The 44,422-nt window shown below is 32.7% G+C and carries 52 protein-coding genes and 9 tRNA genes (1 of these 61 running past the window's edge); 59 read left to right on the top strand and 2 right to left on the bottom strand.

The features are described 5' to 3' along the window. Window positions 1-83: 83 nt before the first annotated feature. From KJ971_07370 to KJ971_07310, 13 genes are all read left to right on the top strand, one after another. Window positions 84-176: transfer RNA gene (locus KJ971_07370), tRNA-Ser, on the top strand. 6 nt (window positions 177-182) lie between these two features. Then, window positions 183-259: transfer RNA gene (locus KJ971_07365), tRNA-Thr, on the top strand. 39 nt (window positions 260-298) lie between these two features. Then, window positions 299-374: transfer RNA gene (locus KJ971_07360), tRNA-Lys, on the top strand. 6 nt (window positions 375-380) lie between these two features. Beyond that, a tRNA-Leu gene (locus tag KJ971_07355) sits at window positions 381-467 on the top strand. Window positions 468-471: 4 nt separating this feature from the next. Further along, window positions 472-547 (top strand) — tRNA-Ala (locus tag KJ971_07350). A 5-nt stretch (window positions 548-552) separates the two neighbouring features. After that, window positions 553-628 (top strand) — tRNA-Val (locus KJ971_07345). 57 nt (window positions 629-685) lie between these two features. After that, window positions 686-762: transfer RNA gene (locus KJ971_07340), tRNA-Met, on the top strand. A gap of 2 nt (window positions 763-764) precedes the next feature. After that, a tRNA-Asp gene (locus tag KJ971_07335) sits at window positions 765-840 on the top strand. Between the two features lie 3 nt (window positions 841-843). After that, window positions 844-919, top strand: a tRNA-Phe gene (locus tag KJ971_07330). Between the two features lie 241 nt (window positions 920-1,160). Beyond that, window positions 1,161-1,589, top strand: a complete 429-nt coding sequence (locus KJ971_07325) for a hypothetical protein (protein ID MBU1145650.1) — start codon at window positions 1,161-1,163, stop codon at window positions 1,587-1,589. A gap of 113 nt (window positions 1,590-1,702) precedes the next feature. Then, complete coding sequence (locus tag KJ971_07320) at window positions 1,703-2,215, top strand: hypothetical protein (protein ID MBU1145649.1); 513 nt, start codon at window positions 1,703-1,705, stop codon at window positions 2,213-2,215. A gap of 152 nt (window positions 2,216-2,367) precedes the next feature. Next, window positions 2,368-2,721, top strand: a complete 354-nt coding sequence (locus tag KJ971_07315; GenBank protein MBU1145648.1) for a hypothetical protein — start codon at window positions 2,368-2,370, stop codon at window positions 2,719-2,721. Window positions 2,722-2,963: 242 nt separating this feature from the next. Then, a complete protein-coding gene (locus tag KJ971_07310; GenBank protein MBU1145647.1) occupies window positions 2,964-3,935 on the top strand; it encodes a DUF4062 domain-containing protein in 972 nt (323 codons plus the stop codon). 313 nt (window positions 3,936-4,248) lie between these two features. Here the strand turns inward: KJ971_07310 and KJ971_07305 are convergent, their stop codons facing one another. Next, window positions 4,249-4,416 carry a hypothetical protein gene (locus tag KJ971_07305; protein MBU1145646.1) on the bottom strand — a complete coding sequence of 56 codons (168 nt, stop codon included), beginning with the start codon at window positions 4,414-4,416 and terminating at the stop codon, window positions 4,249-4,251. Between the two features lie 294 nt (window positions 4,417-4,710). On the opposite strand from KJ971_07305, the gene KJ971_07300 reads away from it, so the two are divergent. The 16 genes from KJ971_07300 to KJ971_07225 all read left to right on the top strand — a co-directional run bounded on the left by KJ971_07300 (window position 4,711) and on the right by KJ971_07225 (window position 23,175). Continuing rightward, window positions 4,711-5,271 (top strand): GrpB family protein, encoded by a 561-nt coding sequence (locus KJ971_07300; protein ID MBU1145645.1) that lies wholly within the window; start codon window positions 4,711-4,713, stop codon window positions 5,269-5,271. Window positions 5,272-5,558: 287 nt separating this feature from the next. Further along, window positions 5,559-6,680, top strand: a complete 1,122-nt coding sequence (locus KJ971_07295) for a GNAT family N-acetyltransferase (GenBank protein ID MBU1145644.1) — start codon at window positions 5,559-5,561, stop codon at window positions 6,678-6,680. Between the two features lie 76 nt (window positions 6,681-6,756). Continuing rightward, the gene (locus KJ971_07290) at window positions 6,757-7,449 is read left to right on the top strand and encodes a hypothetical protein (GenBank protein ID MBU1145643.1); all 693 of its coding nucleotides are present in this window, start codon (window positions 6,757-6,759) and stop codon (window positions 7,447-7,449) included. A 191-nt stretch (window positions 7,450-7,640) separates the two neighbouring features. Then, window positions 7,641-8,087 (top strand): hypothetical protein, encoded by a 447-nt coding sequence (locus tag KJ971_07285; GenBank protein ID MBU1145642.1) that lies wholly within the window; start codon window positions 7,641-7,643, stop codon window positions 8,085-8,087. A gap of 202 nt (window positions 8,088-8,289) precedes the next feature. Beyond that, window positions 8,290-8,493 (top strand): hypothetical protein, encoded by a 204-nt coding sequence (locus tag KJ971_07280; protein ID MBU1145641.1) that lies wholly within the window; start codon window positions 8,290-8,292, stop codon window positions 8,491-8,493. 232 nt (window positions 8,494-8,725) lie between these two features. Next, window positions 8,726-9,946, top strand: a complete 1,221-nt coding sequence (locus KJ971_07275) for an HD domain-containing protein (GenBank protein MBU1145640.1) — start codon at window positions 8,726-8,728, stop codon at window positions 9,944-9,946. 92 nt (window positions 9,947-10,038) lie between these two features. Next, window positions 10,039-11,700 carry a DUF5011 domain-containing protein gene (locus KJ971_07270; protein ID MBU1145639.1) on the top strand — a complete coding sequence of 554 codons (1,662 nt, stop codon included), beginning with the start codon at window positions 10,039-10,041 and terminating at the stop codon, window positions 11,698-11,700. A gap of 144 nt (window positions 11,701-11,844) precedes the next feature. Then, a complete protein-coding gene (locus tag KJ971_07265; protein ID MBU1145638.1) occupies window positions 11,845-12,270 on the top strand; it encodes an NAD(P)H-dependent oxidoreductase subunit E in 426 nt (141 codons plus the stop codon). A 62-nt stretch (window positions 12,271-12,332) separates the two neighbouring features. Then, complete coding sequence (locus tag KJ971_07260) at window positions 12,333-12,701, top strand: (2Fe-2S) ferredoxin domain-containing protein (protein MBU1145637.1); 369 nt, start codon at window positions 12,333-12,335, stop codon at window positions 12,699-12,701. Window positions 12,702-12,709: 8 nt separating this feature from the next. Beyond that, entirely contained in the window at window positions 12,710-14,527 is a 1,818-nt protein-coding gene (gene nuoF / locus KJ971_07255) for an NADH-quinone oxidoreductase subunit NuoF (protein ID MBU1145636.1), read from the top strand. After that, entirely contained in the window at window positions 14,520-16,283 is a 1,764-nt protein-coding gene (locus KJ971_07250) for a [FeFe] hydrogenase, group A (protein MBU1145635.1), read from the top strand. The genes nuoF and KJ971_07250 overlap by 8 nt, the downstream gene beginning before the upstream one ends. After that, window positions 16,280-17,197, top strand: a complete 918-nt coding sequence (locus tag KJ971_07245) for a hypothetical protein (protein MBU1145634.1) — start codon at window positions 16,280-16,282, stop codon at window positions 17,195-17,197. The genes KJ971_07250 and KJ971_07245 overlap by 4 nt, the downstream gene beginning before the upstream one ends. Window positions 17,198-17,209: 12 nt before the next feature. Continuing rightward, the gene (locus tag KJ971_07240) at window positions 17,210-17,980 is read left to right on the top strand and encodes an ABC transporter permease subunit (protein ID MBU1145633.1); all 771 of its coding nucleotides are present in this window, start codon (window positions 17,210-17,212) and stop codon (window positions 17,978-17,980) included. Window positions 17,981-18,146: 166 nt separating this feature from the next. Beyond that, complete coding sequence (locus KJ971_07235; GenBank protein ID MBU1145632.1) at window positions 18,147-20,825, top strand: calcium-translocating P-type ATPase, PMCA-type; 2,679 nt, start codon at window positions 18,147-18,149, stop codon at window positions 20,823-20,825. Window positions 20,826-20,934: 109 nt separating this feature from the next. Further along, window positions 20,935-21,468 (top strand): hypothetical protein, encoded by a 534-nt coding sequence (locus tag KJ971_07230; protein ID MBU1145631.1) that lies wholly within the window; start codon window positions 20,935-20,937, stop codon window positions 21,466-21,468. A gap of 96 nt (window positions 21,469-21,564) precedes the next feature. Beyond that, entirely contained in the window at window positions 21,565-23,175 is a 1,611-nt protein-coding gene (locus KJ971_07225; protein MBU1145630.1) for an MFS transporter, read from the top strand. A gap of 31 nt (window positions 23,176-23,206) precedes the next feature. On the opposite strand, the gene KJ971_07220 is transcribed toward KJ971_07225, so the two are convergent. After that, a complete protein-coding gene (locus KJ971_07220; protein ID MBU1145629.1) occupies window positions 23,207-23,950 on the bottom strand; it encodes a glycerophosphodiester phosphodiesterase in 744 nt (247 codons plus the stop codon). Between the two features lie 184 nt (window positions 23,951-24,134). Here KJ971_07220 and KJ971_07215 point away from each other — a divergent pair, with 184 nt between their 5' ends. From KJ971_07215 to infA, 30 genes are all read left to right on the top strand, one after another. After that, window positions 24,135-25,310 carry an iron-containing alcohol dehydrogenase gene (locus KJ971_07215; protein ID MBU1145628.1) on the top strand — a complete coding sequence of 392 codons (1,176 nt, stop codon included), beginning with the start codon at window positions 24,135-24,137 and terminating at the stop codon, window positions 25,308-25,310. Window positions 25,311-26,011: 701 nt separating this feature from the next. Next, window positions 26,012-27,031 (top strand): NAD-dependent epimerase/dehydratase family protein, encoded by a 1,020-nt coding sequence (locus KJ971_07210; GenBank protein MBU1145627.1) that lies wholly within the window; start codon window positions 26,012-26,014, stop codon window positions 27,029-27,031. Between the two features lie 161 nt (window positions 27,032-27,192). Beyond that, window positions 27,193-28,701, top strand: coding sequence for a sialate O-acetylesterase (locus KJ971_07205; protein ID MBU1145626.1), 1,509 nt, complete (start codon window positions 27,193-27,195; stop codon window positions 28,699-28,701). Between the two features lie 91 nt (window positions 28,702-28,792). Next, complete coding sequence (locus KJ971_07200) at window positions 28,793-31,153, top strand: ATP-dependent DNA helicase (protein ID MBU1145625.1); 2,361 nt, start codon at window positions 28,793-28,795, stop codon at window positions 31,151-31,153. Next, window positions 31,134-32,243, top strand: coding sequence for a hypothetical protein (locus tag KJ971_07195; protein MBU1145624.1), 1,110 nt, complete (start codon window positions 31,134-31,136; stop codon window positions 32,241-32,243). Before KJ971_07200 ends, KJ971_07195 begins: the two co-directional genes overlap by 20 nt. 226 nt (window positions 32,244-32,469) lie before the next feature. Continuing rightward, window positions 32,470-32,778, top strand: a complete 309-nt coding sequence (gene rpsJ / locus KJ971_07190) for a 30S ribosomal protein S10 (GenBank protein MBU1145623.1) — start codon at window positions 32,470-32,472, stop codon at window positions 32,776-32,778. A 43-nt stretch (window positions 32,779-32,821) separates the two neighbouring features. Further along, entirely contained in the window at window positions 32,822-33,454 is a 633-nt protein-coding gene (rplC, locus tag KJ971_07185; GenBank protein ID MBU1145622.1) for a 50S ribosomal protein L3, read from the top strand. Window positions 33,455-33,483: 29 nt separating this feature from the next. Continuing rightward, a complete protein-coding gene (gene rplD, locus KJ971_07180; protein ID MBU1145621.1) occupies window positions 33,484-34,107 on the top strand; it encodes a 50S ribosomal protein L4 in 624 nt (207 codons plus the stop codon). A gap of 1 nt (window position 34,108) precedes the next feature. Beyond that, window positions 34,109-34,390, top strand: a complete 282-nt coding sequence (rplW, locus tag KJ971_07175) for a 50S ribosomal protein L23 (protein MBU1145620.1) — start codon at window positions 34,109-34,111, stop codon at window positions 34,388-34,390. 16 nt (window positions 34,391-34,406) lie between these two features. After that, window positions 34,407-35,237, top strand: coding sequence for a 50S ribosomal protein L2 (rplB, locus tag KJ971_07170; GenBank protein ID MBU1145619.1), 831 nt, complete (start codon window positions 34,407-34,409; stop codon window positions 35,235-35,237). A 17-nt stretch (window positions 35,238-35,254) separates the two neighbouring features. After that, window positions 35,255-35,548, top strand: a complete 294-nt coding sequence (gene rpsS, locus KJ971_07165) for a 30S ribosomal protein S19 (GenBank protein MBU1145618.1) — start codon at window positions 35,255-35,257, stop codon at window positions 35,546-35,548. Further along, window positions 35,549-35,884 carry a 50S ribosomal protein L22 gene (rplV, locus tag KJ971_07160; protein ID MBU1145617.1) on the top strand — a complete coding sequence of 112 codons (336 nt, stop codon included), beginning with the start codon at window positions 35,549-35,551 and terminating at the stop codon, window positions 35,882-35,884. Between the two features lie 11 nt (window positions 35,885-35,895). Continuing rightward, window positions 35,896-36,543, top strand: a complete 648-nt coding sequence (gene rpsC / locus KJ971_07155; protein MBU1145616.1) for a 30S ribosomal protein S3 — start codon at window positions 35,896-35,898, stop codon at window positions 36,541-36,543. A 2-nt stretch (window positions 36,544-36,545) separates the two neighbouring features. Next, window positions 36,546-36,968, top strand: a complete 423-nt coding sequence (gene rplP / locus KJ971_07150; protein ID MBU1145615.1) for a 50S ribosomal protein L16 — start codon at window positions 36,546-36,548, stop codon at window positions 36,966-36,968. Then, on the top strand, window positions 36,968-37,159 hold the full coding sequence (gene rpmC / locus KJ971_07145; protein MBU1145614.1) for a 50S ribosomal protein L29: 192 nt from the start codon (window positions 36,968-36,970) through the stop codon (window positions 37,157-37,159). The genes rplP and rpmC overlap by 1 nt, the downstream gene beginning before the upstream one ends. An 11-nt stretch (window positions 37,160-37,170) precedes the next feature. Then, window positions 37,171-37,434: a 30S ribosomal protein S17 gene (rpsQ, locus tag KJ971_07140; protein ID MBU1145613.1), complete on the top strand. Its 264-nt coding sequence runs from the start codon at window positions 37,171-37,173 to the stop codon at window positions 37,432-37,434. A gap of 25 nt (window positions 37,435-37,459) precedes the next feature. Next, window positions 37,460-37,828 carry a 50S ribosomal protein L14 gene (rplN, locus tag KJ971_07135; GenBank protein MBU1145612.1) on the top strand — a complete coding sequence of 123 codons (369 nt, stop codon included), beginning with the start codon at window positions 37,460-37,462 and terminating at the stop codon, window positions 37,826-37,828. A gap of 11 nt (window positions 37,829-37,839) precedes the next feature. Next, window positions 37,840-38,178 (top strand): 50S ribosomal protein L24, encoded by a 339-nt coding sequence (gene rplX, locus KJ971_07130; GenBank protein ID MBU1145611.1) that lies wholly within the window; start codon window positions 37,840-37,842, stop codon window positions 38,176-38,178. 16 nt (window positions 38,179-38,194) lie between these two features. Then, window positions 38,195-38,737, top strand: a complete 543-nt coding sequence (gene rplE / locus KJ971_07125) for a 50S ribosomal protein L5 (protein MBU1145610.1) — start codon at window positions 38,195-38,197, stop codon at window positions 38,735-38,737. Window positions 38,738-38,749: 12 nt separating this feature from the next. After that, window positions 38,750-38,935, top strand: a complete 186-nt coding sequence (locus KJ971_07120; protein MBU1145609.1) for a type Z 30S ribosomal protein S14 — start codon at window positions 38,750-38,752, stop codon at window positions 38,933-38,935. 53 nt (window positions 38,936-38,988) lie between these two features. After that, the gene (gene rpsH, locus KJ971_07115; GenBank protein MBU1145608.1) at window positions 38,989-39,387 is read left to right on the top strand and encodes a 30S ribosomal protein S8; all 399 of its coding nucleotides are present in this window, start codon (window positions 38,989-38,991) and stop codon (window positions 39,385-39,387) included. Window positions 39,388-39,435: 48 nt separating this feature from the next. Beyond that, window positions 39,436-39,978 carry a 50S ribosomal protein L6 gene (gene rplF / locus KJ971_07110; protein ID MBU1145607.1) on the top strand — a complete coding sequence of 181 codons (543 nt, stop codon included), beginning with the start codon at window positions 39,436-39,438 and terminating at the stop codon, window positions 39,976-39,978. Between the two features lie 20 nt (window positions 39,979-39,998). Further along, entirely contained in the window at window positions 39,999-40,355 is a 357-nt protein-coding gene (gene rplR, locus KJ971_07105; GenBank protein ID MBU1145606.1) for a 50S ribosomal protein L18, read from the top strand. A gap of 16 nt (window positions 40,356-40,371) precedes the next feature. Next, a complete protein-coding gene (gene rpsE / locus KJ971_07100; GenBank protein MBU1145605.1) occupies window positions 40,372-40,923 on the top strand; it encodes a 30S ribosomal protein S5 in 552 nt (183 codons plus the stop codon). Further along, window positions 40,923-41,105: a 50S ribosomal protein L30 gene (rpmD, locus tag KJ971_07095; protein MBU1145604.1), complete on the top strand. Its 183-nt coding sequence runs from the start codon at window positions 40,923-40,925 to the stop codon at window positions 41,103-41,105. The genes rpsE and rpmD overlap by 1 nt, the downstream gene beginning before the upstream one ends. Before the next feature lie 12 nt (window positions 41,106-41,117). Beyond that, window positions 41,118-41,558 (top strand): 50S ribosomal protein L15, encoded by a 441-nt coding sequence (gene rplO, locus KJ971_07090; protein ID MBU1145603.1) that lies wholly within the window; start codon window positions 41,118-41,120, stop codon window positions 41,556-41,558. Window positions 41,559-41,560: 2 nt separating this feature from the next. After that, window positions 41,561-42,922 (top strand): preprotein translocase subunit SecY, encoded by a 1,362-nt coding sequence (gene secY / locus KJ971_07085; protein ID MBU1145602.1) that lies wholly within the window; start codon window positions 41,561-41,563, stop codon window positions 42,920-42,922. 10 nt (window positions 42,923-42,932) lie between these two features. After that, window positions 42,933-43,583 (top strand): adenylate kinase, encoded by a 651-nt coding sequence (locus KJ971_07080; GenBank protein MBU1145601.1) that lies wholly within the window; start codon window positions 42,933-42,935, stop codon window positions 43,581-43,583. Next, the gene (gene map, locus KJ971_07075) at window positions 43,584-44,333 is read left to right on the top strand and encodes a type I methionyl aminopeptidase (protein MBU1145600.1); all 750 of its coding nucleotides are present in this window, start codon (window positions 43,584-43,586) and stop codon (window positions 44,331-44,333) included. It begins immediately after the preceding gene. Between the two features lie 14 nt (window positions 44,334-44,347). After that, on the top strand, window positions 44,348-44,422 hold the 5' end (the start) of the coding sequence (gene infA / locus KJ971_07070) for a translation initiation factor IF-1 (GenBank protein ID MBU1145599.1). 147 nt of this gene lie beyond the right edge of the window; 75 of the gene's 222 nt are visible here — the first part of the coding sequence; it begins with the start codon at window positions 44,348-44,350; the stop codon falls past the right edge of the window.

The following is a 44,422-nucleotide window of genomic DNA, read 5'->3' as shown; positions in this document are numbered from 1 at the left end:
TAGCTCAGTTGGTTAGAGCTATCGGCTCATAACCGATCGGTCGTAGGTTCGAGTCCTACCGGGTCCACCACTTTTTAATACAAGGAGAAATACCCAAGCCCGGCTGAAGGGATCGGTCTTGAAAACCGACAGGGCGTGAAAGCGCCGCGGGGGTTCGAATCCCTCTTTCTCCGCCATTTTCTGCCGAAATAGCTCAATCCGGTAGAGCAACTGAATCGTAATCAGTAGGTTGTAGGTTCGATTCCCGCTTTCGGCACCATCTTTTTTCAAAGGCTCATACTTTAATGCGAGCTTATGTGACCTGCTAGCTCAGTTGGTAGAGCATTTGACTTTTAATCAAAGGGTCAGGCGTTCAAATCGCCTGCGGGTCACCACGAATTGCCCGAGTGGCGGAATAGGTAGACGCGCTGGACTTAAAATCCAGTGTCAGTAATGACGTGCCGGTTCAAGTCCGGCCTCGGGTACCACTTAGGGGTATTAGCTCAGCTGGGAGAGCGCCTGTTTTGCAAGCAGGAGGTCAGCGGTTCGATCCCGCTATACTCCACCAATTTTGGAGGTTTAGCTCAGCTGGGAGAGCATCTGCCTTACAAGCAGAGGGTCGGCGGTTCGATCCCGTCAACCTCCACCATTTATGTATTGACTTTTAGATTTTGGTTTGGTATTATAGAGTAGCAATTATAGATATCGCGGGGTGGAGCAGTCTGGTAGCTCGTTGGGCTCATAACCCAAAGGTCGGAAGTTCAAATCTTCCCCCCGCAACCAATGGTCCTGTGGTGTAGTGGTTAACATGCCAGTCTGTCACACTGGAGATCGCGGGTTCAATTCCCGTCGGGACCGCCACTTGGCTCGGTAGCTCAGTTGGTAGAGCAATGGACTGAAAATCCATGTGTCGCCGGTTCAATCCCGGCTTGAGCCACCATTTACATTTAAACGAAGCCTTTAAAAGGCTTTTTTTATTTCCTTTTTGACAATAGAAAAAATATTTTCGACGCACGGGCAAACAATAATTAATAATAAAATTCACATCCTCAAATATACTTGATTTAATATTTGTGGTATAATTACTTTTGATTTGAATGCGACTTAAAGATTGTATCCAATTCTCTTTGATCTCAAGAACCGTTATTTCAGTTGTATCAAACGAGAGAGAGTGAAATAAAATGATAGAAAGTAAATTTCAATTAATTTCTTATATATTAATGATTCCCATCTTTATATTCACGCTATTACTTATAAAATGGGATTATGAAATTGATGGAATATTAGTGATGGGAATACTGATAGTCGCTAATGGTTGTTTATCAATGATCAAATCAAGCAAGCATTCTGAATTAGGAAGAGTATTTTGGCTCAAAAAAGATTATAAGTTATTCAGGTTTATTGAGTATGACAAGGGTGAGTATGGTAAATTACCAGTGATTTATTTATTATTCTCAATTAATTTTTTATTGTCTTTAATATTAACTGAATTCACTTTTGCTTTTAAAAGTTGGAATATGATTCCAGCAATTATAATAATTGCAAGTTGGATTGGGTTGACTGTTGTTTTTTCTATAATAGAAGTGGCCATTGATAAAATAAGACAGTAATTTTTGTCTTTTTTACAAGTCATAGCTGCTACATATGTACTTTTAATTTCTATGCATACGATAATTACCCAAACCACTCTTCAAAAACCATATCAATCCAATTGGAGAAAAATATGAAAAAAAAGTTATTTATTTCGACATTTATGTTTATTTTAATGTGTGTGATATTTGTTTTTACATTTCAATTAACTGAAGAATACAGAGTTGAAAAATATATAGATAGAATCCATTTCGATAATCTAACAAATAAAGATGCAGAGATAATTGAAAAAGTGAAAATGGATGGTGAATCTTTTTATATACTAGTTGTGGATGAATATTCAAATAGTTCTTTTAATTCGGAAAGATATTACATTGTTAAAGTAAAAAATAATTATTTAGGAATAACAGCGTTTGAAATAATTTATAGTAAATATGATGGCATGATTGGATGTTCATTTTCCAATACATTTGACGGCGAAACATATATTTTTGGTTTAAAAAATGATAATATTTACAATACAATTATAGTCACTTTAGTATCTGGTGAAGAAGTTGTGCTTCCTGTTACGGATAGTCCAGTTCTCTTTTATTATACTAAAGACTACCTTCAAATAGAAGATGTCGAATATAACATAACTAACTAAGAAAATTTAATGATAGTGGTTGATATCATAGATGGAATTTGATATGTATATAAGATTCGTACTCTCATGCACATCTTACATGAAACGACTGAAAATCCATGTATCAATTAAGTTTATAAAACCATTACACATAAATAAAGGGAGAAATATATATGACATTCTACAGTATTAATTTTATCTATATAGGTATATGGGTATTTGTTTTTTTGGGCTTTTTACAAGGGGCTTCTTTAGATTATTTATGTCCTAATTATGAGGGTGTAAGGAAAGTGAATCTTCATCGATTTAGTAAATACTTTAAAATGAATAAAGTATATAAACCAAAAATGTGGATTAAATCATTTATTATGCAACTAGTAGGATACATATATATTATCCTTTCATTTGCTTTGATAGTAATATCATTATTTCAGACTATCGAAACTACTATATATTTCGTTTCGATATATTTTCTAGCTACTTTAATATATTTTATTGGTGGGTATATTTATACAAAAATGTATTGATATATTTAGTGCCTGAAACGACTGAAAATCCATGTGACGTCGGTTCAATCCCAGCTTGAGCCACCATTTACATTTAAACGAAATCCGTTAAATGGCTTTTTTTATTTTACTAGATTTAATTATTTTTAAGCTCTTCATTACATCTAGATTAGCTTAATAATAAGATAGTTAATCATAAGCAAATTTACTTATAGATTTTTATATGGTAAAATTAATTTAATTTATATTTAGAGGTGCTTACTATGGAAAAAAAATATCAAGTATTTGTAAGTTCAACATATGCAGATTTAATTGAAGAAAGAAAAAAAGTTCAAGAGGTATTATTGATGGCGGATTGTATTCCGGCAGGTATGGAAGCCTTTGTTGCAACCGATGATAACCAATTTAACGTAATCAAGCAAGTAATAGATTTGTGTGATTATTATATTTTGATTATTGGTAAAAGATATGGAAGCATTAATCCAGATACTGGGATTAGTTACACTGAAATGGAATACAAATATGCAAAAGAAAAAGAAATACCTGTATTGGTTTTTTGTATAAATGATGATCTTAAACTGAGTTCAGATAAGATGGAAAGTAATCCAGAATCAGTCATCAAACTTATTGAATTTAGAAATACTGCTATGAGTAATACTTTAGCGAGTATATGGAATGGCATTTCAGATATTGGAGGTCAAGTTGCAATTTCCATAATGAAGGCTAAAAACACAGTAACAAGGCCTGGTTGGATAAGAGGAGAAGGATATAATCCCGAAGAATTTTTACAACAAATTAATGAACTTAAGAAAGAAAATCAACAGTTGATAGAAATTAACAAAAAAAATATGAAAGAAATTGATTCATTTACATCAATACCAGAAAATTTGGCCTTTGAAGATTATGAATTAAAAGTACAATATAAAATAGGATATGAAAGCTCTTTTTATACTAAAACAGTTACCTTGAAGGAGATATTTAAATATTTATCAATTGCAATGCATAATGTTACACTATCAGAAGATTATATCGTAGAATTAGTCGGAAAATGTGTAAGCAATAATACTCGTTTAGTTACTCTAAAAGATAACCTATTAGTCAATATATTACTAAATCAATTTGAGCACTTGAATCTTATATATTCAAAGTGGAACGATGAAAATAAAAAGCTTTATTATGGGCTAACTACAAAAGGAAAAAAAGTAAAAGATGATTTTCATTTAATAAAAAAATAACATTTTAATGGTGATTAAAGTTCAATTCTAACTTTAATCACCATTTACATTTAATTGAAGCCCTTGTAAGGGCTTTTTTATGTTTTATTATCTGTTTTACAAATTTAATTTGCAGCATATGGACTCATAAAAATCAATAATATAAAACTCAAAAGCAAATTTACTCGCAGTTATTTTTATGCTATAATCTCTATATTAGATAACTATTGCAGGAGGAAATTATGAAGATTTTATCAAAAAACAGCAAGCTTCACTTAAAAATATCATTGTCACTTTATTGTACATTTTTTATTATATCGGCGCTACTATATTATTATGATTCTTTTATAGAAGAAATCGACTTCAATTCAAGTTTCTTTTCTGCAATCATTGTCCCAATTATATTTCTTATTATTTCATTAATGATGGATGTTGCATATTCGAATAAGGAACAAAATAGAAAATCGAAAGTTCTATTATTAATTGTTTTTCCTGCTTTCATTTCTATACATTTTTTTGTATTAACTCTAGGCTTTATGCCAATGTTTTCTGAGGCGATTATTCTATGGTATTTCTTATTATTGCTTCCCTTATTCATATTGATAATTTACTTTTATTTTACTAACAAATATTCATCCAAAAAATTCAAATTATTTATAATATTAAAATATATACTTTCTATTGTTTTCTATTTATATGGATTCTTACTTTTTCTTGCATATGGTCTTGTAGGATTAGGTGTTTAATTCGATAATATAATTACATTCATTTATATAGCGGTTTAGTCCAAGAGGAGATGTTAAGTTTGAACAAACAAGTTGTAGTAGTGGATTATCAAAGCGAATGGAGACAAGAGTTTGAAGTCATGAAGGCTTTTTTCCGACGCAATATAAATATACCCAATATCCAAATAGAACACATAGGGTCGACAAGTGTCGAAGGACTATCGGCCAAGCCAATCATAGACATCGTTATTGTTGTTAATTCAACAAAAGAGTTTGAAAAAGTGAAGAAGGATTTGGAGAATGTAGAATACACCCATGTGGGGGATCAAGGCATCAAGAATCGAGAAGTGTTCAAATTAACAAAACCGAGCAATTTTTACCATCATAACTTATACGTTGCTTTACAGGGGTCTCTTGGATTGAAAAATCAGTTAACGTTTCGGAATCACTTACGAAAACATCCAGAAGATGTTCAAAGATATGGAAATCTAAAAAAAGAATTAGCCAAAAGATTTTCGTTTGATATAAGTTCTTACATTGAAGGAAAAACGGAATTCATTATTTCTATCTTACAACAATACAATTTTGATGAAAATGAGTTAATGGAAATCATAAATATCAATAAAAAGTGATTTATTGAATTTCACTACATTAGAAAGTTTTTATAGTCTGCGAAAATCTTCCTTAAAATCACAAATCAATCATCGATACGAAAACGCACAGTGATTCAATCCTTGCTTGATACATCATTTAAATATTAACTAAGCCCTTTCAAGGGCTTTTTTATATAATTTAATTAATAAAAAAATACAATTGTAAATTTACTTGCTTAAATTATTATGTTATAATTTTCACATATAAATAATGTGTTTTCTATAACAAATAGTAGTTCATATTACTAAACATACAGGAGGAATATATGGATTTGCCATTGAACATTGTTCAAATACTTACATTTATAGTTGTTGGAGCATCGGCACTTGCCTCAACCATTCTATTCTTTAAAACTAAAAATAAGGATAGAGAAAAAGAAACCTTTGATTACATTGATGATAAATTTACTGATTTTTTAGAAATTTGTTTAGCAAAACCATATCTTGATATTTTTGATGTGGAAGATGATAATAAAATTGAACTCAATGATATGCAAAAAAAAGAAGAAAAGATAGCCTTCGCTTATTTAATGGGAATTTTTGAAAGAGTCTATATTTTCTATGTAGATAATGGTAGAAAATGTGATACAGATCAATTTGTTAATTGGAAAAGAACCATTCAAGAGTATTTAAAACGCGATAATTTTAGAGATGCATGGGTGGAAAACGGATATGGCTGGGATGCAGGATTTATACTATTTATGGATGACTTGTTTCTTAAGATAGAAAGCAAAGTAGAGTTAGAGGCCGTAAGGTCAAGAACTCAGCTTGAAATGTGGTACAAAGAATATAAAGATCAATTTGTTATTGATGCAAATAATGATAAATTTGAACGGTTGGTTTCATACTTTGAATATGAAGGAAAATATCCTTATCAATACTATTTTATTAAGGATTGTAATGGAACAATTGTGGGCGGATTATTAACCCAAGAAATTAAGAATGCCGTTGTCATACTATATATATTTGTTAAAGAAAAATACAGAAAACAAGGATTAGGTAGTTTTGCTCTTCGAAAATTAAGAACACAATATAAAGAAAAAAACTTTTTTCTAGCTGAAGTAGAAAAAAGAAATGAAGAGCATAAGCCTTGGTGGATTAACAATTTATTTGCAGAAATTAAGATCGATTATTATACACCTGAAATGAATCACGATACTCACTCTGAAATAAAAGCAGTTAATGTAAATGATTTAGTGACCTTCTATAATAAGCCAGTTGCTCCTAAACATTTACTTAAAATAATAAATATATATTTTAAAACATCATTTGTTTATGATGAACATTTAAATATTAATCATTTTGAAGCGGTTAAAAATAATACGGAGCAGCTTCTTAACATGAAAAAAGAACTAGATTTTAGAATTAAAAGAATAGTAAATAAATAAAAGGTTCAAAAATTGGTGAATTCTTTTTACAATTTGTGAATAAGTTTCTAAGTCAAAAGTATTAAAGAGGTTATATATGAAGAAACTCTTAATCATTAGCGTATTGCTAGGAATACAAATATTTTTTATGATATATTTCTATGGCCCTTATGAAAGAATGTATATCTTCTGGCCTATTACTGGATTTTTGACTATAGTGAATATCTTTTTGATAATGCCTATATTTAAATGCAAAGAAGTAGGCTTTAATAACAAAAGAATATTTTATAGCTTAGCTTTATTTTATCCAATGTTATTGATTGCAATCTTTGTATACTCCAGTTTTCAATTCAATTATGTTGTAATGCCAAGAGATTATTTTACAACTGACGTTTTTCCTGTTACATACGATTATTCTGATTTAAAAGGCACTGTAAGGATTGAATATTTTTCTAGAGACTACTATGGAAACGAAGAAATATATAGAGAATCTTATGATAAAGACGAAATCAAAGAGTTTTTAGAATTTTTTCGTGATAGTACTTTAGCTTCTGAGAGTGTTGCAGATGAAGTTCCAAATTCTAGTTTAGATTTTGATTGGGAAAACGACATATTAGTTGTTATAAGAAATATGAAATTTGAAGATGATGGTTATCAAATTTTTAACGTGCATTTAGTTGATACAAGTAGTTACGTATTAATTCGTGATGGGGCAAGTCCAAAGCATGTTTACGAAATACAAGATGATTTAAGGTTATTTATTGAAGAACACTTGTTATTAGATACATAAATTACTATTATTTCTGTCTTTGATAATGTTCTTCTTCAATATTATTTTCTGCATAAATTAACTAAAAAGGCTTGTTTTTTTGAAGAAGCAATAATATTTAATAAATATTGTGATAATATTAGAAATATATGAAACAAGAAGAATATTTAATTATACTGGGGTCAAATCTAATTTTAGAAAAGGAGAAAAATATGAAAAAGGATATTGAAAGAATTGAATTACCTGAAATGCAGCTAGCATTTACCTTTAACAATGACTTTGACGTTGCCCAAGAATTGATCAAGGAGTATCTTGAAAAAATTGGATTTCCAGATGCCAAAAGGTATCGTTCTCAAATTAATGATAGAAACGAAGTGTCGTACTTAATGTATGCAAAAATACCCATTAATGAAAAGGAATTAGAATCAGAAGGTATGATTATAGTTATTACTGTGCCAAAACAAAACTATGTTAAACTTACATATACTAAAGAACCAAATGAAGTTCTTACAAAAGACGAATTAGAAGAAACAAAATTTTTTAAAGATGTTGAAGATTTTTTTATAAAGAATGAGTATGAACATAGCTTGGAATATCTTAATTATTTAGCAGAAACTGTGGGGAATAAGGATATTGTTTATATTCCTTATGAGGATTAAGCATAAACACATAAATTTATGTTAGAACAATTGTCAAGCGAGACAATATGAAAAAAATATTGTTATTTTTGATACTCTTTGCTTATTTGCAAATCGGTATGGATCAAAGTTTTTAATCATTAGTTATGGGATTCTTAGCCAAAGATTGTTTTAATATTATTAGTAACAAGATAAACACTATATTTTCAAGGGAGAGGTAAATATGAATACAAGAGGAGAATCAAAGTTACTATTTGCATTGAAAAACACCATATACATCATTTTAATTGCTTTTGGAACAAGCAGATTATTGTATTATCATTTTTTAGATAGAGATATTGATAATGGGTATTTGGTATTTTTGGCAATTATGTTGATGTCGGGAATTGTGGGAATATTTATTGAGATTTATAAGGCAAGAGATTAACTAAATAACAAATAAAAAGGAATCATATTAGAGAAATCTAGTATGATTCTTTTGATTTAATGATTGGTTAAAACCGTTAGAAATAAGGTGTGAAAATTGGGATACATTTTTTAACGATACCTAATTTTATTAAATTGAGATGTATTTGATTTTTCTTATCAATTGAAGTATACTTGACACAATTCAACTAATATCTAATTTACTTACATTTGTTAAGAGGGAGAGAACTAAAATGAAATTTAATCTTGTCAATTTTTTGCAAGGCATCTCAATTTCTCTTGATTATATCGAAAAAGAGATATTTGGAGTTCCAACCAATCATTCGAAAAGAGTGGCTTATATTTCTTATCACATTAGTAGCGCGCTTTCTTTGCCAGAAGATCAAGTGTTTGACTTGCTTTCGCTCGCAATTTTGCATGACAACGGAGCATCTCTTGCAATCCTTCACGAAGAATTAAAAGGAACGCATCTTGAAAAACGACTTTCTCTTGAAACTGCAATAATGCATTGCACAATGGGAGAAAAGAATTTAGTGGATTTTCCCTTTCTAACAAAGCCAAAAAATGTCATTTTATATCATCACGAAAACTGTGATGGATCAGGATTCTTTGGGATAAAAGGAGACAAAATTCCACTTTTAGCACAAATCATTCATCTTTCGGATATGATTGATTTAAATTTTAATTTGACACATATTCCAAGTAACCCAGTCTTAAAAAATCAAATTATTGATTTTGTACAAAAAAATAATACCAGCTTATTTTCTAATGTTGTAGTTAATGCATTTCTTGAAATTTCAAATCAACCTTCCTTTTGGGAAGGACTATCTGATGATATCATTGATGAAAACTTAGAAAAAAGTTCACAAGGATTCGATTTTGAAATGGAATCGAAAACGATTCGAAAAATAACAAAAACATTTTCAAAAGTGATAGACTCAAAATCTAGTTATACACATCAACATTCCAATATGGTAGCAGCCACGATGAAAAGAATGGCAAAATTTTATCATTTAAATAAAGAAGAATCAAGTTTACTTGTTATTGCAGCTGATTTGCATGATTTAGGAAAATTAGGTATTAGCAAATCTATCATTGAAAAGCCAGGGCCACTAACTATAGAAGAATTTAAAGTGATTCAAGAACATCCTACTATAGCCTATGAATGTTTAAAAAACATTATTGGATTTGAAAAAATTACAGAGTGGATTTACAATCATCACGAAAAATTGGATGGATCTGGATACCCGAGAGGATTAACAAAAGAAAATTTGGATTTCGGGTCAAGACTGATTGCTTGCATTGATATTTACACTGCTCTTCAAGAAGATAGGCCTTATCGAAAGGCGATGAGTAAAGAAACCGCCTATTCTATTTTAAGTGATATGGCAATGAAAGGATTAATTGACTTAGACATTTGCCAAGATATTTATCAAATTTTTCATCAATCATAATATATTAGACTACCCAATAGGTAGTCTTTTTTATAAAAAAAGAATTGAGACCTTCCCTTCGTATTATGTTATATGAAAGGAAGTGTTATTGAGTGAAAAAATTAGGTGTATTTGTTTTAAGTATTTTAATTATACTTTTTTCTTTTAAATCTGAAGTGTGTGCACAAACGTTAAACTATTTGCCTGGAGGTGATAATTATTTAACAGTTGATTTGTTTGAATTTGATGGGCCATTTTATTCGACTGATGGGACTTTTTTGATAAAACCATATACAGATTATATTATGACTGTTTCACAAACCTATTTTAATCAACTCGTAAATGAAGATGTTTTATTTGAGATTTTGTATTATGATGACGAGATGTTGCTTGAAAGTAGTGCTGTATTGGCGGGAGATTTTAGTTTCGTTGGAAACGAAAATACAATGAGCTATCTGTTTAAAACGCCAACAAATACCAATTATGCTTTTCTTAGTTTTTACAATATAAATGATTATTTTATGTCTTCTGGGTTTGATGAAGTCATATTAGAGGAAGGTTCTTCCTTTGATGGATTTGAGTCATATTCTGAAGGAACGATTATGGATACAGAAGCCCCGTGTTTTGAAATTTTTGGGATTGTTCTTTCCTATGTTCATTCACCCATTACTTCGCTTGAAATTTTATCAGCTTTACAAGCATATGATGATATTGATGGAGATGTTTCAAACAGAATTGTTATTATTAGTGATGATTATGAAATAAACAAATCTGTTCTTGGAACTTACGTTATCACATTTGAAGTGTCAGATTTAAGTGGGAACTCCACTCAAATCGACATTTCTGTAGAAGTAGTAGATATTCTTAAACCAGTATTTTCTGATATAGAGACAATTGAAGTAGCGTTTCCAAATAGTTTGACTATATCAGAAATCGTTTCTCTAATACATGCAAGCGATAATTATGATGGGGATATAACTACAAACATTGTATTGACAGAAGATAATTATTCTAGCAGTAATTTTGAAATTGGAAATTATAATTTAATCTTTCAGGTAAGCGATTCATCGGGAAATACGGAATATTATACAGTTTTTATTGATGTGATTGACAATGAATTTCCTATATTTTCGGGAATAACTTCGATTATTGTTGGATATGATACTAGGTTGTACCTAGAAGATATTTTACAAGGGTTAAGCATTAGCGATAATTATGATAATTCTGAAGATTTAGAAATAGTTCTAATATCCGAAAATTATTTTAGTAATTATCAACTATTAGGGAATTATCAAATGGTTTTTAAAGTGGAAGATTCAAGTGGGAATATAACAGAACAAATTGTGTCTATTACAGTTGTTGATGAAATTGGACCTGCTGTCTATTTTGATTTTTCTGTTATTCAAGTTTATTCTGATACAATACTTGAGTTATCCGATTTAACCAATTTATTCATTCAGTCCAAAGAATTAAATGCATTATTAAATTACGAAGTTGTTATTCAGTATGATTCTTATACAGCTCACGCATCAACTCCTGGCATGTATCAATTATCACTTGATTATAAATCTGATGATGGGCTTATCTTCTCAAAAACAGTACAAGTATTAGTGAAAGACAGATCTTCTGATTATTATTATGAAGCTCCAATTGCTACCAATCCACCTGAAATAGGGTTTTGGGAAGAAAATAAAGCAGCAATTACCGGGATAGCGCTATCATTTATCGCTATATGTTCAAATCTTGTCTGGTTTTTAATATACAAAAAAAAGTAAGCGTTTTATACGCTTATTTTTATTTTATTCTGATAAGAGAAGTGTTATAATACATATGCTGAAATATCTTAGTGAAGGGAGATTAAAGAAGTGGGAGCAAAAATTCAGATTACTGAAGAAAAGCTTGCAAGATTGTATGCAATAATGGAAGAGAATAAGAAAAAGCCGGGTCCATTAATGCCTACACTACATGAAGCACAAAAAATATTTGGTTGCATTCCCTTGCACATCCAAAAAATTATTTCAAAAGAGTTAAATGAAAGTATTTCAAAAATCAATGGAGTTGTGACCTTTTATGGTCAATTCTCAATTGAACCAAAAGGGAAAACCATCATTAGCGTTTGTTTAGGGACGGCGTGTTACGTTAGAGGATCTCAAGGAATTCTTGATGCATTTTCTGATGACTTAAAAATTAAAATTGGTGAGACATCTCATGATGGTGAGTTTACATTACAAGCAACTAGATGCATTGGTGCTTGTGGATTAGCTCCAGTCTTTACAGTAAATGAAATTGTTTATGGAAACGGTTCTGTTCAAAAAGCAAAAGAAGTTTTAAAAGGAATGAAATAAAATGAGTATATTCATTCAAATATTAAAGAAATCCTTACTAAATATCTATGGGGGGGAATAAGATGAAATCACTTGAAGATTTAAAAAAACTAAAAGACCAAGCTGTAAAAAACAGGAATATGTTCTATCAATCTGGAGGAATTAGAATTCAAATCGGTATGGGTACCTGTGGGATTGCCGCGGGGGCAAGGCCAGTATTAATTGGGTTTGAAAAGGAAATTAGATTAAGAGGACTAAAAAATATAATCATTACACAAGTGGGTTGCATGGGAGAATGTGCCTTTGAACCAATTGTCGAAATCGTTGAAAACAATGGAAATTCTACCACATACTGTTTGGTAAACGAACGTATGATTTCTGAAATAGTTGAAGAGCACCTTATGGGTGGAAAAAAACTAGATCGATATTTGTTGTCATCGGTGAAAAGGTAGGTACAGTTATGTTAGAGAGTATGCATATATTAATCTGTGGCGGTAGTGAGTGTTCTAATTCCAACTCAAAAGAAATAAGAGATGAATTTGAAAAGTATTTAGATAGTTATAATTTGCATGAAGATGTAAAAATCGTTATGACAGGTTGTTTTGGACTTTGTGAAAAGGGTCCGATTGTTGTCGTTTATCCTGGAGAAGTTTTCTATTCTCACGTAACAAAAGAAGATGTTTTTGAAATTGTTAGTGAGCACATTGTAAAAGGTAAAATTGTTGAAAGACTTCTGTTTAAAGATACAATTGAAAAAAAGAAAATTAAAAACAATTCACAATTAAAATTTTATGCAAAACAAAGACGTTTAACATTAAGAAATTGTGGAAATATAAATCCATTAGACATTGAAGAATACATCACAAATGATGGATATTTAGCGCTTGGAAAAGTGCTAACCGAAATGACTCCTATGGAAGTAATTGAGACAATGAAAAAGTCTGGACTTCGCGGCCGAGGTGGCGGTGGATTCTCAACTGGATTAAAATGGGAATTTGCATCAAAATCAGTAGATGATCAAAAGTATGTTATTTGTAATGCAGACGAAGGGGACCCAGGCGCATTTATGGATAGAGCCGTTCTAGAAGGAGATCCTCATTCTGTTTTAGAAGCAATGGCTATTTGTGGATATGCAATTGGAGCAAATCAAGGATATGTTTATGTTCGTGCTGAATATCCCGTTGCGGTAGAAAGACTTGAAATTGCGATTGCTCAAGCAAAAAAATATCAACTTTTAGGAAAAAATATCTTTGATACTGGTTTTGATTTTGATATAGAATTACGCCTTGGTGCAGGTGCTTTTGTTTGCGGAGAAGAAACCGCGCTCATCGCCTCCATTGAAGGTAACCGAGGTATGCCAAAAAACAAACCACCCTTTCCTGCAGTAAAAGGATTATGGGGGCACCCAACCAACGTGAATAACGTTGAAACATTTGCTAACGTTCCAGTTGTATTCTTAAAAGGAGCAACTTGGTTTAAATCGATAGGAACAGAAAAATCAAGTGGTACAAAAGTATTTGCGCTTGGTGGAAAGATTCAAAATACCGGATTATTAGAAGTTCCAATGGGAACAACACTTAGAGAAGTAATTTTTGATATTGGTGGAGGAATTCCCAATAAAAGAAAATTTAAATCCGTTCAAACCGGTGGTCCATCCGGGGGATGTATTACAGAAGAATCGCTTGACACTCCAATTGATTTTGATAATCTAATTAATTTAGGTTCTATGATGGGTTCGGGTGGAATGATTGTAATGGATGAGGATAACTGCATGGTAGACGTTGCTCGTTTTTATCTTGATTTTACCGTTGAAGAATCTTGCGGGAAATGCACTCCTTGTAGAGAAGGAACCAGAAGAATGCTTGACATCCTTAATAAAATTTGCGAGGGCGAAGGAACGCTTCAAGATTTAGATACGTTAGAAATACTTGGGAACATGATTCAGGAATCATCTTTATGTGGATTAGGACAAACAGCTCCAAATCCAGTTTTATCTACGCTTAAACATTTTAGAAACGAATATGTTGCTCATGTAGTGGCCAAGGTGTGTCCGGCAGGAGTTTGTTCAAATCTTACTAATTTTGTTGTTACTGATAAATGTATTGGTTGTACTAAATGTGCAAAGAACTGTCCTGTTGGAGCTATTTCAGGAAAAGTAAAAGATAAACATTTTATTGATTTAGACATTTGTATTCGATGTGGAGCATGTAAAACGGTTTGTCCTGTCAATGCAATTACTTCAAAATCATTACACTGGGAGGAACGATTGAATGGCTAATATGATACATGTAACAATTGATGGCAAACAAATAGAAGTTCCATCTGGGTATACTGTATTAAAAGCGGCTGAAATTGCTGGAGTTCGAATTCCTAGACTTTGTTTTTTACAAGGAGTTCATGAAGAATCCAATTGTCGTGTATGTATCGTAAAAATAGATGGAATGAAAGGGTTGAAAACTTCTTGTTCAACAAAAGTAGTAGAAGGAATGAATATTTCGACCAATTCCAAAGAAGTATATAATGCCGTATCTGCAAATCTTGAATTACTTGCAGGAAACCATAAATTTGAATGTTGGAAATGTTCCAGAGAAAATAGTTGTGAATTTTTAGATTTGTTAAGAAGATTTAATGTTGATAATGATTTTAGTAATGGAGAAATTTTTGATCAAAAAACGATTAGACTCAACGATTCTTCCGATGCAATGATTATTGATTCTAGTAAATGCGTTTTATGTGGACGTTGTGTTTCTGCATGTGAAAAATTATCTGGACTTGGTATTTTAAATTTTAATCAAAGAGGATCTAAAACTTATGTTGGACCAGCATTATTCCATAATTTGGATGATGCAGGTTGTATCTATTGTGGAAAATGTATTCAAGCATGCCCTACAGGAGCCATTCGTGAAAAAGATGAAATTAAAGAATTAGAAAGAGCTCTAAGAGATCCAGAAAAAACAATAGTCGTTCAAGTTGCACCAGCTGTAAGAGCAGCACTTGGAGAAGAGTTTGGATATAAAATTGGAACCAATGTGGAAGGTCAAATGTTTGCTGCTTTAAAAGTGTTAGGAATTCATGAAATCATGGATACAAACTTTACAGCCGATTTGACGATTCTAGAAGAAGGAACCGAATTTATTTCTCGTGTGAAAAACAATGGTGTATTACCAATGTTTACTTCATGTTCACCTGGATGGGTTAATTATTTAGAACTTTACTATCCTGAATATATTTCTAACTTATCTTCTTGTAAATCTCCTCAACAAATGGCAGGAGCTCTAATAAAAACTTATTATGCAAAAAAATTAAATAAAAGTCCAAAAGACATCATTTCGGTATCGATTATGCCTTGTGTTGCGAAAAAGGCCGAAGCTAGAAGACCCGAAATGGGAAGAGATGGATACAGAGACGTAGATATTGTATTAACTACGAGAGAAATTTCTAGAATAATCAGACATAGAGGAATTCCTTTCCGTGATTTGGAACCAATCAAACCTTTTGGTGAATTGGCAAAATATACCGGAGCAGGCGCTATTTTTGGAGCGACTGGAGGAGTAATGGAAGCCGCTTTAAGAACGGTTACTGAAATTTTAGAAGGACATTCTACTCCTGTTGAATTCGCAGATATGAGAGGGCTTGAAAACATCAAAGAAGCTACTTATTGTGTTAATGGAACAGAAGTAAATGTTGCAGTTGTACATGGCGGAAGAGCCATAAAGGAATTTATGGAACATCTTAAAATTACAGATAAACAATATCATTTTGTTGAATTCATGGGTTGCACTGGTGGATGTGTAAATGGCGGAGGACAGCCGATTGTTTCAGCTGAAGTTCAAGAAAAAATAGATGTTAGAGCTAAGAGGGCAAAAGTGCTTTATAACATTGATGAAGAAGCTGAATTTAGAAAATCACATGAAAATCCTGCTGTAATTAAAATATACAAAGAATTTTTACAAGAACCAAATTCTCATATCAGTCATGAATTACTTCATACTACCTATAAAAAAAGAACTAGTTATTCAGAGGGATCAAAATGAGAAAAATCGTAAGTTTCATTGTACTATTCCTTTTTGGCTTTCTATTATTTGGTTGTCAAGAAGATATAGGAGTATTGTCCGTTATGACTCCATCTGGAGCACCGGCCCTTGCTCAAATGTACGTTCAAGAAGAAGCTGAAAATTATTTAGTTGATGTTGTGGTTGGAGCAGACCCCTTGGTAGCAGCCTTTGGATCAGGGTCTCATGATTTTATCTTTGCACCAACAAATCTTGGGGCAAAATTGTTTCAATCCAACCAAGATTATATTTTTTTAGCAGCAATTACATTTGGAAATTATTATCTTATTACCGTTCAAGATTCAACTTTTACGATGAGTGATTTAGAAGGAAAAGAAATAATTGTTTTTGGGCAAAATCAAACATCCGACATTATTATTCAATTCCTATTGAACTCTCTCGAGATAGATTGTACAATTACTTATGTGGATTCAGTGGCTACTGCGACGGCTTCTTTTATAGCTGATTCCTCAAAAATTATTATGATTGCAGAACCTTCTTTATCTGTTTTAACTGCTCAAATCTCTAATATAGATATTATTGATTTGCAAGCAGAGTATCAAACAATAACAGGAGATAATTCCTATCCTCAAGCTGGAGTGTTTGGGAAAGCTTCTTTGTCAAAAAACGCAATTAATACATTTTTAAATGATTTAGAAGCCTCGATTGAATCTGTAAATGATGATGTGGAAGCAGCCGCTACTTTAGCAGTTGATTTAGAATTTGGATTTCCATATGCTGTTTTAGTTAATGCTATTCCAAATAGTCATTTAGGATTTGTTTCAGCGCAAGATGCGAAAACTTCTTTAGAAACTTATTTTAATTTAATTTTAGAAATAAATCCTGGATTGATTGGAAACGTACTACCAAGTACTGAATTTTATTATCAACCATAGTAGGTGATTTTTTTGAAAAAAACAGGAATAACAATGCTTTCAATTTTCATCCTTTTTTTAGGTTGGATTATAGTCTTTGCCGTTGTAAATAATCCGTTACTTTTACCAAGTCCACTTGCTGTCTTTAAAGCTTTTTTTGAGTTGTTTACAAACTTGAAAACTCTTCAAAGCATGGGAGCAACTATTCTTAGGTTACTGCTAGCTTTAACCATTGCATTTATCATTGGAGTTGCATTAGGGCTTCTTTCTGGATTTTACCCAAAGTTCGCGACTTTCTGCTCGCCTATAGTAACGATTCTTCGAACGGTTCCTGTGATTTCAATCGTTGTGATAATGTTAATATTATTTGGTTTTGAAACTACACCTTATCTCATAACATTCTTTATGATTTTTCCTATAATATATCAAGCAACTTTTGGAGGAATTAAACAAATTGATTCTGAACTAGTTGATGTTTATAAGTTAGAGGATAATCGAATCATTACTGGACTAAAATACTGTTACATTCCTTTAATCCAAAGTCAAGTAAAAACCGCTTTATTACAATCTGCAGGACTTGGAATTAAGGTATTAGTTATGGCAGAATTTTTAGCACAAACTAAAAATTCGATTGGAAATCAACTGTACTTATCTAAAGTGAATTTGGCTTATGATCAAGTGTTTGCATGGACGTTATTATTAATTTTTCTCGCTGTTATTTTAGAACTATTAATTAATCGTTATGCAGTTATTAAAAACAAAATTACTAATGATATTTCTGTGAAAAAATCAATTACAGATTGACAATATATTTTTTGTAAGGTATTATATATTCGACATAAGGGAGTAGCTGGCGCATGATATGCGTAGTTAAATCAACATCATGGCCTAAAGCCTGGTTTAATTTTTAACAGCAAGACTTATGCACATCTTGTGCGTAAGTCTTATTTTTTTTAGAGAGGAAATTTATATGGAGATGTATCAAAAAAAAGTATCTGATGTTTTGAAAGACTTTGAAGTTCAAGAAAAAAAAGGATTGTCAAGCGAAGAAGTATTAGTAAGACAAGAGCGTTATGGAAAAAACGAATTGAAAGAAAAGAAGAAAAAATCATTCTTTCAAATGTTCTTAGATCAATTTAAAGATTTTTTGGTTATTATCCTTTTAGTAGCTGCGGGAATTTCAATTGTAATGGGAATCTTTACTGGCGAAGGATTGGTAGATGGAATTGTTATTTTGGCTATCGTCCTATTGAACGCAGTTTTAGGAGTGACTCAAGAACAAAAGGCTAGCAATGCTTTAGATGCATTGAAGAAAATGAGTTCTCCTCATGCAAAAGTATTACGAGACGGAAAAATTAGTGAAGTATCTTCCATTGATTTAACAATAGGAGATATCGTTTATTTAGAAACAGGAGATTACGTTGCGGCTGATATGAGGCTCATTGAGAGCATCAATCTTCGAATTGATGAATCCGCATTAACAGGAGAATCATTACCTGTTGAAAAAGATGCCTCTATTACGTATAAACAAGAAGTTGTTTTAGCTGAAAGATATAATCTAGCCTATATGTCAACTTTGATTTCCTATGGAAAAGCATTTGGTATTGTTACTAATATCGGAATGACTACTGAAATAGGTAAAATTGCGACAATGCTAGATGCTGTAGAAGAAGGGAAAACGCCTTTACAAAAAACAATTGATGAATTCGCAAAAGTATTAGGAATCATTTGCATTGTTGTATCGCTTGTGGTATTTGGACTTGGATTGATTCAAGGAAAAGATGTATTTGAAATTTTCTTAACAGCAATCGCATTAGCAGTTGCAGCAATTCCTGAAGGACTCACGGCGGTAATTACAGTCGTTCTAGCCTTGGGCATGCAAAGAATGGTTAAAAGACACGCAATTATTAAAAACCTTGCTACTGTAGAAACACTTGGGCAAGCAACGGTTATTTGTTCTGATAAAACAGGAACGTTAACTCAAAATGAAATGACTGTTAAAATAGTTTTTGATCTTGATAATGAATATGAAGTGACAGGTACTGGTTACGAATTAGAAGGTAATATTTTATTACATGATAAAATCGTAAAACCGACTGGAAATTTAGATTTAATCTTAAAAACTTGTTTGCTTTGCAATGATGCTATTTTAGAAAGTAAAAATAAAGTATTAGGAGACCCAACGGAAGCATCCCTTTTGGTTTTAGCTGAAAAAGGTGGATATTCTATTGAAAAAACAAAAGAAAAGTATATACAAGTAAATGAATATCCTTTTGATTCAACAAGAAAGATGATGACTTCGATAAATAAGATAGATGAAAATTATATTGTTTTAACCAAAGGGGCTTGCGATCAATTAATTAAACAATGTGATCGGATTCAAATTAACGAAGAAATTAGAAAAATCACCCCAAAAGACATCAAAATGATTTTAGATAAAAATGAAGAGTATTCTACAAAATCATTCCGAGTATTAGGATATGCATACCGTGAAACCGATGATTATAAGTCAATGGATTTAGAGCAAGAATTAATTTTTCTTGGATTAACCGCGATGATTGATCCGGCAAGACCAGAAGCAAAAGAGGCAATCGCGAAATGTCATAAAGCCGGTATTCGAGTGATGATGATTACAGGGGACCATTTAACAACGGCTAAAACCATTGCTACAGAATTAAACATATTAAAACCTGGGCATTTAGCTTTATCAGGTGAAGAAACAGCAAAAATGTCCGATGAAGAATTTGAAGATGCCATCATGAAATGCGATGTGTTTGCTAGATCAACTCCAAAAGATAAAATTCGTATCGTTGAAATTTTACAAAAAAATGGAGAAGTTGTTTCCATGACGGGGGATGGAGTCAATGATTCTCCAGCATTAAAACAAGCAGATATAGGTGTTGCGATGGGAATCACTGGAACCGAAGTATCAAAAGAAGCCAGCAACATGATTTTAACAGATGATAATTTTGCTTCAATCGTTAGCGCGGTTGAAGAAGGAAGAATAATCTATAGCAATATTCGAAAATTCACAATTTATTTAGTTTCTTGTAATATTGGAGAAATTCTAGTTATTCTAGTTGCAATGATTTTTGGTGGAATTTTCGAACAATACATTCCACTACTTGCGATTCACCTGTTATGGATTAATTTAATGACCGATTCTTTTCCAGCTTTTGCTTTAGGAATGGAAAAAGGCGAACCAAACATTATGGATCAAAAACCAAGAAACACCAAAGAAAAATTATTAAACAAAAAAACATTAGTAAAAATAGTCATTCAAGGTCTTGGACTTATGCTAGCCGCACTTGCAAGTTTTAAAATAGGATTAATCTTACCTGATGCTGATTTAGCTCAAGCAAGAACCATGATTTTTGTTACCGTTATTTTCGGGGAATTATTTAGAACATATTCTGCTCGTTCGGAAACAAAATTCTTATTTCAAATGAATCCATTTGATAATAAATATGTGAATTTATCCGTCTTTTTCTCTATCGCACTTTTAATGTTGCTTGTCTATGTTACTCCACTTGCAGCTATATTTAAAATCGAAGCATTGACATTAATTGAGTTATTGATTGCCGCTTCATTAGGGTTTGTTCCTATGCTATTTGGTGAATTTACAAAGATTTTCCATGAATCAAGATAAAATAGAAGCAGTTGCACCACGCAACTGCTTTATTTTTTCACTTACAGTATTGAAAAAAATGATAATTTAAGGTAAAATTATAAATAACTTATTTTTAGGAGGTGATTGAATGAAAAATAATATTACCCGAAACATAACATTAGATAAAAACGAAAAAATATTGAAGAATTTTAAAGGTCTAAAAGCAAAAGGGTGTTTGGCTCAATTCCTTTTAACCGATAGACGTCTAGTGTTATTAACTTATGGGCTATCTCTTACAAGAGGTCGAAAAACAAAACAACGCAAGATGAATGAAATTGAACTAAAATCAATCCATCGTTTTGAATATTATGTGGAGTACATCAATCACAGATTTCTTCTGAGACTTTTAGGACTATTAATATTTTTAGGATCAGCTTATGCTGTGTATTTAATATACGCAGGTCAACTTACAATTCCTGAATATCCTTACTCCTATTACTTAAATTATGCAGGAGCCGGACTCTTAATGTTGATTGGATTATCGTTCATGTTTAAGGTAAAAAAAACGCTTCATTTAAAAATTAAATCAGGTTTGGAAGAAAAAACATCTCTTGCTTTAAAAGCAAATAAGTACAACGAACTTGCTCTTAGATATCTTGCAAGTAAAATTCATTTAAATTAAACACCAAATCGGTGTTTTTTTTATAATTTGATATAAGCAGAAATCCATTCTATGATATAATATTATAAAATCAAAAATAAATATTCGAGGTGAATTATGAAATTAGATACTAAAAAAGTTTTTTTAATTGGCTTAGCCTTTTTCTTGATTTCTTTATTTTGGCAAACTTATGATTCGGTCGTTACAAAAATTCTAATTGACAAGTTTGGTCTTAATCAAACGTGGTCTGGTGTCGTTATGGCAATGGATAATGTTCTTGCCTTATTCTTGTTACCGTTGTTTGGAGGATTGTCTGATAGGACTAATTCAAAGCGCGGAAGAAGAACGCCTTATATTATTATCGGAACTGTTATAGCTGCTTTTGCGTTTGTCACTTTGTCCTTTTCTGACAGTTATCAAACCGCAAAAATTGAAAGTCAAACTTCCATTATTGAAGACTATGGTTCGATTCAGACAGCTGATTTGAATGTAACAGAATGGAATACCATTTTTTCTGTAATGACAGCAGAAAGAACAACCGCTTTATCCACTCAAGAAATAACTCAAGATATATTTGATACATGGCAAGAAAAAATTGCTACTCCAATTCAAAATATTCTAGATGATAATACAGCAAGTGATGCTGTTATAGATAGTTCCGAAACAGAATTGCTTCGAGATTATTATTATTCTTATTTAAGCAATCGCGCTTGGGAATTAACAACCACAAATCCTACGATATTTATTGTTTTTATTGTCACTCTATTCCTTGCGCTTATCGCGATGTCAACCTTCAGATCACCAGCCGTTGCTTTAATGCCGGATGTGACCATAAAACCACTTAGAAGTAAGGCAAATGCAATTATTAATTTAATGGGAACCTTTGGTGGAATCTTATCCATTGTTATATTAACATTATGGGGTCTTGATAAACAATCTTATGTTAATTACACTCCTGCCTTTATCACTGTTGGGGTTTTGATGCTTGTATTACTCGCAATTTTCTTATGGAAAGTAAGAGAACCTAAATTAGTTGCTGAAAGAGAAGCCGACGATATTCGTTATGGATTAACCGAAGAAAATGAAGCAAAAGTTTTAGGAGAAACCGTAGAAGAATTATCAAAAGAAAAAAGAAGAGCATTATTCTTAATTCTATTTTCTGTATTCTTATGGTTTATTGGATACAATGCGGTAACCACTAAATTGTCAGATTATGCTCCTAAAGTATTGAATTTAGGATATGCAATGCCTTTGTTAATCGCTCAAGGAGCAGCTTTAATTGCTTTTGTTCCTATCGGAATTTTAGCAACAAAAATCGGAAGAAGAAAAACAATATTAATGGGAATTACTCTTTTGACTTTTTGCTTTGGGTCTGTATACTTTATTAACGAAAGTACCGCAGTATTTATGTATGTTATTTTCGCATTAACAGGAGTTGGCTGGGCAACCATCAATGTAAACTCTTATCCAATGGTCGTTGAATTAAGTAAGGGGTCAAACGTTGGAAAATATACAGGGTATTATTATACCTTCTCTATGGCGGCACAGATTTTAACACCAATTTTATCCGGTGTTTTAATGGATTTATGGGGAAGAAAAGTATTATTCCCATATGCAACTTTATTTGTTGCGTTAGCCTTTATTACAATGTTCTTTGTAAAACACGGAGATGCAGCTATTATTAAAAAAGATTCGATACTTGAAAATTTTGATGTAGATATGGATTAACCAAATAAAGACAAAAGAAAAACAGACCTTTTTAGGGTCTGTTTTTTGGTTCAAAATATTCAAATACCGAATTATGATAATGAGCTTTCATCCAATCAAATTGTTCTTGTGTTGTCGAAGCATAGCCAATTACGACTCGGCCTTTTTTCATTTGTCTATCAATAAATCGATTTGGCATGTCTTTCATACCATAATTAATAAAATCAGGTTTTGTAAGAAAATTTAAAGCCATTCTTTTCATCAAAAACTTCGTCGTTTTTTTTATGGTTAAATCGTCTGTAAAATACTCTGTAATTTGTCCTCTAACAATTTCGGGATGATGCTTTTTAAACCACATAAGAATGGAAGGGTGAAATGAATGCATAGCCCAAACTCCTTTATAATCTTTCATTGTATCCACAAAGTTTGAACATAATGTTTCAAAATTTCCATAAGGTTTCAATTCAATCAATAAAGGAACTTTTGCATCAATAAAATCAAGAACGGTTTTAAGTGTTGGTATTTTTTGAGCAGATTTTAAAATCGTTAAATCTTTGATTTCTTCAAAGGTAACGTTTTTTAAATACTCATTTACACCACAAAGACGATTTAAATCTTTGTCATGAAAACAAACTATGGTTCCATCTTTTAAGACATTAACATCAAATTCTATTCCATAACCTTTTTCCATTGCCTTTTCAAAAGCGATTAGAGTGTTTTCTGGGATGATTTGATCTAAGGTGTGAAGACCTCTATGAGCTATTAATGTTGTTTTAATCCATTCTAAATCACGCATTATTTTTCCTCCAACTCTAAATAATTCTTCTATTATATTATAACACTTTTTCTTTAAATCAAAACCTTGATTTTACAATAGGGCATCATTTTTTAAAGGATGTTATAACAGAAATTCATCGAGATAAACTTCTCACAAATCAAATTGACTTATGCTATAATAAAAAGTGAAGGAGTGTGGATATATGGAAAATTTTCGTTTTTTTAGTCCCACAGAATTTATATTTGGAAAAGATTCTGAACTTGAAATTGGAAACTTATTAAAAAAAGTAAAAGCAAAAAAAATATTAATTCATTTTGGAGGAGGTTCTATTATTCGAAGTGGATTATTATCAAGAATTGAAACAATACTTAAGGAAGAAAAAATTACCTATTTAAAATTAGGTGGAGTTCTCCCAAATCCAAGAAGTGGATTGGTATATGAAGGAATTGAATTATGCAAGAAAGAGCAAGTTGATTTTGTATTAGCTATTGGCGGAGGATCTGCAATTGATTCCGCAAAAGCCATTGCAGCGGGAGCGAAATATGATGGCGATTTTTGGGATTTTTACGATCAAAAAGCATCGATTACAGATGCGCTTCCTGTAGGGGTTATTTTAACCATTCCAGCTGCTGGATCTGAAGGATCCCAATCTAGTGTAATCACCCTAGAAAACGGAATGTTAAAAAGGGGAACAGTTAGCAAATTTTATAGACCTGTTTTTTCAATTATTAATCCCGAACTAACTTATTCTTTACCTATGTATCAAACTGCAGCAGGTATTGTTGATATGATGAGTCATATCTTTGAAAGATATTTGACAAAATCAAAAGGAGTTCAATTAACTGATCGTTTATCAGAAGCAACCCTTATTTCTATCATAGAAGCTTCAAGACAAATTTTAATTAACCCAAACGATTATGAAGCTAGGTCTACAATCTGTTGGGCGGGAACGATTGCACACAATGGAATCTTAGGCGTTGGAAGAATAGAAGATTGGGCAACACATGGCTTAGAACACGAACTAAGCGCTTTGTACGATGTAACACATGGTGCAGGGCTTGCAGTGATGTTTCCTTCTTATATGCGCTATACTGTAGACGAAGATGTTAATCGATATTATCAATTAGCGACGACTGTTTTTGGGGTTTCAGGAAATTTACAAAACAAAAAAGAGGTCGCTTTAAAAGGAATTGATGCTTTGGAATCCTTTTTTAAAGAAATAGGAATGCCGACTTCGTTTAAAGAAATTAAAGCCAAAGAAGAAGACATCGATAAACTTATTGAGAAATTGAAAGTAAATAGAGGAAACCATTTTGGCTCTTTTAAAAAGTTATCTTTAGATGATGCGAAAAAAATATATATGTTCGCTTGCAAGTAAAAAAATAAGCTGAAAAATTAAATATTTTCAGCTTTTTTCTTTGAAGTTTGATTTGAAAACAGATGTGAGGCATACGCAAATAATTTTCTTTAAAAGAAATAGATTAAACTGAAAAAATAATGTGTAAAACTATGCAAATAGTGTTCATTTGACCATTGTATATTTATAAGGGAAGCGTATAATGAAATTGATGATTAAAATGCATTATTTAGACGGGAAAACAATTTATAGATCAACTGAAATTCTTAGTAATATAAATTATTTTCAAATGGCACTTTACCAATAAAAAAAGAAGATATTATATACAAGGAGAAAGGAGGAACGCATATGGAATTCAAAAAACCAGCACCAAAACCAGAAGTAAAACCAGCACCAAAGCCAGCACCAAAGCCAGAAGTAAAACCAGCACCAAAGCCAGCTCCAAAAACATTCGGAAAAAAATAGTTGCGAAACCTTAAAGCATTGACATAAAAAATGTTTGGTTTTAGGGCCAATAAACATTGAACGAAAGAATTGATGGTGAGAAATCGCTGGCAATTCTTTTTGTTTGTTTAATCAACTAAACGCAATTGATACGCTTTCGTTCAAACTAGAAATAAACCTTATCACCCTCCAGTATCTTAATAGTGAACCTTTGTTTACTTTTTATAGAATGAAGTATATAATTAATATTGTAGATAACAATGAGGAGATGTATTAATATGAAATGCTTCGTGACTGGCGCTACGGGACACATTGGAAATGTACTGGTAAAAGAGCTGTTTGAACAAGGATATTTTGTGACTTCTTTAGTCTTGCCAAAAGACAATTATAAAATGATTGAAGCCTATTCTGATATTGTAATTGGAAACATTTTAGATTATGAGTTTTTATTAAAATCAATTAAAGATTTTGATGTTGTTTTTCATTTAGCGGGCATTGTTGAAATTGGCACTGGAAACAAGAAAAATATTTTCAGAGTAAATGTCGAGGGAACAAAAAACATTGTAAAAGTATGCCAAACAAATCGTATTAAGCGTCTTGTTTATACTTCAAGCGTTCATGCGATTCCGGAACTCCCTAAAGGAGAACTCATGATGGAAGTAAATGAGTTTGATCCTAAATTTGTAAAAGGACATTATGCTAAATCTAAGACAATTGCCACTGATTTTGTTTTAAATCAAACTGACCCAGAGTTAGAAGTAGTGATTTGTCATCCTTCAGGAGTGATAGGACCCTACGATTATCAACTATCAAATGTAAGTCAATTATTTATCGATTTTTTGATGGGAAGACTTACCGCTTATTTAAATGGAGGATATAATTTTGTTGACGTTCGTGATGTTGCAAAAGGCATAAGACTCGCTTTTGAAAAAGGAAATGACAAAAATTGCTATATCTTATCAGGGCATGAAATTACGGTCAAAGAATTGCTAGATTCTATTTCGCTTCATACTGGAAAAAAGAAGATCAAAACAAAACTTTCTTATTGGTTTATACTGTCAATGAGTTATTTTGCAGAAATATATTATAAAATCGTGAGACAAAAACCATTGTTTACGCATTACTCTATTATTGTATTGAATTCTAATTATCATTTTTCTAATGAAAAGGCAAGAAACGAGTTAGGGTTTACTTCAAGAGATATTCAAGAGTCTATTCAAGATTCGATTTTATTTTCGAAACAAAATTATTTAACAAAAAAAGGAAAAAAATATTATAGAAAATCAATAAAAACTTAATTAATACAAGTCAGATACTAATTTATCTGGCTTTTTTCTGACGAAAAACGAAAATAAAAAAGAATTATTTACAATACGTTCAAAGATTCATTTTTACATTTACAAAAAATAAAATACTGTTATAATGGATGTTAGTTTGTTTTTTACTTGGAGGCATTACTATGAAAGAAAACTTTAATTTAGCACCAATTTTTACTGATTATATGGTTTTTCAAACCGGAAAGCCAATCCATATTTTTGGGTCATGTAAAAAGGGAGTTGAAATTAAGGTTTTATTTTTTAATAATGAAGTTAAAATTAAAACAAAAAGTAAGCAATTTTTAATTGAGCTTCCTTCATCCGAAGTTGTAAAACAAGGGTTCTCATTTACAGTTGTTTCTAAAAGACAATCTAAAACCATCTATAATTGCTTAGTTGGAGATGTATATTTAATTGCAGGAGAGTCAAATGTTGAATTTCCATTAAAAGAATCAAACGACACTTTGATACAAGAACAAGCACTCATTCGTTATTTTGATGTACCGTCACTTCCTTATGAAGGTGCAGAGAAAGAATTTCCTACAATCTATAAATCTGATTCCAAATGGTTAATTTGTGACAAAGAATCACCACTTTGTTTTAGTGCTTTGGGATATTACATTTCTCATAATATTTTTGAAAATATCCGAATTCCAGTGGGAATTATTTCATGTAATTACGCGAATACATCTATTTTTTCTTGGATGAATTATCAAGATATTCTTGAAAACGAAAAACTTCGAAAACATCTAAAAGAGTATCAAGAAGAAATTTATAAATTTTCAACCACAGAAGAATATGATAAATGTTATAAAGAAAAAGTATACGAGCTTCAAGACTATGAAAATAAATTAAAATCTCTTTCACAACAAGGGGTAAAAATCTCGCAAATTGAAGACACTAATCTTCTTGGGCCTAAGCCCGAATTGCCTATTGGACCAAAGCACCCGAATCGACCTTCTGGAATATATAACTCAATGTTAAAAACGATTTTTCTCTGTCATTTAAAAGGAATTATATATTATCAAGGGGAATCAGATGTTAAAAATGATTCCTTTTATCAAGAAGCGTTTCAAACGCTTGTGAAAAGTTGGAGAAGAGAATTTAATAATTTGAGACTTCCTTTCTTTTTTACCCAAATTGCGGGGTATAATTATCCGCTTCATGAATCTCAATGTGTTTCTAATATAAGGGATGCACAAACAAATTGTATCAATCCTAATAATCAAGTCTTCATGGTTTCTGCCATTGATGTTGGCGACGAATTTGATATTAATCCAAAAGACAAATGTGTCATATCACAAAGAATTGCGAACGTCATTTTAGAAAAAATCTATCATACAGGAAAAAACTCGCTTTCCCCAGCTTATTTTAGTTACCAATTTTCAAAAAATAAATTAATTATTTATACCCAGTTTAATCATCTCAATCTTGTTTCAAAATCAAGACAAAATAAAGGGATTTATTTAAGCGAAGATGGGCTGTTTTTTTATGAAACCAACAAAGTGGAATTAATGAATAATCAAATTGTAATCTCAAACATTAAAAACATTAAGGAAGTAAGATATGCAATTCAGCCTTATCCGATTTGCGACATCTATTCTTCAAACGAATTACCATTACTACCATTTAAAGTTAAGATTGATATTTAGTAAAACCAAAACAAGTTTTTGGTTTTTTTTTATCCTTTTAGAAAATGTAAATAAATGAACCAAAATATTGTATAATAAAGACGGTGATAGAATGAAAGACTTACGAGTTAGCGCAAAAGAAATCGCTGAATTGTTATATGGAAGTGGGAATATAACAAGCGATCGTATTACGCTTGCAAGAGCGCAAGAAGGAACGCAAATTCATCAATATTGGCAAAACAAATATAGCGAATGCGATCAAAAAGAAGTCTTTGTTAAGACCGATTTTTTTGAGGAAGAAATGCATTTAGAAATCACTGGAAGAATCGATGGAATTTTATTAAGAGATAATAAACTAATATTAGAAGAAATTAAATCGACCTATGTTGACTTTGAATATTTAGATGAAACTTCATTTCCTAGTCATTTGGTTCAAGCAAAACTATATGCATACCTTTATTCTTTGGAAAAGAAATTAAAGAAAATTGAGATTTGGTTAACCTATATCCAAGTAGAGGACAAAGAAATTTATAGGATTGAAAAAACAATTACGTTTAAAGTGCTTGAAACTTTCTTCAATAAAATAATCCATAAATATTTAGAGTGGATTAAGCGTCTCAATCGGCATGAAGAAGAAAGACAAAAATCAATTGTTGGGTTAAATTTTCCCTTTCCAGAATATCGACTAAACCAACGTGAATTAATGGCCAATATTTATCGCTCCATCTTAGAAAAAGAAATTTTATATGCGATAGCTCCTACCGGAATTGGCAAAACCATCGCGACGATTTACTCAGCATTAAAAACAATTCATATGCCAAGACAGAAAATTTTTTATTTGAGTGCAAAAAACGATGGAAAACAAATTGCTCTCGATACGATAGCTTTATTAGAAGAAAAAGGATTAATCGCTAAAACTTGCGAAATAACAGCAAAGGATCCTATGTGTTTTTTAAAAGAAAGAGATTGTGATCCTGCAGTTTGCAAATACGCCAACGGCTATTACAAAAAACTATATAAAGCTTTATCAGATCTCTTAGAAAACGAATCCATTTATTCCAAAGATATCATAAAAAAATACGCTAAAAAACATAGTGTTTGTCCTTTTGAATTATCTCTTGATATTTCTAATTATTCCGATATTATCATTTGTGATTACAACTATGTTTTCGATCCTAGAGTTCATCTGATTCGGTATTTTGAAGACACAGTCTATCAACCAATTTTACTTGTGGATGAAGCACATAATTTGGTTTCTAGAAGTAGAGATATGTATAGTGCAACGTTAAGTAACGATACGTTTATAAAACTCAAAGGATTGGTTCGTTTTTTAAAACCAAGTCCAAAAAGAGAAATTTCAAACATACTTGATTTGTTTATGGAAATGGAACTTGAACTTCTTGAAGTTGACTTCATAAAAAAAGATAATTTAAATGAATTTTTCATTCAGACATTAAGGAAATTGTTAGTAAAATTTGATCAAGCGCTTTCATCGGATAAGAAAATTATTAATCGAAGTTTAATCGTTGAAATCTATTTTGAAATTTATCAATTTGTGAAAGTCAGCGAGTTTTACAATCAAGAATTTGTCTTTTTGTTAGAGCGAAGCGAACAAATTATTCAAGTGTCGATTAAATGTTTAAATGCAAGCGAATTTATAAAAAGCACGATAACAAACTTTGCACAAGCCTGTACTTTTTTTAGTGCTACACTTGATCCAATTTATTATTACAAAGCATTATTAACTGGAGGAATTGGAAAAGACGTTAAAATGATTTCTTCGTTCAAACAAGATAATTTATTGTTACTGGCTGTTGACTCTGTTTCTACAAGATATCACGACAGACAAGATTCCATACAAATAATCAAAGATGTAACAGACGCTTTAATTCATAGCAAAAAAGGAAACTATATTTTGTTCTTTCCATCCTATCAATATTTAAATTTGCTTTTAGATAATCTCAATTTAAACCCAGATCAATTTGATGTGATTATCCAAAGAAAGGAAATGACATTAAAACAACGTTCTGACTATTTGATGATGTTCAAAACTTCAAGTGAAAAGACTCAAATTGGTTTGTTTGTTATGGGAGGAATATTTGGTGAATCCATTGATTTGATTGGAGATATGTTAAGTGGTGTTTTAATAGTTGGGGTTGGGCTTCCCGCTTTAAGTCCTTATAACAATATTTTAAGATCCCATTTTGACCAAGAATTTCAAAGCGGGTTTGATTTTGCTTATACGTATCCTGGATTAAACAAAGTTATTCAAGCTGTTGGACGAGTGATCCGTTCTGAGACAGACAGAGGGATAGCGATTTTACTTGATGACCGATTTACTTCCAGAAAATATATGCAATTATATCCCAAAGAATGGAGCCATATTACAACACTTAATCAACCTAAGAAGATAAAAAAAGCGTTAGACTATTTTTGGAAAGAAGAGGAAAATCATGAAACTTTTAAAAAATAAATTTGTTCGAATTCTTTTAATGATTTTTGAAATTATTTTAGTACTATTGGTTACGATTAACTTTCCAATTACGAATTTTAGCGACAAAGTAACCGATACTTCTTATGAATCATGGATGAGCGAAACCTTAGATTCAAGCGATTTGATAAAAGACGTTGCCCTGCTTGGCGCACACGATGCCTTTACAAGTAAAATCAGTTATTTTAGCCAAGTAGATCTTTTGTCTGCCGATTCCATACAAACCGGAATAACTGGAGCGCTTATTAAAGGATTTTCTGTCAAACAATCCAGAACGCAAGTTTCGGTTGTAGAAGATCTTTTAAATCATGGGGTTCGTTATTTTGATATTCGTTTGACTTATAACGATTCCAAAGAAGCTTGGTATACATCTCACACTTATTTTAGTTTGGAATTTTATCCAATTTTGGAAACCATTTCTGTTTTTTTAGAAGACCATCCAGGAGAATTTATATTGTTAGATATTCAGCATGTAAATGGCGCGGATTATGAAGACGAATCTACTTTTTTAGAAATCTATCAATTATTTGAGGATTCAGGTATTCTCGATTTTGCTTATCCAGATAATCTTAAAGATACCTCTTTGATTACATACGCAGACGTTACTTCAAATCTTACCAAAGCAGGAGTACTCATTTTTTCAAAATTTAACGAAACGAGTCCTTTGTTTTGGAGTTATGGATATTGCATTCGATCAGCCTGGCCAAATTTAGATCAATTTGACGAAGTATTTTTATTTTTAGAAGAAGAAGCATCTCTCATTGAAACTGGAAATGCATTAACGGGAAATCAAATGAGTGAAAACTTAGACGCAAGAGATAGTCAAGAAGCGTTTAGAGTAATGCAAGCTGTTGTAACCATGCAAATGAACGGCACAGGAATTGTAAATGCATTATTGACTTGGTCCTTGCTTGAAAGGGCGAAAGATTTCAATCATCAATTGCTTGAACAAACCCAATTTTTGACCTGGTTAGAAACCATGCCCATCGTTATGGTGGATTATGCAGATACCAATTCATATAGCTTTAATGACGAATTAATGCAAATAATTATTGATTTTAACCAAAATTAATCACTATTCTATTATATAAGGAAAAAATACCTGTAAATCGATAAAAAAGACTTGCTTTATTGATTAAAATTTGCTAAAATAGTCAATGCCTGTCAAAAGCAGGAAGGCATAGACTTGTGAGGTTGCTGACACACACGTAAGCGTTGTTATGACGAAGCGTAAGAGGTTAGGGAATTTACAACGAGCCAGTATATAAGCTAAATTATATGCAAAGGAGGAGCAATAAATGGCTGCAAATCAAGTTATCAGAATCAGATTAAAATCTTATGATCACAGATTATTAGATCAATCAGCAAAGAAAATTGTTGATACGGCAAAGAAAACAGGTGCTACAGTATCTGGACCGATTCCGTTACCAACGGAAAAAGAAATCTTCACGGTTTTAAGAAGTCCTCATGTTAACAAAGATTCTCGAGAACAATTTGAAAGAAGAACTCACAAACGTTTAATTGACATCGTGAATCCTTCAGCAAAAACAATTGATTCGTTAATGCATCTCGACTTACCATCTGGTGTCGACATTGTATTAAAGTAATAAAAAAAGAAATAGTAACAAAAAATTTATAGGAGGTGTACTCATGGCAAAAGGTATCTTAGGAAGAAAAGTAGGAATGACTCAAGTGTTTGACATTGAAGGTAGATTAATTCCGGTTACAGTAATCGAAGTTACTCCAAATATTGTCTTACAAAAGAAAACAGTTGAGACTGATGGATACGAAGCGATTCAATTAGGGTTTATGGATAAAAGAGCTAACATAGTCAATAAACCACTTACTGGTCACTTTGAAAAAGTTGGAACAACACCTAAGCGCTACATAAAAGAGATTCGTCTTTCTGGAATGATGGAATACGAAGCTGGCCAAGAGGTAAAATGTGATATATTTGCCGCTGGTGATTTTGTAGACGCAACAGGAACTTCAAAAGGGAAAGGTTTTCAAGGTGTGATTAAGCGTCACAACTTCCATACCGGACCAATGGCTCATGGATCAAAATATCATCGTGGTGTTGGATCAATGGGAGTTATTGCTCCAAACCGTATTCGAAAAGGTAAGAAAATGCCTGGTAGAATGGGCTTTGAAACTGTAACAATCCAAAATTTGACAGTAGTTCGCGCTGATGTCGAAAACAACATTTTGTTAGTAAAAGGAAATGTACCAGGAGCAAATAAATCATTAGTTATAATTCAAAATGCAATTAAAAAACAAAAATAGGATAAATATCGTTGAAAGGAGGATTTGCTATGCCTAAATTAGCATTGTTAAATCAAGCAGGAGAATCTGTAGGAGAAATTAACTTAGCTGATTCCGTATTTGGAGTTGAATCAAATCAACAAGTCATTTATGACGTAGTGAAAGCACAAAGAGCTGCTATGCGTCAAGGAAATGCAAAAACCAAAACAAGGACAGAAGTAAGAGGTGGCGGCCGTAAACCGTTTCGTCAAAAAGGAACAGGACATGCTCGTCAAGGATCCATTCGTGCACCACAATGGGTTGGTGGAGGAGTTGTTTTTGGCCCAATTCCACGTAGTTATGATTATAAAATTAACAAAAAAATTCGTCGCTTAGCTTTAAAGATTGTTTTATCTGATAAAGTACGCGAGGAAGGTATTATCGCTATAAATCAATTAGTGTTAGAGACTAATAAAACCAAAGGGATGGTTGAAGTCTTAAACAATTTAAAAATGACTGGAAAAATTATGTTATTACTAGATGACGTAAATGAAATGGCGGATATTGCATCAAGAAATATTCCGAACGTTACAACCGTTACATATGATCACATCAGTGTATATGATGTAATGAATACAACGCATATTATTGCAACCGAATTAGCTTTAAAGAAAATCGAGGAGGGATTAATTTAATATGGACAAATATCAAATAATAAAACGCCCGCTCGTTTCTGAAAAGTCGACAAAATTATCGGAAAAAGGCAAATATACCTTTGAAGTAGATAAAAACGCAAATAAAATCCAAATCAAAGAAGCAATTGAATCTATCTTTGATGTGAAAGTCACAAAGGTAAATGTCATAAACGGAATGGCCAAAGCAAAAAGAGTTGGTCAACATTCTGGATTTACAGCCGCTGTCAGTAAAGCTATCATTACGCTTGCTGAAGGTTATAAAATCGACATTTATTCTGCGTAATAGGAGGACTTAAATAATGGCTATTATCAAGTATAAACCACTGACACCTGGTTTACGAGGAATGACAAAGTTAGATTACAAAGAATTATCAGATGTCAAGCCAGAGAAATCACTTCTTGCCCCACTTAAAAAAGAGGGTGGAAGAAACAATCAAGGTAAGATTACCGTTCGTCATCAAGCTGGTGGCGAAAAAAGAAAATATCGTATTATCGACTTCAAACGTAATAAAGATGGAATTAAAGGAAAAGTAGCTTCTATTGAATACGATCCAAATCGTAGTGCAAACATTGCCTTAATCCATTATCTTGATGGCGAAAAACGCTATATCATCGCTCCAAAAAATTTGACAGTCGGAATGACTATTGAATCTGGAGAGGGTGCCGATATCGTTGTTGGAAATGCTTTACCAATTAAAAACATTCCTGTTGGTACCGTGATTCACAACATCGAATTATATCCTGGAAAAGGCGGTCAATTAATTAGAGCAGCTGGAACGAGTGCTCAAATTCTAGGCCGTGAAGAACGATATGTATTAGTACGATTAAAATCTGGAGAAGTTAGACGGATTTTAGGCGTATGCCGCGCAACCATTGGCGAAGTTGGTAATGAATTTTACGAACTTGTTAATCTTGGTAAAGCCGGAAGAAAACGTCATATGGGTGTCAAACCAACCGTTCGTGGTTCGGTTATGAATCCAGTTGACCATCCTCATGGAGGTGGAGAAGGAAAACAACCTGTTGGACATCCATCACCATTAACGCCTTGGGGGAAAGTAGCACTTGGAATGATTACTAGAAAATCTCATAAATCTAGCGATAAATTAATCGTTAGACGCAGAAATAAATAAGGGAGGAGGAACTCAATATGTCACGTTCAGTAAAAAAAGGTCCGTTTTGTGATGATCACTTAATGAAAAAAGTGGTTGAAGCAAATCGATTAAATTCAAAAAAAGTCATACAAACATGGTCAAGACGTTCTACAATTTTCCCACAATTTGTTGGACTAACCCTCGGAGTACATAATGGAAAAGAACATATTCCAGTATATGTTACAGAAGATATGGTTGGACACAAATTAGGAGAGTTCTCTCCAACTAGAACTTATCGCGGCCACGCCGACAAGAAAGTTGTAAAAAAATCATCAGGAGGAGGCAAATAGATGGAAGCTAAAGCATGTGTAAACACCGTCCGAATCGCCGCCCGTAAAGTACGTTTAGTTGTAGATTTAATTCGAGGAAAAAACATTGGAGATGCTTATGCAATTCTTAGAAATACACCTCGAGGAGCAACGAAAACAGTTGAAAAATTATTAAAATCTGCGGTAGCTAATGCAGAACATAATTATCAATTAGAGCAAAAAAATCTATTCATTAAAGAAATTTTTGTTGGTGAAGGAAAAACGCTTAAAAGAATGCAACCACGCTCTCAAGGACGTGGATTCGCGATTTTGAAACGAACTAGTCACATTTACATTACTGTGGCAGAGAAGGAATAAGGAGGAATTTTATGGGACAAAAAGTCAGTCCAATAGGACAACGCATTGGCATCATTCTCGATTGGGAATCTAGATGGTATGCGAATAAAAATGATGTAGCCGATTTACTACTTGAAGACATTAAAATTCGTGACTTATTAAACGAACTCTACAAGAATGCTAGTGTTTCTAAAATTGAAATTGAGCGAAGTAAATCAAGAGTAATTATTACTGTTAACACTGCAAAACCTGGTATGGTCATTGGCCGTAACGGAGAAACTAAAAATGCAGTTGTTGAAAAGTTAAAACTTTTATCAAACAAAGAAGTCTTTTTGAATGTAGTTGAAATTAAACGTGCAGAATTAGATGCAAAATTAGTTGCAGAAAGCATTGCAAAACAATTAGAAAATCGTGCTTCATTTAGAAGAGTGCAAAAAGTTGCGATTCAACGCGCTTTAAAAGCCGGAGCAAAAGGATGCAAAACATTAATTTCTGGTCGTTTAGCAGGTGCTGAAATGGCGCGTAGTGAAGGATACAGTGAAGGAAATGTACCTTTACATACTTTAAGAGCAAACATCGATTATGCATTAGCAGAAGCGAAGACAACCTATGGAAAATTAGGAGTTAAAGTATGGATTTATAAAGGTGAGATTTTGCCTTCGAAAAAGGAGGCTAGGTAATTATGTTAATGCCTAAAAGAACTAAATATCGTCGTCCACACCGTGTGAGCTATGAAGGCCATGCAAAAGGTGGTACAGAAATATCGTTTGGCGAATTCGGATTATTAGCTTTAGAAGGCGCGTGGATTACCGCTCGTCAAATCGAAGCAAGTCGTATTGCGATGACACGTGAAATGAAACGTGCTGGACAAGTATGGGTTAAAATATTTCCACATTTGGCTAAAACGAAAAAACCTATGGAAGTTCGGATGGGATCTGGAAAAGGTTCTCCTGAAGAATGGGTTGCTGTTGTAAAAGAAGGATTAATCATGTTTGAAATTGCTGGAGTTCCTGAAGACGTTGCAAGAGAAGCATTAAGACTTGCATCTCACAAACTTCCAATTCGGACAAAGATTATTAAGAAAGAAAGTGGTGATTCAAAATGATGCACGTTAAAGAAATTCGCGAAATGGACACCGCTACCATTTTAACTCAAATTAATAACATGAAAAAAGAAATGTTTGATCTTCGTTTTAAACATGCGACAGGTCAATTGGAAAACACTGCACGTTTAAGTACTGTAAGAAAGACAATCGCTCGTATGAAGACTATTCTTACCGAACGAGAAAGTAAGTAGGGAGGGTATCTATGGAAGCAAATGTAAATCGTAAAGTATTTACCGGAACAGTCGTCTCGGACAAAAACGATAAGACCATTACTGTTTTGGTAACCACTTATAAAAAACATCCAATATATAGCAAACGAGTTATTTCGTCTAAAAAATTCACAGCTCATGATGAATTAAATCAAGCGAAAAAAGGCGATGTAGTGAAAATTACAGAATGTCGTCCTTTATCTCGCTTAAAACGTTTCCGTTTAGTTGAAATTGTAGAACAAAACGTGATTCTATAATGAGTGCTGAAGGGAGGAAATTATAATGATTCAACAAGAGAGTAGATTAAAGATAGCTGACAATTCTGGTGCACGTGAAATTTTAACTATTAAAGTTTTAGGTGGTACAAGTCGTAAATATGCCAATATAGGTGATGTGATTGTTGCGACAGTGAAAGCAGCTACTCCTGGTGGTTTAGTAAAAAAAGGTGAAATCGTGAAAGCGGTTATCGTAAGAACAAAGAAAGGTGTTAGTCGTCCTGATGGCTCACACATAAAATTTGATGACAACGCTGCAGTTATCATTAAAGATGACAAGAGCCCTAAAGGAACTCGAATCTTTGGACCTGTTGCAAGAGAGTTAAGAGAAGCGGAATTTACAAAAATTGTTTCCTTAGCTCCAGAAGTATTATAAGGAGGGTTATCATGAAACTAAAAAAAGGCGATAAAGTCGTTATAATCTCTGGTGCAGACAAGGGAAAACAAGGTACAATTTCTAAAATTATAAAAAAATCAGAAAGAGTATTACTTGATGGTGAAGGATTAAGTAAAGTTAAGAAACATTTAAAACCATCTCAATTGAATCCTGATGGTGGAATTATTGAACTTGAAAAACCAATTCATGCATCAAATGTAATGCTTTTAGATCCAAAAACAAAAAAACCTACAAAAATTGGTTTTAAAACAGTTACAAAAACAGTTAAGAAAAAAGAAGTTACAGAAGTAGTTAGATATGCAAAAAAATCTGGCGAAGTCTTAAAATAATGGAGGGAGTTAATTGATGAATCGTTTACAAGAAAAATATAAAAGCGAGATGATGCCCGCTTTAATGGCAAAATTTAATTATTCTTCCGTCATGGAATGTCCAAAAGTTAGTAAAATAGTTATTAACATAGGAGCTGGAGACGCAGTTGCGAATCCAAAAGTATTAGATGATGCCGTTAATGAATTGGCAATAATTACAGGTCAAAAACCACTTGTGACAAAAGCAAAAAAATCCATCGCAAGTTTTAAACTTCGTGAAGGAATGCCGATTGGTTGCAAAGTGACACTTCGTGGTGAAAGAATGTTTGAATTCTTAGATAAACTCATTACTATTGCATTACCACGTGTTAGAGATTTTCGTGGAATTAATCCAAAAGGATTTGATGGTCGCGGGAATTACACTCTAGGAGTAAAAGAACAGTTAATATTTCCAGAAATTAATTACGATAAAGTAAATAAAATTCGCGGAATGGACATTGTCATTGTTACAACAGCTAAATCGGATCAAGAAGGTCTAGAACTGTTGAAACTATATGGCATGCCATTCAAGAAAAACTAAAGGAGGCGTACTATGGCTAAAACATCGATGAAAGTCAGACAAAAACGTGGTTCAAAATTTCCAGTTAGAGACTACACAAGATGCGAACGTTGCGGACGTCCTCATTCTGTATACCGTAAATTTAAACTATGTCGTATTTGTTTCCGTGAGTTAGCTTATCTTGGACAAATACCTGGCGTTAAAAAAGCAAGTTGGTAATATAATATGATGAAAGTAAATTCCTATGTATCAAGGAAGGAGGCATAATTAATATGGTTATGACAGACCCAATCGCGGATATGCTTACAAGAATCCGCAACGCAAATCAAATGAAACATCCGACCGTTGAAATTCCAGCTTCGAAGTTAAAAGTTGAAATTTTAAGTTTGCTTAAAAGTGAAGGATATATTACAAGCTTTGAACGAGTTAAAGATGGAGTTCAAGGAATGATAAAGGTTACTTTAAAGTATTTAGTTAATCAAGAAAGAGCGGTTAGAGGTTTAAAGAAAATTTCAAAACCAGGATTAAGAGTATATGCTAAAACGGATGATCTTCCCAGAGTTTTAAACGGTCTCGGAATTGCGATCGTTTCCACTTCTCAAGGTATTATGACTGATAGAGAAGCTAGAAGAAAACAAGTTGGTGGAGAAGTTTTAGCTTATGTTTGGTAATCAAAAAATACAAAATCTAAATAGAAATTATGGAGGTGCAAGAAAGCTATGAGTCGTGTTGGCAAACAATCAATTTCAGTTCCAAAAGGCGTAACAATTACCGTTGACAGTGCAAATCATGTCACGATAATTGGTCCAAAAGGAACATTAGAATTTACATTTAATAGTGATATGAAGATTGATTCTGCTAATAATGAAATTTCTGTAACCCGACCATCTGATTCATTACGTCATCGTGCTTTACATGGTACGACAAGAGCGTTATTGAATAATATGGTTAAAGGTGTAACTGAAGGCTACGAAAAAATCCTTGATATCAAGGGCGTTGGGTACCGTGCTTCATTAAAAGACAGTAATACATTAATAGTAAGTGTTGGTTATTCAAATCCAGTTGAAGTATTGATTCCGGAAGGAATTGTAGTAGAAATCCCTCAAAATACAGAGGTTCATATTAAAGGAATAGATAAACAAGCAGTAGGAGAATTTGCTGCTAACATTCGTAAGATACGTCAACCAGAACCTTATCAAGGTAAAGGTATTAGGTATCGTGGCGAATTTGTACGTCGTAAAGAAGGGAAAACTGCGAAGTAATAGCAGAGAGGTAATGAACTATGTTTAATCCAGTAGATAAAAATGCTCAACGGCTAAAAAGACATTTCCGTATTAGAGCACACATTAAGGGAACAACTTTAAGACCTCGTTTAAACGTTTTCCGTTCCAGTAAAGCAATTTACTGTCAAATTATTGATGATACATTACGTGTTACATTAGTTTCAGCTTCTTCTTTAGAATTAAAAGAAGTGAATGGCGGTAATGTGGAAGGTGCAAAAGCCGTTGGTACATTGCTTGCAAAGAAAGCGTTAGAAAAAGGAATTAAAGCTGTTGTGTTCGATCGTGGAGGATATTTATACCACGGTAGAGTCAAAGCATTAGCCGAAGCTTGTAGAGAAGCAGGGCTAGAATTCTAATGAAGGAGGTAACCCTATGCTAGAGAATAATGCAAAGGACGGAAGAGATAGAAAACCGTCTCGCACATCTCGTGTGAAAAAAAGAGAAGAAAAACTCTATGATGAAAGAGTTGTCAATATTGGCCGTGTAACCAAAGTTGTTAAGGGTGGTAGACGTTTCAGTTTTTCTGCTATAGTTGTTGTTGGAGATCACAAAGGTAACGTTGGATTTGGAACCGGAAAAGCAAGTGAAGTTCCTGATGCAATTAAAAAAGCGATTGAAGATGCAAAGAAAAACTTAGTGTTAATTCCTATGAATGGAACAACCATTCCTCATGAAATAACAGGTAGATATGGCGCAGCAAAAGTCTTTTTACGCCCAGCAGTTGAAGGAACCGGTGTCATTGCAGGTGGACCTGTACGTGCCGTTTTAGAGCTTGCAGGAGTAGAAGACGTTTTAAGCAAATCATTAGGATCAAACTCACCAATCAACATCGTAAGAGCGACCATGGAAGGATTGAAAGCACTTAGAAGTGTTGAAACAATCGCAGCAATTCGTGGACTTACAGTTGAGGAGGTCTTAAAATAATGAAAAAATTTAAAATTACTTTGATAAAGGGATTAATGGGTCGCAAGCCAAATCAAGTAAAAACAGTGAAAGCTTTAGGACTTACTAAACGCAATTCTTCAGTTGTTAAAGAAGAAAGCGATTCGATTAATGGTATGATCAATACAATTAGTCATTTAGTTACAGTCGAAGAAGTCAAGTAGGAGGTGCCCTAAATGAAATTACATGAATTAAAACCAGTTGAAGGCGCAACTCATTACAAGAAACGTGTTGGTCGCGGGACAAGTAGTGGAAATGGTAAAACAGCAGGACGTGGAACCAAGGGTCAAAACTCGCGTACTGGTGGAGGAACCCGTTTAGGTTTTGAAGGTGGACAAACTCCTCTTTTCAAACGTTTACCAAAACGAGGATTCACAAACTTTTTCCGTAAAGAGTATGCGGTTGTCAACGTAGAAGATTTAAACAATTATAAAGCTTCAACAATTATTACACCTGAATTATTATTAAGTGATCGTAAGATTAATAGTTTGAAAACCGGTGTTAAAGTATTAGGTAAAGGAATTCTCAATGTTAAACTTACTGTCAAAGCTTCGAAATTTTCGGCTTCTGCAAAAAAAGCAATTGAAGATGCCGGTGGCGTCGCAGAGGTGATATAACAATGGAAACTTTAAAAAAGATATTAAAGAATAAGGATGTCCTAAAGAAAATCGGATTTACTTTACTTGTATTTTTAGTTTTCAAGTTATTAACTTATGTAACAATGCCTTTAATCGACGCTTCATCTCTTGCTGGTTTATTTGAAAATAGCGGATTTTTAGGAATCGTGAACTCCATTTCTGGAGACGCACTTAGAAATTACTCTGTCATCGCACTTGGAATTAGTCCATACATTACCGCGTCAATCGTCATTCAACTTTTACAAATGGACATCGTTCCATTCTTAAAAGAGTGGGGAGAAGAAGGCGAAGTTGGACGTCAAAAAATTAGTCGTGCAACCAGATATTTAGCTATGATTCTTGCTTTTATTCAAGCAATTGCTATGACGTTTGCTTTTAATAGTTCTCAAGAGTCCTTATTTCAATTTGGAGTTTCGGACTGGGCAAACGCTCACAATCTGTGGTTCTTAGTTTATTTCTATATTGCAGTTGTTTTAACTGCAGGTACTGCATTTATGATTTGGTTGGCGGATCAAATCACATTAAAGGGTATTGGAAATGGATCATCGATGTTAATCGTTGGTGGTATCATTTTATCATTTCCTGGAACAATAACTTCACTAGTACAATTTTATATTTCTGATCCAAATTCAGTATTAGATACTGTTTATTCAGGACATGGAACATGGAGTGGATATTTGTTGTTTGGAGTTAGTATGCTTATGTTTATCATTGTATTAGTAGGTGTTACCTACATGCAAGATGCGGTGAGAAAAGTACCGATTCAATATGCAAACCGTCCAGCAAATTCTAAATTTGCTGGTAAATCTGAGTCAAATATACCCATTAAAATTAACACAGCAAACGTAATCCCGGTTATCTTTGCGTCTATTTTGTTATCTTTACCAAATACGGTTTTCAGTTACATTAACTGGGGAACTTCCACTGCAGCAACCTCTGCACAAAATTGGTTAGGACAAATCTTCTCATATAGTCAACCGATTGGTTTCTTATTCTATATCGTGCTTGTATTTGTATTTACGTTCTTCTATTCGTTTATTTTGATAAAACCAGAACAAATGGCAGAAAATCTACAAAAACAAAATGCATATATTCCTGGAGTTCGCCCTGGGTATGAAACAGAAGCCTATATTACTAAAACATTATTTAGAGTGACTGTAATTGGAGCTTTATATCTAGTAGTTATCGCAAGTTTACCAATTATTACTTCGATGATTTTAGGACATTCATATGCACACATTGGCGGAACATCCTTACTCATTATCGTTGGTGTTGCCTTAGAGACGGCAAAGCAAATCGAAACAGATACTCAAGAAAAAACGTACGCTGGATTTATGAGATAACGGGTGAGTCATGCTTAATCTATTGATTATGGGAAAACCAGGAGCCGGAAAAGGGACGCAAGCAACAAGATTACTAAATTATTATCATTTGACCCATATTTCAACTGGCGATATTTACCGTGAAGAAATGCAAAAAAACACTTCAATTGGTAAAGAAGCTAAGAAATATATTTCCAAAGGTGAATTGGTTCCCGATGATATGACCAACGATATCGTAAAAAAAGTACTTCATACTCATGCATATGCTTCAGGATTTATGTTAGATGGGTATCCTAGAACAAGAACACAAGCCGAAGCCTTAGATCAAATGCTTACATCTCTCAAAATCCGATTGACAGCCGTCATTAATGTCGATGTGGATGATGAAATACTTCTTGAAAGAATGGCTGGAAGACGTGTATGTTCAAATTGTGGTAAAACCTATCATATTAAATTTCATCCACCTCTAACAGAGAGTGTTTGTGATGCATGTGGACATGAATTAATTCAAAGAGAAGACGACTTGGAAGAATCAGTATTAAATCGACTAAAAATCTACAATGAAAAAACAAAACCCCTTTTAGATTACTATCAAGAAAAAGGATTGTTAATGATTGTAAATGGGAAAAAATCATCCAATACCGTTTTTAAAGATATCATTACTAAGTTAGGTGAGTTATAAATGGTAACCATTAAATCTAATCGTGAAATTGAATTGATGAGAATAGCCGGCAGAATTGTCGCGCTTGCTCATCAAGAAGTAAAAAAACACGTTATGCCAGGTGTAACGACTGAGTTCTTAAATAAAATTATCGAAAAAACGATTACAGATCATGAAGCAATTCCATCTTTTAAAAATTATAACGGATTTCCAGCTTCCGCATGCATTTCCATCAATCAAGAAGTTGTGCATGGAATCCCTTCATCCCATCGGATTTTAAAATCTGGGGATATTGTTTCAATTGATATTGGGGCAATTTACAAAGGATACCACGGCGATTCCGCTTGGACTTATGCATGTGGAGATATCTCGTTAGAAGCAAAAAAATTAATGGATGTAACACAAGAGAGCTTGTTTAAAGGGTTAGAAATGGCAAAAGCTAAGAATAGATTGACAGATATTTCTCACGCAATTCAAGTGTACGCTGAAAGCTTCGGTTTCTCAGTTGTAAGAGATTTTGTTGGCCACGGAGTAGGAAAGTACCTACATGAAGATCCACAAATTCCAAATTTTGGACTAGCGGGAAGAGGAATCACCTTACGACCTGGAATGACCTTAGCGATTGAACCCATGATTAATGCTGGTCGAAAAGAAGTAAAAGTATTACCTGATGGATGGACTACCTTGACTCAAGACGGATCATTAAGCGCTCATTTCGAGCATTCGATTCTTATTACTGACAATGGATATGAAATTCTAACAAAGGTATAAAAGGGAGTGATTTAATGGCTAAAAAAGATGATGTAATCGAAATGGTTGGAACGGTTGTAGAAGTCTTGCCAAATGCACAATTTATAATT

The organism is Bacillota bacterium, from assembly GCA_018818595.1.
Lineage (GTDB): Bacteria > Bacillota_I > Bacilli_A > Izemoplasmatales > Hujiaoplasmataceae > JAHIRM01.
Note: the sequence above shows the minus strand (reverse complement) of the source record. Positions and strands in the feature narration are given on the sequence as shown.

Bases quoted from the DNA above. Each gene is read 5' to 3' on its own strand.
- KJ971_07205 (MBU1145626.1), top strand. From the start codon at position 27,193: ATGAAAGAAAACTTTAATTTAGCACCAATTTTTACTGATTATATGGTT.
- rplE (MBU1145610.1), top strand. From the start codon at position 38,195: ATGAATCGTTTACAAGAAAAATATAAAAGCGAGATGATGCCCGCTTTA.
- KJ971_07285 (MBU1145642.1), top strand. From the start codon at position 7,641: ATGAAAAAGGATATTGAAAGAATTGAATTACCTGAAATGCAGCTAGCA.
- rplR (MBU1145606.1), top strand. From the start codon at position 39,999: ATGTTTAATCCAGTAGATAAAAATGCTCAACGGCTAAAAAGACATTTC.
- rpmC (MBU1145614.1), top strand. From the start codon at position 36,968: ATGCACGTTAAAGAAATTCGCGAAATGGACACCGCTACCATTTTAACT.
- rplB (MBU1145619.1), top strand. From the start codon at position 34,407: ATGGCTATTATCAAGTATAAACCACTGACACCTGGTTTACGAGGAATG.
- KJ971_07310 (MBU1145647.1), top strand. From the start codon at position 2,964: ATGGAAAAAAAATATCAAGTATTTGTAAGTTCAACATATGCAGATTTA.
- KJ971_07245 (MBU1145634.1), top strand. From the start codon at position 16,280: ATGAGAAAAATCGTAAGTTTCATTGTACTATTCCTTTTTGGCTTTCTA.
- KJ971_07295 (MBU1145644.1), top strand. From the start codon at position 5,559: ATGGATTTGCCATTGAACATTGTTCAAATACTTACATTTATAGTTGTT.
- rplD (MBU1145621.1), top strand. From the start codon at position 33,484: ATGCCTAAATTAGCATTGTTAAATCAAGCAGGAGAATCTGTAGGAGAA.
- KJ971_07275 (MBU1145640.1), top strand. From the start codon at position 8,726: ATGAAATTTAATCTTGTCAATTTTTTGCAAGGCATCTCAATTTCTCTT.
- rpsS (MBU1145618.1), top strand. From the start codon at position 35,255: ATGTCACGTTCAGTAAAAAAAGGTCCGTTTTGTGATGATCACTTAATG.
- KJ971_07225 (MBU1145630.1), top strand. From the start codon at position 21,565: ATGAAATTAGATACTAAAAAAGTTTTTTTAATTGGCTTAGCCTTTTTC.
- KJ971_07195 (MBU1145624.1), top strand. From the start codon at position 31,134: ATGAAACTTTTAAAAAATAAATTTGTTCGAATTCTTTTAATGATTTTT.
- KJ971_07325 (MBU1145650.1), top strand. From the start codon at position 1,161: ATGATAGAAAGTAAATTTCAATTAATTTCTTATATATTAATGATTCCC.
- rpsH (MBU1145608.1), top strand. From the start codon at position 38,989: ATGGTTATGACAGACCCAATCGCGGATATGCTTACAAGAATCCGCAAC.
- rpsQ (MBU1145613.1), top strand. From the start codon at position 37,171: ATGGAAGCAAATGTAAATCGTAAAGTATTTACCGGAACAGTCGTCTCG.
- rplC (MBU1145622.1), top strand. From the start codon at position 32,822: ATGGCAAAAGGTATCTTAGGAAGAAAAGTAGGAATGACTCAAGTGTTT.
- KJ971_07280 (MBU1145641.1), top strand. From the start codon at position 8,290: ATGAATACAAGAGGAGAATCAAAGTTACTATTTGCATTGAAAAACACC.
- KJ971_07320 (MBU1145649.1), top strand. From the start codon at position 1,703: ATGAAAAAAAAGTTATTTATTTCGACATTTATGTTTATTTTAATGTGT.
- KJ971_07305 (MBU1145646.1), bottom strand. From the start codon at position 4,416: ATGAAAGCAGGAAAAACAATTAATAATAGAACTTTCGATTTTCTATTT.
- KJ971_07315 (MBU1145648.1), top strand. From the start codon at position 2,368: ATGACATTCTACAGTATTAATTTTATCTATATAGGTATATGGGTATTT.
- KJ971_07220 (MBU1145629.1), bottom strand. From the start codon at position 23,950: ATGCGTGATTTAGAATGGATTAAAACAACATTAATAGCTCATAGAGGT.
- rplN (MBU1145612.1), top strand. From the start codon at position 37,460: ATGATTCAACAAGAGAGTAGATTAAAGATAGCTGACAATTCTGGTGCA.
- rplV (MBU1145617.1), top strand. From the start codon at position 35,549: ATGGAAGCTAAAGCATGTGTAAACACCGTCCGAATCGCCGCCCGTAAA.
- nuoF (MBU1145636.1), top strand. From the start codon at position 12,710: ATGTTAGAGAGTATGCATATATTAATCTGTGGCGGTAGTGAGTGTTCT.
- rpmD (MBU1145604.1), top strand. From the start codon at position 40,923: ATGAAAAAATTTAAAATTACTTTGATAAAGGGATTAATGGGTCGCAAG.
- rplX (MBU1145611.1), top strand. From the start codon at position 37,840: ATGAAACTAAAAAAAGGCGATAAAGTCGTTATAATCTCTGGTGCAGAC.
- rplO (MBU1145603.1), top strand. From the start codon at position 41,118: ATGAAATTACATGAATTAAAACCAGTTGAAGGCGCAACTCATTACAAG.
- KJ971_07300 (MBU1145645.1), top strand. From the start codon at position 4,711: ATGTTAAGTTTGAACAAACAAGTTGTAGTAGTGGATTATCAAAGCGAA.
- KJ971_07260 (MBU1145637.1), top strand. From the start codon at position 12,333: ATGAAATCACTTGAAGATTTAAAAAAACTAAAAGACCAAGCTGTAAAA.
- KJ971_07290 (MBU1145643.1), top strand. From the start codon at position 6,757: ATGAAGAAACTCTTAATCATTAGCGTATTGCTAGGAATACAAATATTT.
- KJ971_07235 (MBU1145632.1), top strand. From the start codon at position 18,147: ATGGAGATGTATCAAAAAAAAGTATCTGATGTTTTGAAAGACTTTGAA.
- KJ971_07250 (MBU1145635.1), top strand. From the start codon at position 14,520: ATGGCTAATATGATACATGTAACAATTGATGGCAAACAAATAGAAGTT.
- KJ971_07265 (MBU1145638.1), top strand. From the start codon at position 11,845: ATGGAAGAGAATAAGAAAAAGCCGGGTCCATTAATGCCTACACTACAT.
- map (MBU1145600.1), top strand. From the start codon at position 43,584: ATGGTAACCATTAAATCTAATCGTGAAATTGAATTGATGAGAATAGCC.
- KJ971_07210 (MBU1145627.1), top strand. From the start codon at position 26,012: ATGAAATGCTTCGTGACTGGCGCTACGGGACACATTGGAAATGTACTG.
- rpsJ (MBU1145623.1), top strand. From the start codon at position 32,470: ATGGCTGCAAATCAAGTTATCAGAATCAGATTAAAATCTTATGATCAC.
- KJ971_07215 (MBU1145628.1), top strand. From the start codon at position 24,135: ATGGAAAATTTTCGTTTTTTTAGTCCCACAGAATTTATATTTGGAAAA.
- rpsE (MBU1145605.1), top strand. From the start codon at position 40,372: ATGCTAGAGAATAATGCAAAGGACGGAAGAGATAGAAAACCGTCTCGC.
- rplP (MBU1145615.1), top strand. From the start codon at position 36,546: ATGTTAATGCCTAAAAGAACTAAATATCGTCGTCCACACCGTGTGAGC.
- rpsC (MBU1145616.1), top strand. From the start codon at position 35,896: ATGGGACAAAAAGTCAGTCCAATAGGACAACGCATTGGCATCATTCTC.
- KJ971_07080 (MBU1145601.1), top strand. From the start codon at position 42,933: ATGCTTAATCTATTGATTATGGGAAAACCAGGAGCCGGAAAAGGGACG.
- rplW (MBU1145620.1), top strand. From the start codon at position 34,109: ATGGACAAATATCAAATAATAAAACGCCCGCTCGTTTCTGAAAAGTCG.
- KJ971_07230 (MBU1145631.1), top strand. From the start codon at position 20,935: ATGAAAAATAATATTACCCGAAACATAACATTAGATAAAAACGAAAAA.
- secY (MBU1145602.1), top strand. From the start codon at position 41,561: ATGGAAACTTTAAAAAAGATATTAAAGAATAAGGATGTCCTAAAGAAA.
- rplF (MBU1145607.1), top strand. From the start codon at position 39,436: ATGAGTCGTGTTGGCAAACAATCAATTTCAGTTCCAAAAGGCGTAACA.
- KJ971_07120 (MBU1145609.1), top strand. From the start codon at position 38,750: ATGGCTAAAACATCGATGAAAGTCAGACAAAAACGTGGTTCAAAATTT.
- KJ971_07200 (MBU1145625.1), top strand. From the start codon at position 28,793: ATGAAAGACTTACGAGTTAGCGCAAAAGAAATCGCTGAATTGTTATAT.